The organism is Streptomyces sp. ISL-1 (assembly GCF_018614585.1).
Taxonomy (GTDB): Bacteria; Actinomycetota; Actinomycetes; order Streptomycetales; family Streptomycetaceae; genus Streptomyces; species Streptomyces maoxianensis.
This window is the reverse complement of record NZ_JAGGOI010000004.1, coordinates 115344-172789: the sequence shown is the minus strand read 5'-3', so window position 1 is coordinate 172789 and position 57446 is coordinate 115344. Positions and strand designations below refer to the sequence as shown.

Below are 57446 nucleotides of genomic sequence, written 5' to 3'. Positions count from 1 at the left end.
CTACTACACGTCGCTCACGATCTACGACGATGTCACCGGCCTGCCGGTGGCGATGATGGACTGCTCCCGTATCGGGTCGCTGCGGACCCCGGCCGTCTCCGCGCTGCTGGCCCGCGAATGCGCGGCCCCCGGCGCCCGCACCGCGCTGGTCATCGGCACCGGGACGCAGGGCCGCCTCGCCCTGCCGTTCCTCCTCACCACCCTCCCGGACCTCGACCGGCTGATGCTGTTCGGCACCCACGCCGAGGGCATCACCGCGGTCCGTGAACAGCTGCACACGCACTTCCCGGAGCGGGAGTTGGAGATCGTCACCGATCTGCGCGCCGCGGCCGCGGACGCCGACGTCATCGTCGCCACCGCCGGAGGGCACACACCGGCCGCAGTCGAGGCGGACTGGCTGAGGCCCGGCGCGCTGTCCATCCTGGTCGGCCACGGTCTCGCCCCCTCGACCCTCCACCAGGCAGACCGCGTCATCGCCACGAGCGAGGCGCAGATGAACGTCACCGGCACCGACATGGCCGATGCCGACGGCAAACTCCCCGCGGTCGACAGCGAGTTCCCGCCCGTACTCGCGGGTGTCGCGGCCGGCCGCCGCTCGGCCGAGGCGCGGATCTTCGCCTACAACAGCGGCCTGGTCGTCACCGACATCGCTCTCGGCCATCGCTTCGCGCAGCTCGCGCTGGCCCAGGGCCTGGGCACCGAGGTAGCGCTGTGGCAGTGAGCCCAGCCCGCCGGCCGACCCTGCCGGCGCTGCCGGACGCCGCAACGGACGCGGTCTTGGCCAGTGGACTGATCGAGGAACTCTCCTACGCCTTCGGCGGACCTTTCCACTTCCTGCTGCCCGACGCCTTCGACGCCAATCTGGAAGCGATGCGGGCCGCCCTGGAGTCCGCGGGCGTCGACGGGTTCGTGTACTTCGCGAAGAAGGCCAACAAGGCCGCGGTGTGGATCGAACGGTGCGCGGCCGGCGGGGCGGGCGTCGACGTCGCATCCGTCGGTGAGTTGCGCGAGGCCCTGGGACACGGCGTACGCGGGGAGAACATCGTCGTCACCGGTCCGGCCAAGAGCGAGGACCTGCTGCGCCTCGCCGTGCGGCACGGCTCGCTGGTCGCGGTGGACGCGCTCGACGAACTCGACACCATCATCTCGGCGGTACTCCCCGGCACGGTCGGCCCGGCCCGGCTGTTGCTGCGCTGCCTGCCGCCCGCCCAGCCGAGCAGCCGCTTCGGCATGAACGACGCCGAGCTGGCCATCGCCATGGACCGCTGCGTACGCGCAGGCGACTCCGTACGCATGGAGGGCTTCAGCTTCCACCTCTCCGGCTACGCCGTCCAGCCGCGCGCCGACCTCGCCGGACACCTGGTCGAACTGTGCCTCAAGGCCCGCGCCCTGGGGCTCGAAGCCGACAGGATCAGCATCGGCGGCGGCCTGGCGATCAGCTATACGGACGCCGACAGCTGGCACACCTTCCTCAGCGAACACAGCAGCGGCCACTACCACGCGGGCAAGTCGTTCACCACCGGCGACTTCTACCCGTATCACTCTCCGGCCGCCGGAGCCGAGGCGCTGCGATCGCTACTCGCCGCGCGCCCCGAGGGACATGGCCGGAGCCTCGCCGAGCTGCTGAGGCAATCCGGCGTCGTCCTGCTGATGGAGCCCGGCCGGGCCCTGCTCGACCGCGCCGGCGCGACGGTGTTCCGGATCCAGGGCGTCAAGGACCGCGACGGCTATCGGCTCCTGACCGTCGACGGCACCAGCCTGAGCCTGTCCGAGCAGTGGTTCAACAGCGAGTACCTGCCCGACCCGTACTTGCTCTCCCGGAGCCCGGACGCCTCAACAGGTACGTACCCCGCCGCCGTGGGAGCCGCGACCTGCCTCGAATCGGACATGCTGACCTGGCGGAAGATCCCCTTCCCCCGACAGCCGCGCGTCGGTGACCTGCTCGTGTACCCCAACACGGCGGGCTACCAGATGGACTCCAACGAGTCGCCCTTCCACGACCTGGCCCTGCCGCCCAAGGTCGTCGTCGACCACACCGAGCGACCGCGTCCGCGCTGGCGGCTGGACCGTCACTTCACCTGACCCCTGAGCCGTCGCACCACCAACCCCCTTCACAGGAGCATTCGATGCCCGGAGCACTTCAGCGCCCCGCCGTGGTCTCCCGCGTGTCCGACCTCATCGGCTACACCCCCCTGCTCGAACTGGCCACCACAGAAACCGGCAGCCGCCTGCTGCTGAAGCTGGAGATGTTCAACCCCACCGGCACCGCGAAGATCCGCATGGCCCGCCAGATGGTCACCGATGCCGAAGAACGCGGTGAGCTGCGGCCCGGCGGCCGGATCATCGAGTCCACGTCCGGCAATACCGGCCTCGGTCTCGCCGTCATCGCCGCCGAACGCGGCTACACCTTCACCGCCGTGGTCGACCACCACGCCTGCACCGACAAGCTGCGCGGCATGAAGGCCCTGGGCACCGAACTCGTCTACGTCGTCGACGACGGCACCGAGGAGCTGGCCACCGCCGCCCGCGAGGAGCTGGCCGAAGACATGGCCCGCGGGCAGGACAACACCATCTTCACCGAGCAGCACAACAACCCCAGCAATGGCGTCGGCTACTTCCCCGTCGCCCATGAACTGAGCGAGGCCCTCGACGGCCGTATCGACGTCCTGATCGGCGCGGTCGGCACTGGCGGGGCCCTGTGCGGCACCGCCCGCGAACTGCGCAAGCTCATAGCGGACTTCTCCACCATCGGTGTCGAGCCCAAGGGATCGATCGCGTTCGGCGGCCCGGCCCACGACTACTACCAGTCCGGCACCGGCACCCCCGAGGGGGCCGAGATCGGTCTGCTCGTCGACTTCGACCTCATCGACGAAGGAGTCAAGGTCGGCGACATCGAAGCGTTCGCCACCTGCCGTGCGGTCGCGCGCACCGGACTCCTCATCGGCGGCTCCGCGGGCGGCGTCGTCCATGAGGCGCTGACCCGACTGTCATCGCTTCCCCCCGGCACGACTATGGTCGCGCTGGTGAACGACGGCGGCGAGAAGTACATGGACACCGTCTTCAACGACGACTGGATGCAAGCCCGCGATCTCCTCGACACGGATGCGGAACGGGAAATCGACGAGCTCCTCACCAAACTCCGCAGGAACCGATAACCCCATGCTGACCACTCTTCTCCGCGACAGCCGCGCGCTGGCCACCCTCGCCGTCCCGCTCATCCTCACGCAGCTCGCGCAGGTCGCCCTGACCACCACCGACACCGTGATGATGGGGCTGCTCGGCACCCAGGAGCTCGCCGCGGGCGGCCTGGCCATCGTCATCTTCAACCAGCTGCGCACGATGGGCGTCGGCCTGGTCACCTCCGTCGGCAATCAGATCGCCGCCGCGGCGGCCCGCGCCGAGAAGTCGGCGCAGTCGGGGCAGTCGGAGCGACAACCCGAGGGGAAGGCGGGGGAACACGAGGAGGTCCGGGCGATCGTCCGGGCGAGCCTGGCCGTGGCGACCCTCGCCGGCATCGCCGGAGCCGTCCTCATGATCCTCATCGGCCCTGCCCTGACCTGGCTCGGACAGGATGCCGCCGTCGTCGAACGCACCCGGACCTTGCTCATCGCCCTGGCTCCGGGCCTGCTGCCCTGCCTGTGGTTCCAGGCCATCCGCCAGTTCACGGTCGGAATGCGGCGCCCCCAGGCCCTGCTGCAGATCACCATCGCGTCCATCGCCGTCAACGCGGGCCTGAACTGGGCCCTCATCCATGGCACCTGGGGACTGCCGCGTCTCGGCCTGACCGGTATCGGCGTCGCGACCTCCACCGTGTACCTCCTGTCCTTCCTCGCCCTGTACGTCTCGGCGAAGAAGGACAGCGAGCTGGCGCCGCTGCTCACCCTGAACGTGGCAAAGGCGGACCCGGCCACCGTCAAGCGGCTCATCGGCCTCGGCGTTCCGATCGCGGCGACCTACGGCTCGGAAGCGGGCTTCTTCTCCATCACCGCGCTGATGGCCGGCTCCTTCGGCCCCGCCGCCCTTGCCGCGCACACGGCCGTCAACCAGCTCGTCTACATCGTCTTCCAGGTAGCCGTCGGCCTCTCCCACGCCGCATCCATCAACGTCAGCCGCGAACTCGCCCTGGGCCGTACCGACGACGCACGCCGCCTCAAGAACACCGCACTCACCTGCGCCGCGGCCGTCATGACCGTCGTTGGCATCGCCTACCTCGCGATGCCCCGGCTGGTCCTGGCCCCCTTCCTGGATTCCGGTTCCGAACAGGCCCTCACCATCGCGACCCACCTGCTCATCGTCACCGCGTTCCTGCAGTTCTTCGACTGCGCGCAGAACATCGGCGTGGGACTCCTGCGCGGCCTCGACGACACCAGGAGCGGCTTCCGCATAACCCTCATCGGCTACTGGGCCGTCGGGCTCCCCGCGTCATGGCTCCTCGCCTACCCCGGGGGCTTCGACACCCTCGGCATCTGGCTCGGCCTGCTGACCGGCCTGGCCACCACAGCGGTACTCCTCCTGCGCCGGTACGGCCAGGCACTGGGCAGCCGCACGATCGAGCCGGTCCCGGCCTGACCTTGTCTCTGGCCTGGCCTGGCCGGACCGGGCCTGCCGGCTGATCGTGGACGGGCGGCCCGGGCCCGGGTCCGGGCGGCGAGTGTCATGTGCCGATCCGTCTGAGGATCCGCTCGTGTTCCTCGTCCGGTACCCGGATACCGGAGGAGGGAAGCAGCTGGGGGATCCCATCGATGATCGGATAGCGGCGGTGCAGCCGCGGGTTGTAGAGGGCCTCCTCGGGCAGGAGCAGCGTGAGCCGCCCCTTGTCGATCGGGCAGGCGATGATCCGGAGCAGGGGATCGTCAGGCTTCACGGGCCAATTCCTTCGCGGGAGTGGGGTGTTGGTCATGCCGCGGAAGCATCAGCAGGACCGAGACGGCCAGTGCGGTGCCGCCGAGCCGCAGAGCGAGCCGCAGCGGGTCCCCGGGCAGGGACTCGCCGAAGACGAAAGTGCCGAGCGCGGCAGTGAACAGACAGGTGACGGTGGTGCACACGGGCACGATCAGAGACGCCCGGCAGCGCTGCAGCGCGGTCTGGGACAGGACCAGACCGGTGGCTCCCGTGAAGAGCAGGATGTACGGGTAGGGAGACCTCAGCAGGTCGAATAACGCGTCCCCGACACCACTGGTCGTCAGATGACCGGAGACGCCCTTGATGGCGAGTGAGCTGACGCCGTACAACAGGCCGACGGCGACGCCGTATTCGACACCCGCGGTCGGCATCCGGTGACGGCGGCGGGTCCGGCGCTCCACCGCCCAGTACAACCCGAGCCCCGCCGCGAGCGCGGGCAGACAGATCAGCAGGACGCGGCCGGCCGAGGCATGCCCGCCCACGGCGTCGGAGTCCTGGAGAGAGGCCATGACCATCAGCAGGGCGAGGGTGATCATCACCACGCCACGTCGCTCCCGGCCGCTGGGCCGCTCGCCCAGCACGACCGAGGAGAGCAGCAGGAGCAGCACGAGACCGGACACGAAGATGCCCTGCGCGGCGGCGATGGGAAGTGTGCGGTAGACGGCGAGTTGTGCCGCGAAGCCGGCGGCGAGCGCGAGCGAACCGCCGAGCCACAGTGGGCTGCCGATGAGCAGTCGTACGACTCGGGCCGGTTGTCCCGTACTCAGTCGCGGCAGACCGGACAGCGCCCGCTTCTCGAGTACGAAGCCGGTGCTGTAGAAGACGTTGGCCAGCAGGGCCGATGCCACCCCCCACCACATGGCGCTACACCCGCTTGGCGTGCACCAGGAGGATGGAGGCCAGAGATGGCACGGCGCAGGCAGCCCGGTCCACAAGGCGCAGTGGGCGCGGGACACCGTGGAAGGGCGCGCCGGCCAGGGTGACCACATCGAAGCCCGCGGCGGCGAGGAATCCCCGCAGGGCGCGGGCGGTGAACAGACGTAGATGGCCGACCACTTGGGTTCCCGGGCGGCCGTGAATGCCGCGCAGGCTGACCTCCGAGAAGACTGGCTGCACCCCGGCGGCCAGTAGCACCCGGTTGTACCAGGCGGCCAGGTTCGGGGTGGAGAGCATCAGATGGCCGCCCGGCTTGAGGATGCGGCGCAGCTCGTCCATGGCGCTGTCGGGATCCACCAGATGCTCGATCACCTCACTGAAGAGCACGGCGTCGGCACTCGCGTCGGCCAATGGCAGGCCGCCCGAGGTGAGTTCACCGCGCACGACATGGTTCATCCGGGTGGCGGCCCGGCGCAGCGCGTCCTGGGACCAGTCGATGCCGACGATCCGGTGATCGCGCAGGAGCGGACCCGCGGTGGCCGCCGCGGAGCCGTCGCCGCAGCCGACGTCGACGACGAGGGAGGGCTCGGGCGGCAGCACTCGGGCCAGCATCACGGCCTGGCGGCGGCTGCGCTCGTCTCCGGAGGCGACGGGGACGGCCGGGTTCTCGTAGAACTCCCGCAGTCCCGCGGGGAGCGTTCCCGTCATGGCCCGTCACCTCCTGAAACGGCCGGCAGGGCTGCCATGGCCGACATAGCCGCCAGATATTCGGCGAAGAAGCCGCACAGCTGTTGTCCTGCCGTGTCGTCGAGGAGGGCGCGCGACCAGCGCAGCGCCAGATGCAGTCGTCCCCGCGTGCTCGCGGTGGTCACGGTCAGCCCGCGCGGCATCGCGGCGGGAGCCGAGAACCAGACGGCCTCCGCCCGGCCCGCCTCCGCGAAGTCCAGCGGATACGGAATGCGCCCGATGTTGCTGAGGAGCGTCGTCGAGGTCCAGGGGGCGGCAGCCCGCCGAAGCACCCGGGTCAGGGCGGCCCGCATCCCGACGGGCAGGGCCGGTGCGGTGAGGAAGGTGGCGGCGTGGCCGAGTTGAGGGCGGGGCGCCGACTTCAGGGCGCGGGTTCGCTCGGCGGTGCGCCGCAACAGGGCGGCGAGCGCCTCGGGGCCGGGCTCCCGCGCGCACTCCCGCGTCCCGAATCCGACCTCGACGAGACGGGTGCCGTTTCCGATGGGCATCTCGGCGCCTCGGGGCCGGTCGTCGATGGGCACGGTGATACGCATCGGGCGGGGCGCGGATTCGCGCAGCCGATTCCAGCGGGCGACCATCAGACAGGTGGCGACGAGGAGTTGATCGTTGACGGTGTAGCGGGCACCGGCCGGCCGGCGCGGTACCGGCAGATCGGCCAGCAGCAGGCCGTTTCCGCCGGCTCCCGGGACACCGGGCGCGGGTGCCACACGGGCGGGCCGGCCCGGACCGACGGTGCGGCCGGGCGATCGTGGCTCCGGCCCGGACGCGCCGACCGGATTGCGTGCGGGTGACGTGGGGGAGTCGGCGGCGGCGCCGCCGTACAACTCGGCGGCCGTGGCCAGCACGCGCAGACAGGCGGGCCCGTCGAGCGCGGTGTGGTTGAGCGTCAGCAGCAGCACACACGAGCTGCCGGTCGGCGACGGTCTCACCACCTCCAGCCGCACGGGCGGGGAGACGGACAGCGGCGGAGCCTCGGCCAGTGCTCCGGCTCTGGCCCGCTCGAGCGCGCCGGGCCCCGGCTCCGGGAAGGCGACCGGATCCACGTCCGGCGTACCCGTCAGCTCCCATTCGTAGCGCCGCCGGTACCAGGGGCCGGGTGCCTCGCGCACCAGAATCCGCGGGTGCCTGCGCAAGGCCTCGCCGAACGCGGCCCGGAGCCGCTCCGGATCCGGCTGCCGGGGCAGGTGCACCTCTATGTGTACGGTCTCGGGCTCCTCCGCGCGGAGACAGTGCCGGGAGATCTCATCGACGACCGGAAACGGAATCCGTCCCGGAGCGGGCTTGGCCAGCGGCCCTGGCCGGGCGGGTTGCAGGGCGGTCATCTCGGCGGGGCCTCCCTCGGGTCGGTCGGTGCGTTGCCGGGCAGGTCGGGGTGGTGCGCGGGGCCAGGAACGCGGTGCCCGGCAGGGCTGTTTGCCGACCTAACCCGCTGGGGAAGAGTCTGCGGATCCGGTACCGCGGAGGCAGGTGACGTCCCAACCCGCCGGTCAACGGTGACCACGGCGGCGCACAGCGCGATGAGCGCCAGCAGTTGGGCCGCCGGGCCGAACGCGCCCCGGCCGGCGGAGACCGGATCGCCCGCCCCTGTCGCGGCCGCGATCCCGGCGCCGGCCATCGCCACGAGGGCGATCGGCACCAGCAGGGAGTGCCGCAGACGGGCAACCACCGCCAGCGCGGGGACGATCAGCGCGAAGGGACCCGCCACGACCGCGACCACAAGGGTCAGCGCGACGAAGCCCAGCACCCACCCGGGCTCCGGCGGTGTCATCACTGCGGAGTCCGGGGCGGAGCCCCGGCGGCGTACCAGTGCGAGGCCGGCCAGCAGCGCCACCGCCACCGCGCCGCCGATCAGCCCGATGTCGTAGAGCAGTACGGGCTCGTATTCGAGCTCGACCGTGCCGCCCGCCCCGGCGGGGATCAGCCAGGCCTGCTGCCAGCCGTCGATCCGCAACGGGATCAGCTTCTTGCCGTTCAGGGTGGCTTTCCAGCCGTCGTTGGCGTTCTCGTACATCTGGAGGTAGCTCGCCTCGCCCGCGCCGACGGCCACCGACCGCCGGTCGCCCTGCCAGTCGGTCGCGGTCGCCTCCCGCTGTTCGTTCACGGCGGGCGGCCGGACCTCGCCGCGGGTGAGCGTGATATCGGTGAGCGCGAGGGGACCCTGGTCGCCCGCCTCCACCTGGTGCAGCCCTCGGCCCAGCGGAAGAGTGCCCCCGGGAGTCCGGCACAGCGTGACCTCCACGGGCCGGCGCTCGGTCAGATCGCGCACCGTCCCCGACGCGCTCGTCGCGTGCAGCGTGCCGTCCACGGCGACGGGCGGACCCTCACCGCACGGCACGGAGAATCGCAGGTTGGGGGCGGGCGGCGGTGTGCGCAGGTCGGCGAGCGCCGGAACGTAGACCTCGCTGAGGCCGACCGGCAACTGCATCCGGTTGTCGGCAACGGGGTTGTGGACGGTCAGCGGCGCGGCCCGGCTGATGGTGATGTCGAGCCGGTCGGTGGTGATCGGCTCGAAGCGGGCCAGGCCGTTCTCGTCGACGGCGGCCGTCACGGCGCCGTTCGGGGTGCTGATCAGTATCTGCTCGGGCCGGGTGGAGAGTCCGCCCGCGGCCGCGAGGACGATCTCGTCGATGGTCTTCCGGCCGGGCCAGCGCAGATGGATGACCGGCCGGTCGCCGGCGATCCACGCGGTGGTCAGATCCTCATCGACGAGATTGCGCGGGCTCAGGCCGTTCCCGAGCCGGCTGGTCGAGTCGGCGGTCGCCGTGATCCGCCGCCCCTGCCCCGGATCGGCGCCCGTGACGAGCCGGTCCAGTGCCTCGCCCGGCACCGGCAGCGCCTGTGCCGTGACGGCGAAATCTCCGCCCCGGCGGACGCCGAACCGGCGGTGCAGGCCCTCCTCGGCCGAGACCGGCGAGAGACCGCCCGGGTCGCTGCCGCGATGGAGCGAGAAGACCTCGGCCCCTGCCTCGTTGTCGTGTGCGTCGGTGGGGAGCCGGAGCAGCCGGGTCACCTGGACGCCGGGGACAGAGACCTCGCTGAAGCCCGCGCCGCCCAGTCCGGCCTTGGGGGACTGGGCCGCCAGGACGGTGACCTTCAGCCACTTGGCCTGCCCCGCGGGTGCCTTGACCGGCTGCGGGTTTCCGTTCGGTGCCAGTGGGCTGTCCACGAAGCCCTGGTCGGTCTCGATCCGTACGAGTGTGGGGGCGGCCCGCATCCCGTCGCCGGGCAGCGGAGTGAGCTGAAGCGAGGAGGGGACGTCGGTGGGTGAGGTGAAGCCGATACGGAGCCACTGGCCTGCGGCGTCTGTGGCACTGCCCTCGGCCCACGCGGTCCCCGGGTTGCCGTCGAAGGCGTTCACCGGGTCGTACTGCGGCAGGTGGAACAGCCAGTTGCCACTGCTGGAGGCGGTCACGGAGGCGGCGCCCCGCAGGACGGCCGTCGTCTGGTGGCCGGTGCCCTTCGTCGGCAGGATCTGCCGCGGTTGCTCGCCCGGGTCCTGCAGGCTCCCGGTGTGGTTCCGTTCGTCAGCGGTGTACGTGTACGAGGTGTTGCTGTTGACCAGTCCGAAGCGGGTGTCGGCGCGGCGCAGTCCGTCCGCGACGTACTGCGCCGCGGGTGTGCCGAGCCCCGGATGGTTGTCCCCGGTGAGCACGGTGGGCCTCTCCCGCAGGCGCGGATCGGCGGACAGTTGCAGCAGCGCCTCGGGGCCGCCGCTGACCACCGCGGTGTCGGCGACCGCCCGCAGGCCGACCTGGCCGGGCCGGCGGGGGTTGCCGGCCGGCTCGTAGATCTCGACGGCCTGCATCCGCGGGAAGATGCCCTGGACCTGCAACGGTGTGTCGCTGGGGATCCTGCCGCCGGTGAGTACCGGGTTGAATCCGGCGACTCTCCGGTAGCCGGAGGCTTCCAGGGTGCGCTTCACCGTGATCGGCGGGACGTATCCGATCTGGTCCGGGTCGAGGTCGTTGCGTACGACGACGAAGTAGAGACCGGCGCGCGACAAGTAGTCGCGCAGGCCCGGAACTTCGCCACCGCTCATGAGCGCCCCTTCCACCGCGTCCATCGCTCTTCGGGAGCCGGGTGTCCCGAAGGGAACGAAGTCGCGCTGCGCCCAGCGGGAGTCGGCGAGCACGTCGAAGGGCTGGTCGATGGGCGAGCCCCAGGTGTAGAGGCCGTGGGCGGTGGCGGGGACGACGAGGGCACGGCTGTCGGGCGAGTTCTTCTCCAGCCAGTCGGCGGCCTGCGTCCACTGGCCGGGCAGCTTCTTGAAGGCGCCGGGCTGCAGGATCGTCCCGTTCACGTACGGCCAGGCCAGACCGGGCAGTACCAGCAGCGCGGCGATCAGGGGGGCGAAACGCCGCGCGGGAATCGGCCGGATCGCGCGGCTCTCGCTCGCCACCAGGTGCATCAGCCCGAAGGCGAGCGCGAGAGCGAGCCCGGGCTGGAACTTGTAGATGCTCCTGAAGGGCCGCAGCTGCCCGTTCAGCCAGTCCCGGACCGTCTCGTGGAAGGGACCGCCGAGGGAACCGGCGTATCCGGCCAGGGCGATCAGGACGACGGCCAGCACGGTGAGCAGCAGCCAGCGGCGCTCGGGCAGATCGCGCCGGGCCAGGCCCGCGAGCCCCATCGCGGCGGCGAACGCCGAGCCGAGAATGGTGACCGTCGCGGTCGCCACGGTCCAGCCGGCGGGCAGCCAGGCTTCGCCGAAGTGGAGATAGGCGACCCAGTTGCCCGCGCCGCGCAGCAGTTCGGTGGCCGACATCGTGCCGGTGGTGGTGTCGGCCTGTTCGACGTACGGCATGAAGTCCTCGCCGTAGACGCCGAGGATCAGCAGCGGGATCACCCACCAGGCGGTGGCGAGCACGACACCGGGAGCCCACCAGGCGATCAGGGCACGCTTGCGAGGACCGGCCGGGCGGCTGAGCAGATAGAGCCCCACGGGCAGCAGCGATGCGAGCGTCGATGCCGCGTTGACGCCGCCCATGAAGGGGATCAGCAGCGCGGACGTGGCCGCGGCCACTCGTGGGCTGGTGCGGGTGCCGGTGAGCGGCAGCAGCACCCACGGGAGCAGCGCGCCGGGGAGCGCGGCCGCCGACGTGGAGCCGACGACGATGGTGAAGGTGGGCCACAGCGCGTAGCAGACGGCGCCGAGCAGCCGGGTCCGTGCGCTTCCGATGTCCATGCGCTCGGCGAGCCGCAGCGCGCCCCAGAACGCGGTGGCCACGATCAGCGAGAGCCACAGCCGCTCGGCCAGCCACACCGGGATGTGCGCGAGGTCGGTGATTGCGTAGTACGGGAGGGTCGGGAAGACGTATCCGGCGTACTGGTTGGAGAGCCCGCCGAATCCGGCGCGGCTCTGCCACAGCTCCCCGAGGTCGCCGATGAACTTCCATGGGTCGGCGGCCACTGGGAGCTTGGTCTCGAAGGTCATCCTGCCCGGCGACACGGAGAGGAACGCGACGAAGACCGCGGCCCAGAAGGCCAGGAGCCACGATCTGCGGCGCGGCCCGCCGGCCGGTGGCTGGGTCGCCCCCGCGGTGGGCCGGGGCCGGCCGGGGCGGCTCGGGGGGATGGTCAACGTCGTCTCAGCCACGGGTGGCTCGCAGTGGGCTGTTCATCGCTGCTGCCGTTTCTGTTCGGCGACGGAGGATGAGGAGGAGGTTCCAGGTGGCGATCTCGCGCAGGCCCGGGACGCGGGTGACGGCCTGGGCGAGGAACGGCCAGTACCGCGAGCGAGCCGTCACGAGGGACACGTCCTCGCGGGCTCGTACCTGACGCAGGGTCGGGCCGATGTGGATCGCGAAGAGGTTCTCGCCCAGGGCGTGCTTGGCGGGGCGTCCGGTCCGTCTCAGGTACCGGGCGCGGGCGCGGTCCGCGCCCAGGTAGTGCCAGGGCGCCCACTCGTGACCGCCCCAGGGGGAGAGCCAGTTGGTGAAGGAGACGTAGATCAGCCCGCCCGGCCGGGTGACGCGGATCAGTTCGCTGAGGAATGTCTGCGGGTCGGCGACGTGCTCCAGCACATTGGAGGAGAAGCAGATGTCGGCGACGCCGTCGGCCAGGGGCAGCAGATAGCCGTCGGCGACCACCGAGCCCGCGGGGGCGATGCCCCGCGCGCCCAGCTCCCGCAGATCCGGCTCGAAGAGGTAGCTCTGCGCACCGCGCCGCCGGAACTCCTCGGTGAAGTGGCCGCGTCCGCCGCCCACATCCACCACCAGCCGGTCGTGCAGGGGCATCTGCCGCTCGAGCTGCTCGGCCGCGTCGTGGGCGAGCACGGCGTAACACCGGTCCGGGTCGGTCTGCTCGCCCATGAACGCCCGGAAGAGGGTGATGGACCTGCGGATGGAGGGGTCTTTCACAGCCGGTCACTCCGCCGCGGCGCGGCCTCCGCGGCCGCCGCCCGGAACTGCCGGACCGTGGCGCCCCAGCGGAAGTGCGCGGCCCGCTGCCCGGCCGCCCGGCCGAGCGCCTCGCGCCGTTCGGCGCTGAGCGCCAGCGTGCACCAGGCAGCGGCGAACGAGCTCTCGCCGCGGGCCAGCACGCCGGTTACGCCGTCGTCGATCGAGTCTCTGAGGCCGGGCACGTCGAAGCCGATGGCGGGAGTGGAACGGGCCGCGGCCTCGGTCACCACGAGCCCCCAGCCCTCGACGAGCGAGGGGTGAAGGAGAATCCAGGCGGCGCACAGCAGCCGGTGCTTCTCGGCCTCCGAGACCCGGCCGGTGAAGGTTACTCCGGGCCCGGCCAAGGATTGCAGCCTGGCCCGTTCCGGCCCGTCGCCCACGATGACGAGCCGGCCTCCGGTGACCGGTCTGACCCTCTCCCACAGGCGCAGGAGCAGCTCGATCCGCTTGTATTCGACGAGGCGTCCCACGGCGAGGAACAGCGGCTCCGCCGAGGTGGGGGCGAGCGGGCCCGGTTCCTCGACACCGTTGTGGACGAGCCGGATCCGCTCGCGCGGGACGCCGAGGCCGTGCAGCGCGTCGGCCGTCGAAGGGGAGACGGCGACGAGCAGGTTGCCGCTGTGGGCGCGGGTCAGTGCCCAGCGTTCGAGCCTTCTGCCCAGCCGGGCGGCGGGGCCCGGGAAACGCTCGCCCCAGATGTCGGTGTGGACATGGTTGACCAGGCAGAGCGTCGGTCCGCTGTGCCACAGCGGGGCGAGATACGGCATGCCGTTGCACACCTCGACGAACAGGTCGCAGTCACCGACCTGCCGTTCGAAGGCGCGGCGGGCGCGCAGGAAGTGTCCGGCGTCCCCGCCGGCCGAGACCACGCGGTAGTCGCGGTAGGCGGCGGGACCGCCGCACAGGAGCGTGACCTGGTGTCCGTGAGCGGTGAGCCCGTCGGCGATGCGGTCGATGAGCAGTTCGGAGCCGCCCGCGGCCGGGTTGCCGAGGTCGCGCCGTGCGAGGAAGACGATCCGGCGGGGATGCGGAGGAGGTCCGGAAGGAGGTTCGTGCTGCGGGAACTTCGGCGGATGGTGGGGGCGTGGCGCGCGCAGGATGGGGGGTACGTGCTGGGGCATTCGAGCTCCAACTCGCCTCGGAGTGCGGGACGGTGGGGATGTGGGGCGCGAGCGGCCTTGCGGCGGGGTGGGGGTTGGTAGTTTCCGCCCCTCTGTTCGATGCCGCTACTCACGGTGGTGACAAATTTGGCCCGCGCTTTAGCTGACGCTCCATCACATTGTGCGCATTACTGGGGATTCGGGCGTTGTCTGCCGCGCACGACGAGTACGACGCCCGCGGCCGCCAGTAGGAGCCCGGCCGCTCCGGCGCCGATCGGTGCGGTCTCACTCAGCGCCCGCAGCCTTCCGCTGTCCTCCTTCGCCAGCGCCACCTGGGCGCGCTGGGTCTCCCGGGTGAACTCCAGTCCCGCGCTGTCCAGCAGGACCACCTTCGCCTCAGCGGCACCGGGTGCGCGCAGCGTCTTGCGTGGGGCGATCCTCGCGTTCATGATGCGGCCGGTCCGCCGGTCGACGACGAGTTCGATGCCGTCGTTGGCGTACCATTCCTCGGCATGCACCTGGCTCTGCTTCGGCAGGCCGACCAGCCGGCCCGGTACCTGCCGGGTGCCCGTCCGGGTGTCCTTCACGGATCCGGTGAACCGGTAACCCTCGTAGCCCGCGACCTTCCCGGTGCCCTTGAACTCCAGCCGGACGGTGGCCCCCAGTGTGCTGTCCCACCAGGTGTAACCCCGCTTCTGCACGTCGAAGGGGAACTTGAGGTAGGCCTCGCCCTGGTACTCCGGCGTCTCTCCGCAGCAGTGCACCGGAGTGTTGGTCCGGCGGTCGGTCACCCAGCGCTCGAGAGTCCACTGGTAGGACCTGCGCGGGTCGCGCAAGGCCAGCGTGTCCGGGGTGTCGATGGCCGTGGACACGTCCCAGACCGCCCGCCCGCTGCGCTCGCTCGCGGCGACATCGCCCAGCACCCGTCGGGTGATGGTGATCGGTTTCGTCCGGACGGGTCGAAGGCTCCTGGTGTCGAAATATTCGCCGGTGCCGGCGAACACGGTGGTGACGTCGACATCGGTCGGTGTGCGTTTGGCGCGTGGTTCCACGTACCGGGCGAGCATCGGAGCCAGTACGAGCAGAAAGACGCCGACACCCAACAGGACCAGCGACAACGGCGAAGCGGTACGACGCATTCGGGCACTCCCGGGGGCGAGGATGGGTTCAGGACGGTGCGCGTCTGTACGGCCCCGGACCGTAGGCGTGCTCTTGACGGAGTGTCAATGAGACTCGCAGACTGGGCAATTGCCGAGCCGGTGGCCGTGGGGCGGGGTGCCTACCGACCGAGAGGCTCGCTGAACCATGCACAGACTGACCGCTGCCGTGCTGACCACCATGGCCGCCGCTGTCCTCGCCGTGGGGGCCGCCTTCGGCATCGTTGCCGCTCTGAATGCCACGCCTGAGCAGCCCAATGTGCCTCTCGTCTCCTTCGAGTCGGGCGGGCCGACAGGGTCCCCCCAGCCGTAGCCGGACCAGCAGCGAGGGAGGGAACCCATGCCCGAGCGCACGGCCTGGCGCGATGTACCCCGCCCGCGGGCACGCAAATTCGCGACCCTGGCCATGGCCGAGGTGCCCGCACTCGCCCAGGCCATCCTGGGTGAGATCCGCAGGGAGTACCCCGGCCTGCCGCTCGTCGTCGACGACTCGGGTGAGCCCATGGCCCTGGTCGGCATCCGACGAGCGCTTGAGGACTTCGTGGACCACCTCCTGGTGGAGGAGGGCGGGCCGCACGGGCGCCGGCTGGAGGTCTTCCAGGAGTTCGGCCGCGGCGAAGTCCTGCAGGGCCGCAGCCTCGACTCGCTCCAGGCCATCTACCGGCTCGGCGTGCGACTTGCGTGGCGTCGCCTCGCCGAGATCGGCCAACAGGTCGAGATCCCGCCGCCCGCCATGTACGAGTTGGTGGAGTCGGGATTCGAGTATCTCGACGGGCTCGTCGCACAGTCCGTACGCGGCTACGTCGAGACCGCGGCCCGTCAGGCCGGCGAACGCCTGCGGCTGCAGCGGCGGTTGATCAGTCTGATGCTCAGCGAGCACCGCACGGATCCCACCGACGCCCTTGCCGAGCACGCCGCGAGCATCGGCTGGCCGCTGCCCGAACAGGTCGCCGTCGGGGTGCTGCTGCGGCCCGCCCCGGAGGCCGTCGCCCCCGCGGTGGGTCAGGGCGTGCTGCTGGACATGGAGTACGAGCAGCCGCGCATGATCGTCCCCGAGCCGGACGCGGCAGGCCGGCCGGAACTCCTGGAGCGCGCGATGACGGGCTGGTCCGGCGCGATGGGACCGCCGGTTCCGCTTGCCGAGGCGGCCAAGTCACTGCACTGGGCCTTTGCCGCCGTACGCCTGATGGAACGCGGGCTGCTCCCCGCCGGCCAGGTCCTGCACTGCACGGAGCACACCGAGGCGCTGGTCCTGCTGCCGCCCGAGGAGCTGATCGAGGACCTGGCCCGTCGCTGCCTGGCGCCACTCGACCAGTGCGCTCCCGCGCACAGCCGACGACTCGTCGAGACGCTGCTCGCCTGGCTGGAGACACGTGGCGGCGCCCCCGAGGTCGCGGCGCGACTCGGCGTGCATCCGCAGACCGTGCGCTACCGATTACGCCAGATCCGCGAACTGCTGGGCGACGAGGTGGACGACCCGGACCGCCGCTTCAATCTGGAACTGGTGTTACGGGCCCGCCGCCTGCGCGATGCGGGAGGTGGCTCGGGACGCCGGTGAACACCTGCCGGGCGGCGGAGGACGACAGGGAGCGGAGTGCTGAGCAGCGTCCCGGCGGACCGTATATGACCGGGCACGTTCACGTGTACGCCGAGACCACGGCTGCGCCGGCCCCGCCGGGGGCTGACCTCAGCGCTGCGGGATCGCCGGCCCCGCCGGGGACTGCCCTCAGCGCTGCGGGATCGACGGAGCCGCCGGGGCCGGTCCCAGGGTCGTCGTGCCGGGGGCTGCCCGGTGGCCCAGTCCCGTGCGGTACGCGTCCAGAGCGGCCTCGGTACGGCCGCTGCGGCGCAGCAGGTCGCCCAGCAGACGGCACAGGTCGGCGAGGTCGCCGCTGGCTCCGCTGCGCTCCAGCAGGGCCAGCGCCACGACGTAGTGCTCCTCGGCGGACTCTGCCTCCCCCCGCTCCTCGGCGATCAGCCCGAGCAGCCGGTGCGCGCCGCCCGCGTGCACCGCGCCGTGCTGGTCGCCGAGTTCCAGTAGCGCCGCGAGCAGGCCTGCGGCCTCGTCGTGCCGCCCGAGCCGTCTCAGTACATCGGCCAGCTCCACCTCCACCTGGGCGGTATAGAGGACAGCCCCCTTGGCGGTCAGCATGTCGCGCGCGGTTCGCAACTCCTCTTCGGCGAGGGCAAGTTCGCCGTTCTGTGCCTGGATGTAGCCGCGCATCCAGTGGCAGTGTGCGAGGTCGGTCCGCAGTCTCAGCTGCCGGTAGATCGCCTGGGCCTTGGCGAGCGAGGCGTCGGCGTCGGCCGTGCGCCCTTCGGCGAGGAACGTACGGGCAACCTGCCGGTGCATGCCCGCCACCAGCGCCGGGTCGTTGACCTGCGGCGCCAGCGCCAGGGCGAGTTCGGCGGCGTGCGCGGCGCGGGCGTGGGCGCCCATGTCGATGTACGGGCCGATGACTGCGGCGTACAGCAGTACCAGCGCCTCGGGGTCGGCCAGCCCGCTCGCTCCGAGCTCGTCGATGGTGGACTCAAGGAGATAGCACGCGTAGCGCAACTCCCCGGCCAGGAGGTGCGAGATGGCGCGGCCCCGGATGGCGCGGGCCCGGCGGGGCAGCGGTTCACCGGCCAGGAGCCGCTCCGCAGCCTCGAAGTGCCGCCCGGCATTGGCCAGTTCACCGGTTTCCAGAGCGCAGTCGCCAAGTCCGAGCAGCGCCTCGGTCTGCTCGGGAACGAGGTCGAGGTGTTCCGCGTCGGTGAGGAGCCGCCGGTAGCGGACGGCAGCCTCGTCGGCGGCCCCGGTGGCGAGCTGCTGCTGGGCGTCGGTGAGGGCGAGCCGTAGCTCGGTGGCCAGATGGGCGGGGCGTCCGGTGGCCAGCTCCTCGAACGACGTGCCGAGCCGCTCCGCGAGGAAACGCAGTGCGGTCTCGGAGGGCCGGACCTTGCCGGACTCCAGGGTCGAGACGTAGGCGGGCGTGTATGAGGGTTCGGCCAACTGTCGCTGTGTCAGTCCGCGTTGGTTACGCAGTCGCTGCACCCGCTGGCCGATCTCGGCCGGTTCGTCCATGGGACCCCCTGGTTTATTAACTCCCCAGTATCCAGGGGCAGTAGGCATTGCGCACGTCCTGCCCCCGACTGGTTCGAGCAACTCGTTCATCGCGATTGCACGGCCACTTGGCTTCCCTGTCAGGGGAGGATTTCATGCGTTCAGCAGGGCGCGGCGTCATGGCGGCGGCAGGCGTGGCCGCTGCCCTCGCGGCCGTACTGACCGCCGCACCCGGCGGCGCGGCGGCGGACCAGGTGACCCGGCGGGGCCGGTGTCGAGGTCGGGGTACCGGGGCCGGAACACGGCACAGCCGCCCGGTCCGGCCACTCGCGCGTACCGCAGGAGGACGTCCGGTGTGCTCCGACGTCACGGGTGCGTGCCCCGGTCGACCGATGAGTCCTTGCCACGGCGACGGTCCAACTGGTGCACCCTCAATAGGGTTCCAACCCTGCCCACCCAAGGCGCGACGGTCATGCCCGACTGGACAAGCGCCCGCAACCCCCAGGGAACGAGAAGGAACATGAACGCGATCGCCGACCGTTATCGCCGACACGCCGACGCCTTTGAGCACAAGGTCGCCGCCGCGGGCGCCGACCAGTGGTCCAACCAGTCACCGTGTGAGGACTGGACGGCCCGGGCCGTCGTGGGCCACATCATCGACATGCACGGCGTGATGCTCCGCCCCCTCGGCCGCTCACTCAGCCCTGCGCCGTCGCTGAAGGACGACCCGCTGGGAGCCTTCAAGTCCGCCCGCGCCGACATCCAAGCCGTGCTCGACGACCCCGAGAGTGCGGGGACGGAGTGCGACACCCCCAACGGCCGTATGACGGTCGAGCAGCAGATCGACCAGGTCATCAGCGATGACCTGGTGCTTCACGGGTGGGACCTCGCTCGGGCCACCGGACAGGACGACAGGATGGACCCGGCAGACGTCGAGCGCATGTGGTCGTCCACGTCGGCGCTGCCGAAGGAAGTGCTGGAGATGCTGCGCACGCCGGAAGCGTTCGGTCCCGGCGTGAAGGTGTTCGGTCCGGAGGTGTCGGTCCCCGCGGATGCCCCGCTGCAGGACCGGCTGCTCGGTCTGATCGGGCGCGACCCACGCTGAGCCTTCGCCCGGAAGCCCGGCGGTCGGGAGGGGCTTGTACCCCGGCCGGCCGCGCACCGGATGCCGCCCTGCCGGGAACCCGGCAGGGTGGCCTCCACCAGGACGTTTCCGCACATGGAGGACTGCCCATGTCCGTGACCGATCAACGGCGCCTCCGCGTCGCCGCCGGGGCAGCGCTCCTGACCATCGCCGCTACAGGCTGCTCGGGACTCGGCCGCACCGCGGTGGGCACCGTCTCGTATGCGACCGAGGGGGAGCGCCCTGTGATGGTGTCCAACCCCTTGGTCACAGGCTGCCACCGCCTGGCGCCCGCCGGTGCGACCGAGGTCGTCAACAACACCCTGGTCGACATGATCCTCTATCCCAGCCGCAACTGCTCCGGGCATGGGACGACGTATGTGGCGACTGCCACGTCCAACCGCACCGCGCCCCGCGCCCCCGCGTGGCACAGCTACACCATCGTCCACTGAGCGTTTGTCGTGACGGTGCTGGTGGCGGGAGCCTCGGGTAGACCCCTCAGCCTTCGGACCGGCCGGGCATCGAAGCAGTCGCGTATACCCGGCTCGCGAACTCCGCGATCTGTTCGTCGCTCAGGTTCTTCGCGAGATTGGCCTCCGTGATCATGCCGACCAGTCGGTGGCCGCTCCGGACGTCGATCACCGGCAGCCGCCTGATCTGGTGTTCCTCCATGGTCGTCAGCACCTCGGTGGCATCTGCCTCGGCATCGATCCACTGCACCTTGGCGTTGAGGGATCCGGCTTGCACGCTCGCCGGGTCGATACCTTCGGCGCAGCACTTCACCACGATGTCACGGTCGGTGACCAAGCCGGTGAGCCTGTTGTTGTCGCCGCAGATGGGCAGGCAACCGACGTCGAGATCGCGCATCATCTTGGCCGCCTCGAACAGCGACTGGTGCGCACCGACACACTGCACGCCACCGGACATGATGTCTCGGGCTCGCAGCTTCTCAGCCATGATTCCTCCCGTCCTCGAGAGCGTTGTGTCCTTCGCCATCGATCACAACACGAATGGCGCAACACCGCTCCCCGGGTCCGTCGGCGAGCCGGAGCGCCGCGCGCGGGTGGGCCGGGGTCTGCGTTGTCATGGCTCCAGGTGGCTGTATCCCACCTCGAAGCGTTCGACCGAGACAACCCGTTGACCTTCCCGCCGTGCGACCTCCTCGCGGAGCCGGGCCGTTCGGTCCTCGCTGGCCTGCATGGTCTGTTGGTCCTCCCACAAGGTCAGCGACGTGGCCTTCCCGGAGGCTCGGTCAACGAGGTAGTACACGCCCCGGAAGCCGGGAACGTCCTGGACCCGTTCGAGAATCGCTTCCCAGTTCGCGGTCAGGTCTCCCTCCGCGGGAACCGGTGATCCCTGATAGGTGCTCAGCCTCGCGAACATCGCTGCCAACCTCCTGCCCGGCTGCCGGCCGGGGGGACAGGCAGCTCCAGGACCAGGGTGCTCCGGCATGCGGCACCCCGCATGCCGAGCTACGCCATGTCCTCGCCGGATCACGCGTGCACCTGTCGGGTTCGCGCTCAGGCGACGGCTGCGGGCATGGCGACGCCGGTGAGGCGTTCGGCTTCGGTCCACGGGCGGACGTTGGTGGCGGTGTCCAGGGCCTTGCGGGTGGTGCGGGCGGTCGTCGTGGGGCCGACCAGTCCGAATCGTCCAGAGGCGGTTGATCGTCGCGGCGGTGGTCTGTCTGCAGGTGGTCCGGCGCTGGATCGGTGACTCCGGAGGCAGCTTCTAGGCCGGGCGGCCGGAGTGCAGGCTTTCCAGCCGCCGTTGCAGCACCTGCAGCGCCCCGCGCTGACGGCCGGGGACAATGCGGCGCAGCCTGACGAGAGTGGGCGCGAGCGCCCGCGCCCGCGGCAGGTCCCGAATCTGCTCCCACTGGTGATGTGCGCGATCGACCGCGCCTTCGACGTCCGGGTCGTCCAGCGCCTGCCGACGCGTCAGCCGGGCTTCGGCGGCAGCCATCCACAGCTCGCAGCTGAGGCCCGGATCCCGCGCGAGCCGGGCCAGATCGGCCCGTACTTCCAGCCAGTGGATCGCCTGCACCGAACCAGGCCCGTGGGTTCGCAACTCCTGCTGCTCCCAGGCGGCGGCAGCGGCGGCCGCCTCGGTGTGCCGCCCGGCCTGGGCGGCGGCGAGGATCGCCGGATGCGGATCGTCGGGCGAGGGCACGGCAAGTGCGGTCGCGACGGGCCGGGCCGTAGCCTGCCGAACGGCCGCGACCTGCGGGGGTGCGCTCTGCGTGGCCGGGCTCGGGGTCCCGATCCGGTGGGGTGCGATGTGCGTGACCGGGCTCGGTGCGGCCGCGATCTGCTCGGGCGCGATCTGCTGGGCTGCGATCTGCCTGGCCGGTCCCCAAGTGGCCGCGACCCGCTGTTCGGCCGGTGACGTACTGGCCGTCAGCAGCAGCGCTCCATCGCCGCCGGCCCGCCCGGCGGCCTGCTCGTGCAGCGCGGCCAGGTCCGGGCGTGCTCCACTGCGCCAGATCGCGGCGCACGCCTTGAGATAGTCGGGCGTCGCGGCGGGCCCCCGCCGCTGCGGCGCCGGGGCGACACGCCCGTACAGACGATTGCCGTGCCCCAGGGCGAGGCCCTGCGACGCGACGTGCTGCCACGCCTCGGCGTCGGCGACCAGGTCGACGACCACGGTCGTGGTGCCAGGGGGCCGGATCGCCGTTTCGGCGGCCAGCCAGTGCCAGGGAAGCGCTGTATAGCGCATCGTCGTCGGTGTGCTGCGGGCGAGCGCGAGGTGCAGCAGCCGCTGCTTGCGGTCCAGTTGGAGCTGCCCGGCGATGTACACGAACAGCGGCCCTTCCGCGGCCGCCGCCGACCGGATCCGGGTCAGGACGGTCTGCGGATCGAGGGGATCGGCGAGCTCGATCACTGTCGCGGCCGGTGTGCTGGTCAGCGCGCTGGGCGGTACGGCCGCGAGCGCGGGCAGCACGGAACTCGCGTCGATCAGACGCCCCTTGCCGACCGGCGCGGCCGCGATCAGCAGCGCGGTCCCCGGCGCCGCTGAGTCCCCTCCGGTGATCACCACACCCAGCACCGTAGCCGACGCCGCAGACACCGAAGGCGCCGTACGGTGTGGTGCCCACCTTGTCAATCCCGCCCAAGGGGCCTTTTCTCAGGGCCGCTACCGAATGGAACTCCACCGCGCCCGGGCCGACTCCCTCCCGGCGTCCGTGCCCACGGACCGGCGCAGCGACTCGCGCGGATTCACCGGGTCAGACGCCCAGAAGCGGGCGCGGCCCATCACCTCGCCGGGCTGCGACACGAAGTCGACGCTTGGCCATTCTTGTCATGACCCTTGCAGGGCGGCGTGGACGCTGCTATTTCATCCGGTTAGGAAAGTTTCCTTTCAGTCGTCCAGGCATCCAGTCATCCAGTCATCGAAGTTGAGTCCGCCCCCACCAGCCCAGGCAACGGAGACCCCCACGAGACCGGCACGGTTCTGGTTACGCTCGCTCGGCGGCGTCGGCACGCTCAGTGCCGCCCTTCTCCTCGGCCTCACCGCCGCACCCACCGCCCCGGCCGCCCCCACAGCGTCCGAGGGCCCGGCGGCGGACACCGCCGCAGCCATCACCCACGAGGCCGAAAACGCGGTCATCTCGCAAGGCGTCGTGGAGTCCAACCACACCGGCTTCACCGGCACCGGCTTCGTCAACTACAACAACGGCACTGGCAGTTACGTACAGTGGACGGTGAACGCCGCCCAGGCAGGCAGTGCGTCGCTGACCATCCGATACGCCAACGGCACCTCCACCAACCGCGCGATGGACATCACCGTCAACGGCGCCGCCGCGGCCACATCCCGCGCCTTCCCCGGCACCGGCGCCTGGACCACCTGGACGACGGCCACCATCACCGCGGATCTGAAAGCCGGCGCCAACACCGTCCGGGCCGCCGCCACCACCGCCGACGGCGGCCCCAACGTGGACCATCTCGCGGTCGACGCGGGCGGACCCGCCCCCGGCGGCAAGACCCCAGTCGAGATCAACGGGCAGCTCAAGGTGTGCGGCACCAAGCTCTGCAACCAGTACGGCAAGCCCATTCAGCTGCGCGGCATGAGCACCCACGGACTGCAGTGGTACAGCCAGTGCGTGACCTCGGGCTCGCTCGACGCCCTGGCCACCGACTGGAACGCCGACGTCCTTCGCATCTCGATGTACATCCAGGAGGGCGGCTACGAGACCGACCCGCGCAAGTTCACCGACCTGGTCCACTCGATCATCGAACAGGCCACCGCGCGCGGCATGTACGCGATCGTCGACTGGCACATGCTCAGCCCCGGCGACCCGAACCACAACCTCTCCCGCGCCAAGACCTTCTTCACCGAAATCGCGCGGCGCCACGCCAGCAAGAACAACCTGCTCTACGAGATCGCCAATGAGCCCAGCGGCGTGAGCTGGTCGAAGATCAAGAGCTATGCCGAGCAGCTCATTCCGGTCATCCGGCAGAACGACCCGGACACCCCCGTCCTCGTCGGCACCCGGGCCTGGTCCTCCCTCGGCGTCTCGGAGGACTCCGACGAGACCGAGATCGTGAACAGCCCGGTCAACGCGTCCAACATCATGTACACGTTCCACTTCTACGCGGCCTCGCACGGCACCGAGTACCTGAGCACTCTCTCCCGTGCCGCCGACAAACTCCCCATGTTCGTCACCGAGTTCGGCACCCAGACCGCGTCCGGCGACGGCGGCGACAACTTCGGCAGAGCCCAGCAGTACATCGACCTGATGGCGAGCAAAAAGATCAGCTGGTCCAACTGGAATTACTCCGACGACAGCCGCTCCGGCGCCGTCTTCAAGGGCGGCACCTGCGACAACAACGGTCCCTGGACCGGCACCGGGCCGCTCAAGCCCGCCGGCGTCTGGGTCCGTGAACGCACCAGGACCCCGGACGATTTCCCGACAGGCTGAGCCCGGCTCCGTACGTCTCCCGCCCGCCCGTGTGATCCCATGGGCGGGCGGGGGCGCACAGGACGGAGCAGCAGTGATCAGCTATCGCCAGCCGGGAATTCTTCTCACCGACCGGCACTTCACCGTCCCGCTCGACCACGCCGACCCGGCGGGGGAGCAGCTCGAGCTGTACGGCCGCGAGGTCGTCGCGAGCGGGCGGGCCGGCGCGGATCTGCCCTGGCTGGTGTATCTGGAGGGCGGACCCGGCTTCGGCGCCCGCCGCTTCATCGGCAAGCAGGCATGGCTGGGGCGGGCGGTGCAGGAGTACCGCGTACTGCTCCTCGACCAGCGCGGCACCGGCCGCTCCACGCCCCAGAACCGGCAGACCCTGCCGCTGCGCGGCGGACCGGAGGCCCAGGCCGACTACCTTGCCCATTTCCGGGCCGACAGCATCGTGCGTGACTGCGAGACCATCAGACCGCAGCTCACCGGCGGCGCGCCCTGGACCGTACTCGGCCAGAGTTTCGGCGGATTCTGTGCCACGAACTATCTCTCCACCGCCCCCGAAGGGCTGCGCACGGTGATCGTCAGCGGCGGTCTGCCCGCCCTGGACGCTACCGCCGATGACGTCTACCGGGCCGCGTACCCCCGCATCCAGCGCAAGGTTGAGGCGCACTACGACCGTTACCCGCAGGACGTGCGACGGGCCCGCCGCATCGCCGAACACCTCGCGGAGCACCGGCCCGTGCTGCCCGGCGGCTACCTCCTCACCCCAGAGGCCTTCCAGTCACTCGGGATCCTGCTCGGCGGCACAGACGGCAGCCACCAGCTGCACTATCTGCTCGAAGACGCCTTCGTCCGCACGGGGCAGGGCCACGAACTCTCCGACGCCTTCCAGCAGGGCGTGCTCGCCGTCCTCTCGTACGCGGCGCATCCGCTGTACGCGGTGCTGCACGAGGCGATCTACGCCCAGGGAGCACAGCCGACCGCTTGGGCCGCCGAGCGGGTGCGCGGCGAGTTCCCGCATTTCGACGCGGCGAAGACGCTGGCCGGCGACGGGCCGCTGCTGTTCACCGGGGAGAGCATCCATCCCTGGCACTTCGAGGTGGACCCCGCTCTGCGCCCGCTGCGCGAGACCGCCGAGCTGCTGGCCGCCCGCACCGACTGGCCCCCGGTGTACGACGCCGCCCGGCTCGCCGCCAATGCGGTTCCGGTCGCCGCGGCCGTCTACCACGACGACATGTACGTCGACACGGAGCACTCGCTGCGCACCGCCCGCACCATCCGCGGTCTGCGCACCTGGGTGACCGACGAGTACGAGCACGACGGAGTGCGGGCGAGCGGACCGCGCGTGCTCGACCGGCTGCTCGCACTCGCCCGCGATGACGCCTGACGCTGCGGACCGGCGGGATTGACAAACCATGTTGCTGTTTCCGCAAATGGATCCATGGACGAAGACGCACGGCTGGACTCTGTACTGGACGAGGTGGGGCCGCGGCTCCGCAGGATCAGACGGGAACGCGGGGCCACGCTCGGCGCGCTCTCGGAGGTGACCGGGATCTCCGTGAGCACCCTGTCCCGGCTGGAGTCGGGGCGGCGCAAGCCGAGCCTGGAGCTGCTGTTGCCCATTGCCCGGGCCCACCAGGTGCCGCTCGACGAGCTGGTCGGGGCGCCGCCGGCCGGTGATCCGCGGGTGCGGTCGAAGCCGATCGTCCGGCACGGCAGGACGATGCTGCCGCTCACCCGACAGCCGGGCGGCCTCCAGGCGTACAAGGTGGTGCAGCAGCCCGGCGGCGGCGAACCGGAGCCGCGCACGCACGAGGGGTACGAGTGGCTGTACGTCCTGTCCGGCCGGCTGCGGTTGCTGCTCGGCGACCACGATGTGGTGCTCGGCGCCGGTGAGGCGGCGGAATTCGACACTCGTGTGCCGCACTGGTTCGGCCCGGCGGGCGGGGGGCCGGTGGAGTTTTTGAGCCTGTTCGGTCCGCAGGGGGAGCGCATGCATGTGCGGGCCAGGCCGAAGCGCGGCGGACGGGGTCTTCCCGAGTAGGCAAGCGACCGCTTAGTATGTGGCGGAGTGGTACTGCCTACGGTTTGTGGAGGGCCCGAAATGCAGGCATGGCGAGTGCACCGGAACGGCGAGCCGCGCGAGGTGATGCGGCTCGAAGAGGTGGACCGGCCCACGCCGGGCGAGGGGCAGTTGCTGCTGAGGGTCCGCGCCGCGAACATCAACTTCCCCGATGCGCTGCTCTGCCGCGGCCAGTACCAGATCCGGCCGCCGCTTCCCTTCACGCCGGGCGTGGAGATCTGCGGCGAGACCGAGGACGGCCGCCGCGTGATCGCCAACCCCGCGCTGCCGAACGGCGGACTCGCCGACTATGTCGTCGCCGACGCCGCGGCCGTGCTGCCCGCACCCGATGCCCTCGACGACGCCGAGGCGGCCGCCCTGCACATCGGCTACCAGACGGGCTGGTTCGGTCTGCACCGCCGCGCCCACCTCCAGGCGGGCGAGACCCTGCTGGTGCACGCGGCGGCGGGCGGCGTCGGCAGCGCGGCCGTCCAGCTCGGCAAGGCGGCCGGCGCGCGGGTCATCGGTGTCGTCGGCGGAGCCGACAAGGCACGCGCCGCACGGGAGCTGGGCTGTGACGTCGTCGTCGACCGCCGCGAGGACGACATCGTCGCCGCGGTCAAGGATGCCACCGGCGGCCGCGGCGCAGACGTCGTCTACGACCCGGTCGGCGGCGACGCGTACGCCAAGTCCGTGAAGTGCATCGCCTTCGAGGGCCGGATCGTGATCGTCGGCTTCGCGAGCGGCGCGATCCCCACCCCGGGCCTCAACCACGCCCTGGTGAAGAACTACTCGATCGTCGGCCTCCACTGGGGCCTGTACAACCAGATGGACCCGGCCGCCGTCCGCGGCTGCCACGAGGAGCTGACCAAGCTCGCCGCCGAAGGCGTGGTCAAACCGCTGATCAGCGGGCGCGTGGCCATGAAGGACGCCGCCGACGCCGTCCAGCGGGTCGCCGACGGCACCACCACCGGCCGCCTGGTCGTCATCCCGGAAGGCGAGAGCCGATGACGGACGCCGCTGAACTGCTCACCCGTACAAAGGAGTTGCTCGCCGCGCACCCGCCGGCCGGCACCGACCGCACGGAGTTCCTGAAGGCACGCTTCGACGCGGGCCTGGCCTGGGTGCACTACCCGAAGGGGCTCGGCGGACTCGACGCCCCGCGCTCCCTGCAGGCCGTCGTGGACGCCGAGTTGACGGCGGCCGGCGCGCCCGAAAACGATCCGCGCCGTATCGGCATCGGCCTCGGCATGGCCGCGCCGACCATCCTCAAGTACGGCTCCCAGGAGCTGAAGCAGCGCTTCCTGCGGCCGCTGTGGGTGGGCGAGGAGGTGTGGTGCCAGCTGTTCAGCGAGCCCGGCGCGGGGTCGGACCTGGCCGCGCTCGCCACCCGCGCGGTACGGGACGATGAGGGCACCTCCCACTCGAGCGAAGCCGGGAGTGGGGGAGACTGGGTGATAAACGGGCAGAAGGTGTGGACGTCCAGCGCCCACGTGGCCCGCTGGGCGATCCTCATCGCGCGCACCGACCCCGATCTGCCCAAGCACCGCGGCATCACCTACTTCATCTGCGACATGACAGACCCCGGCGTCGAGGTGCGGCCACTGCGCCAGATCACCGGTGAGGCGGAGTTCAACGAGGTCTTCCTGACGGATGTGCGGATTCCCGACGCACACCGACTCGGCGAGGTCGGCGAGGGCTGGAAGGTCGCCCAGACGACCCTGATGAACGAGCGCGTCTCGATCGGCGGCAGCCGTATCCCGCGCGAGGGCGGCATGATCGGCCCGATCGCGCGGACCTGGCGCGAACGCCCCGAGCTGCGCACTCACGATACGCACCAGCGGCTTCTGACCCTGTGGGTGGAGGCCGAGGTCGCCCGGCTCGCCGGGGAACGGCTGCGCCAGCAGCTCGCCGCCGGACAGCCGGGCCCCGAGGGCAGCGGAATGAAACTCGCCTTCGCCCGCCTCAACCAGGAGATCAGCGGTCTGGAGGTGGAACTCCTCGGCGAAGAGGGCCTGTTGTACGGCGACTGGACCATGAGCCGCCCCGAACTCGTCGACTTCACCGGGCGCGATGCCGGCTACCGCTATCTGCGTTCCAAGGGCAACTCCATCGAGGGCGGCACCAGCGAGGTGCTGCTGAACATCGTCGCGGAACGCGTACTCGGGCTGCCCTCCGAGCCGCGCAACGACAAGGACGTCGCGTGGAAGGACCTGACCCGATGAACGCGCAGCCCGATCTGCTGTACTCCGAGGCCGAGGACGACCTGCGCGCCGCCGTGCGCTCCCTGCTTTCCGACCGCGGCGACACCGCGGCGGTGCTGGTGCGCGCCGAGGCGGGCGCGCCGTACGACCCCGAGCTGTGGAAGGCGCTCGCCGGTGACATCGGCGCGGCGGGTCTGCTCGTACCGGAGAAGCTCGGTGGGCACGGTGCCTCGCACCGGGAAGCCGCGGTGGTGCTGGAGGAGTTGGGCCGTGGAGTGACGCCCGCGCCGTACCTCACCAGCTCGGTGATCGCGACCGAGACGCTGCTCGCCCTCGACACCGAGACCGTGGAGGTCGCCGAACTGCTGGCCGCTCTCGCGGCCGGCCGCAGGACCGCTGTGCTCGCCGTACCGCTGTCGGCCTCTCCGTACGGGCCGCTTCCCGTCGACGCACCCAGGGTGACCGGGGTTGCGGACGCCGCCGTGGCCGATGTGCTGCTCGTGCTGAAGTCCGACGGGCTGTACGCGGTGGACAGGGCGAGCGCGAACGTCGAGGCGCAGACCCCGCTCGACCTGACCCGTCCGCTCGCCGCCGTCACCGTCGGCGACACCGCGCGGGCAACTCTCCTCGCGGACACGGCAACCGCCGAGCAGGCCGTACGCCGGGGACTGCTGGCCGGGGCCGGGCTGCTCGCCTCCGAGCAGCTGGGGCTCGCCGAGTGGTGTCTGGAGGAGACGGTCCGGCATACCCGCGAGCGACACCAGTTCAACCGGCCGGTCGGGTCCTTCCAGGCGCTCAAGCACCGTATGGCGCAGCTGTGGCTCGAAGTCGTCTCGGCCCGCGCCGCGGCGCGGAACGCCGCCGACGCCCTTGCGACCGGCAGCCCGGAGGCCCCTCTCGCGGTGGCCGTCGCGCAGGCGTACAGCTCCAGGGTCGCCGTGCACGCCGCGGAGGAATGCGTTCAGCTGCACGCGGGCATCGGCATGACCTGGGAGCACCCCGCGCATCTGTACCTCAAGCGTGCCAAGGCCGACGAAGTCGCCCTCGGCACGCCGGGACGTCACAAGGAGGCACTGGCCGAACTGGTCGGCCTCCAGGCCCCGTAGCGGACCGGAGCCAGTCGCACCCTCTGCGGCCGCCGCGCTGCCCACCGGCGCGGCGGCCGCACTGCTCGAACCCGGGCAGCGGCCTGGCAGGCGGCAAGGGCGCGAGGACTCGGCTGCCGTCGGCATCGCGTACGAGCCCGAGAGCCTCCGCCCGCTGCTCGGTCAAGGCGAGACGGTGACTCCAAGCTCTGCGACGGGCGGCGGGCGGCGGGCGGCGCGCGGCAGGGGGCTCCCGGTCTCGGCCTGCGGCCATCGGCGTCGTCTTCCAGCAGGCCGAGGCCCGCCTCCGACTGCCTGCGGCCAACGCTCCGGGCCGTCGGCCCGAAACGGGCCAGTGTGCGCCCGCATCGCACGCTCTCGCGGCAAGCGAGCCCCCGGGCAATGTCGCGCACCGCGTCTGCGCACCGCCCCGGAACTCCGAACGGCGCCCCGTTCCGCAGCGCCCCGCTGACGCCGCGGTGACAGATGGCCGAACACTTCCCCGGACACCGCCCCTTGGCGGCTGCGGCACGCATACTCCACGGTGTCCCGTCACCCGTCCCGCCCGGAGACACGATGCCGCTCACCACCCGCCGCAGAGCCGTCACCATCCTCGCCACCGCCCTGGCAGGAACCGTCGCCGCACCCGCGTACGCCCACGCGGCAGAGAGTGGGGGACACCGCCCCCTCCGCCGGGCCCACGCCCACAACGACTATCTCCACCAACGTCCCCTCCACGACGCCCTGTCGCACGGTTTCACCAGCGTCGAGGCCGACATCTTCCTGGTCGACGGGGACCTGCTCGTCGCCCACGAGCCCGCGGACCTCGACCCGGCCCGCACGCTGCGCTCGCTCTACCTCGACCCGCTGCTCGCCCGGGTGAAGGCCAATCACGGTTCGGTGTACCGCGGTCACCACCGACCCGTCCAGCTGCTGATAGACATCAAGACGGACGGCGTCGCCGCCTATCTCGAACTCGACCGTCAGCTGAGGAACTACCGGCGGATGCTGAGCAGCTGCTCCGACGGCCACGTCCGCCTCGACGCCGTCACCCCCGTCATCTCCGGCGACCGAGCCGCCCGCGTGCCCATGGAGGCCCAGCGCGTGCGCTACGCCTTCTACGACGGTCGGCTCGACGACCTCGGCAGCGCCGCCCCCGCCTCCTTCATCCCGCTGATCTCCAGCAACTGGACGCAGAGCTTCAGCTGGCTCGGCGTCGGCCAATTCCCCGCCGCCGAGCGGGAGAAGCTGCACGCGATCGTCGCCACCGCCCACGACCGCGGCCAGCGCGTCCGCTTCTGGGCCACCCCCGACGTCGCCGGGCCGGAACGCGACGCTGTGTGGACCGAGTTGCTCGCCGCCCGCGTCGACCACATCAACACGGACGACCTGGCCGGCCTCGAGCGCTTCCTCCGCGCACGCGGCCAGTAACGAGAAGCCCCCACCCCGAGCCCCGCGATACATCACCCATTCGGCGGACACGCCAGTCGGCCGTACGGGCCCTCCGTTACGCCACACTGACCACCAAATGCCGCAATTCCGCGCGGCGGAGGAGGTTGGCGATGGCCATTTCGATCTCAATGGTGCTGCTTCTGCTGGTGCTCGCAGTGATCTTTCTGCGCAACGGCGGTCTGAAGCTCTCCCACGCGATTGTCTGCGCCCTGCTCGGCTTCTTCCTCGCGGGCACGAGCATGGCGCCGACCATCCAGGACGGCATCGCGGCCACCGCGAACGTAGTCGGCAGCCTCAGGCCGTGACGTCCGCCGGCAGCTCGAAGTAGCTGCCGCGGGCGTCGTCCACGTGCACCACATGCCTGCCGACGCGGACGATCTGCGCCGGCCCCACCCGCCAGGAGCCGCACGCTCCTTCACTGTGCGGCAGCGGTGTCCACACCTCGAAGAACGTACTGCCGTCGGGGTTCACGCCCGTCTCGGTCATCCGGTCGCCCGACCGCTCCAGGGTGCCCGCATCCTCGCCCGGTTCCCCGACGTCGTGGTGGAAGCGGACGCGTTCACCGTCGTACGTGGTGACGCCGGCGAAGCCCCGGCTGTCCGCGTAATAGGCGTCGATCTGGAGCCAGACCACCCGCTCGTTCTCCCGCAGCGGTCCGCCGTCGCGGCTGATTCCGGCGCGCAGCCATGCGCCACGAGTGGGGGCGTTCACCTCCCCAGCATGCCAGCCCATTCGTCGGCCGGGGCGACCGTCATGACGCGTAACGTCGGACGGCGGCGCGCCCCTGCACCGCACCGCGGCCGAGGCTCAGCCCTCCACCACATGCGACCGGATCAGGAACCGCACTCCCTCCGGCGCCTCCAGCGAGAAGCCGCTGCCCCGGCCCTCGACCACATCGACGACGAGCCGGGTGTGGCTCCACACCTCGTACTGGCTTCTGGAGATCCAGAACGAGACCGGCTCCTCGACGCCCTCCACCCGGAGAGTCTCCAGGAGGACGTCGGACTCGCCCGTACGGAACTCGCCGTCCGGGTAGCACATGGGCGCGCTGCCGTCGCAGCAGCCGCCCGACTGGTGGAACATCAGCGGACCGTGGGCTGCCCGCAGCTGCCGCAACAGGCCGGCGGCCGCGGGGGTCAGCTCCACGCGCGGGGACTGTGTCATCCGTCCAGCAGAGCACCGGCGAGGTTGCAATGCCGTTGCGGCGCGTTCGCGGAGGATTTCTCGCCGGGGTGTCGATTGCGCGCCATCCCGTTCGACATACCTGTGAAGGCGCCCGCGGGGCGTGCCACTCACCAGGAGGAACAGCCATGCGGAAGATCATCTACTGGGTCCACACATCGCTCGACGCACACATCGACGGTCCTGGCGGAGCCTTCGACTGGCCCGTCCTCGGCCCCGAGCTCTTCGCCTACGGCGACGCCCTCAACGAGCGCGTGGACACCTTCCTCTACGGCCGCGTGGTCTGGGACATGATGTCCGGCTTCTGGCCCGACGCCGAATCGATGTCGAACGACCCGCACGACCTCGCCTTTGCTCCCGTTTGGCGGCGCACCCCGAAAATCGTCTTCTCCAGGACGCTGCAACAGCCCGAGGGGAACGTCCGGGTGATCGGCGGCAACCTCGCGGAAGAGGTCACCGCCCTGAAGGAGAGCCCGGGCAAGGACCTGCTGCTCACGGGCGGTTCGATCCTGCCGGGGGCTCTTACACAGCTCGGCCTGATCGACGAGTACCACATCGTCGTACACCCGGTGGTCCTCGGTGGCGGCAGGCCGCTGTTCCTCAAGCCGGAGGAGCGAGTGACCCTCCAGCTCGTCGATTCACGCTCGTTCGACTCGCGGACGGTGCTGCTGCGCTACGAACGCCCCCAGGGATGATTGCCTGGCTCCAAGGCGTTCAGCCTGGCAAGTGAAGTCTTCGACGATGGGATGGATGGCATGCCGCTTGAGGGTGAGTATGAGCCGAGCCCGGAGAAGTGGGTACGCGACCAGGTAGATGCGTACGAGAGGTCCGGCGGCACCGAGGGCACGATGATGCGGGGCCTGCCGGTGATCGTCCTGACCACCCGCGGGGCCAAGAGCGGCAAGATCCGCAAGTCCCCCCTGATGCGTGTGGAACACGACGGGACGTACGCGGTGGTCGCCTCGCTGGGCGGTGCGCCCAAGCACCCGGTCTGGTACCACAATGTCGTCGCCGATCCACGGGTGGAACTGCAGGACGGCCCGGTCCGCAGGGACATGACGGCCCGTGAGGTGACGGGGGACGAGAAGGCAGTGTGGTGGGAGCGCGCGGTCGCGGCGTATCCCGACTACGCGGAATACCAGGAGAAGACGGACCGCGAGATCCCGGTCTTCGTGGTCGAGCCGGCGGTCGAGCAGCACTGAGCCGGCGCCTCGCTCCACGCGCGATGCGCTGCGCGGCCACGGCGCATCGCCGGTCGGCACGGTGCCGCGTCACCGTGCCGGGTCGGCGCGGCTACTAGCCTCGGCGCGGCGTTGTCGGCGCGGATACTGGCAAGCGCCGCTCGGACCATCGCCATCCCGGGCATTCCGGCGAACTTCCCGAGCGAGCAGCCCCAGGTGAAGGGCTACGAGCCGAGGGCCGCCACCGTCTGACGTGTGCGGGTCTCCATCGCGCCATCGGCCGGGGTTGCCCGCGCGCGATCGAGTTCAGCGTCGGAGAGCACCACCGGGACGAGGCTCCCGGCCGCGGGGCGCGGCCGGGAACCACGATCGACGGTGAGGGTTCACCGTGGGTATTCGCCGGTTTCCAGTCGTCGGCCGGGGACCGCCCCGGAGAAGGCGCCTGAGCCCATCTGCTCGAACCGCTCCTGGACATTGGCCGCGAACACCCGCTGGTCGCTCTCGCGATAGGGCTGCCCGGTGATGTTCACGGCCACCGTCAGTACTCCGCTGATCGGTGCGTTGGGTGACGTTCGCACCGGAGTGCAGAGGAAGCTGAAGTCCTCAGGGGCGGGGGAGTCGTAGGTGGTGAGCGACGCCCGGGGGAGTGTGGTGGTCTTGCCGGTGCGGAAGGCTTCGTCCATCGCTTTGAAGACACCGACGGCCTCGAGCCCGGTCAGGACCTGCCTGCCCGGGCTGAACTGCGGGACCATGCCGAAGGCCGCGCCCTGCTTGCCGTTGGCGTAGCGCAGCAGGTGGTTCATTCCCTCGGTGAGCATGATGGGGAAGGGAGCGCCGTCGAAGACTGCGAACAGTTCCTGCTGCTGGGCTAGCAGGCTGTCGCGCAACTTGAAGTCCGACAGCAGGGTCTGGGCGAGTTCCTGCATGCCCTCCTTGAGCTTTCGGTCCCAGGTGCGGGCCACCATGTCGGCCACGCACACGGTGCCGAGGATCATGCCGGTGTTGTCCCGCAGTGGCGTGCCGAGGTACGAGCGTACGCCCATGTCGTTGACCAGTGGGTTGCCTCTGAACCGGGGGTAGTCGAAGACGTCGTCCAGGGCCAGTTGGGATCCCTGGGCCACCACATGGGGGCAGAAGCCGTAGTCACCGGGCGCTTCGCGGGCGATGTTGCTGAGGTCGAAGACGATGCCGCGACCGCCCTCGGTGTTCGCCTTGTCGTCGGGCGAGGTGGGCGGGACATACATGCCGCGGAACATCTGTCGCTCGTCGTTGATGAAGTTGACCATGGCCAGGGGTGACTGAGTGAAGCTGGCCGCAAGTCGAGCGACGCGGTCGAACGTCGCTTCGGCCTCAACGCTGTTGAGGCCCAGAACTTGCAGTCGCCGCCTCCGCTGCTCGCCCTCGCGCCGGGTCTGATCAGATGTCAGGGGATCCATGAATCCAGATGAAATCAGATCCGGGACCCGCGGGTCACCGGCACCGGAATCATTTCTGTATCACTTGTCACAGGCGTAGTCTCGGCGCCCCCGCGCGGCCACCCCGTTCCTGGCAGGCCCTGGGTGCAGAGGCTCAACCCCGCATCCTGTCCAGCCTGAGCAAGGTTTCAACCCCGGCCGATCACTTCCCGCCAATCCTTGAAGCAGGATCGAGCAGGAACGGTTGCGCATATGACAATCATGCGATGGGCAGGCTTGTCTTCGGCGATGGCGTGAACTCTCACGCGGCGCCGGACCGCGAATCCAGGTTCGGGCGTCCGGCGCAGAGTGGAGGGGTGCCTCCCGGCGAGGCCCGCGTGGTTGGAGTTGTGCCGTGTGACTGCGGAGAGGAAGTACAGCACAGTGGGTCAAGTGCGGTTCGGGCTACGGGCATACCGCCCCAGGCGTTGGCAGCAGAGCCCTGCCGACCGAGGTGCTCTGCACGATTTCACGCCACCAACCGCGACCGCGGGTTTGGCGCCGATCCGGAGCCCCCACACCGCGTGCCACACGCCTATCGGTATCGTCCGCAGCGGCACGGCGCGGCACCCGGAACCACCGCCCGTCGAGCTTGTTGTGGACGGTGTCTCAAGTTGCCTGCTGGGCGCGGTCCTCGCCGCCCGCGGGCGACCCATTTGCCTGTCCGTGAGGCGTCAGGACAGGCGACGCGCCTTCTCGCGCACTGAGCCCAACACGACGACGTGAGGGCTCGTTTCAGCTTGTGCCCCGTTCCTATCCGCCCGGATCCGGAGGACCTTCAGCGGCATGGCGGCGTGGCAGACAGCTCAGGAATGTCCACATCCGCCCCCTCGGGAGCTCCACGAACCAACGTGAACTGCGCCATCTCGTACGGATATCGGGGAAGCATCGAAGGAGTGTTCTGATGAACAGGTCAGACGTGGACGCACGGTCGGTGGCAGTGATCGGCATGGCATGTCGGCTGCCCGGCGCATCAGGAACCGATGAGCTGTGGGAAGTCCTGCGAGACGGTGTGGATGTAACGAGCGAGACACCACCTGAACGCTACGACGTGAACGCCCTGTACTCCCCGCAGCCGGGACCAGGGATGATCGCAAGCCGTCGCGCGGGCTACGTGGACGGAGTGGCCGAGTTCGACGCGGAGTTCTTCGAGATGTCCTCCACCGAGGCGGAGGAGCTCGACCCGCAGCAGCGGCTGCTGCTGATGACGGCCTGGGACGCCCTGGAAGACGCCGGTCAGCGACCCGACGAGCTGGCCGGCAGCCGGACCGGGGTGTTCGTCGGCAACGCCCGCGCCGACTATCTGGAGATCCAGTTCCGCCAGGGTCTGCAATCGGTGACGCCCTCGCAGTTCAACAACTTCCGCTCGCTACTGCCGGCCCGCCTGTCCTACGTCTTCGACTTCCGCGGGCCCAGCGTTCTGGTGGACACGGCCTGCTCCTCCTCACTGGTGGCCGTCCACAGTGCCGTGCAGAGCCTTCGCGCCCGCGAGAGTCCCCTGGCGCTGGCAGCCGGCGTGAACCTCAAACTCCGCCCGGATGAGGGCGTCATGATGACGCAGGCCGGAGCCCTCGCCGCCGACGGCCGGAGCAAGTTCGGCGACGCGAGCGCCGACGGCCACGCGCCGAGCGACGCAGTGGGCGTCGTCGTCCTCAAGCGCCTCGCCGACGCCCTGGCCGACGGAGACCGCATAAGGGCAGTCATCCAGGGCAGCGCCGTCAGCAACGACGGCCGCACCAGCGGCTCAGTGCTCACCCCGTCGCTGGCCGGGCAGGTGGAGGTGCTCCGGTGGGCGTACGAGGACGCCGGGGTGAACCCGGCCGATGTCGACTACGTCGAGGCGCACGGGGCCGGCTCACCCACGCTCGACCCGCTCGAGCTCAGCGCACTGGGCGAAGTCCTGGGAGAGGGCCGGCCGTCGGACCGACCGCTGCTCGTCGGCTCGATCAAGACGAACATCGGCCACGCGGAAGCCGCCGGCGGCATAGCCGGGCTGATCAAAGCCGTGCTGTGCCTGGAACACGGCCAGATCCCAGCCAGCCTCCATCTCGACACCCCGCATCCCCAAGTTGCCTGGGACAAGCTGCCGCTGGTGGTACCGGGCAAGCTCCATGACCTGCCCGACCGTGACCGGCCGGCCATCGCGGGGATCTCCGGGCAGGGCTCCTCGTCCCTCAACGCGCACGTGGTGATCCGTCAGGGCGAGACCCGCTCGGCCGACGCCCCACCAGCGAACGGCGGCAAGCCGTACGTACTGGTGCTCTCCGCACGCACCCCCGCGGCCCTGGACTCTCTGGCCCGTTCTTACACCGCCTACCTCGGTCCCGACGGGCAAGGCTCCGCGTACTCCCTTCGCGACATCTGCTACAGCGCAGCCGGCCGCCGTCAGCATCACGAACATCGCCTCGCAGTCATCGGGTCCGCCCACGAGGAGATGGCGGCAGCGCTCGGCGGAGCCGGAGGAACACCGGGACGACGCGCGTCCGCAGCGGTACGCGCCGCGGACCGCTACCGCAGGGGCGAGACGGTGGCCTGGGACAAGGTGTTCGGGGAGCATGGCCGCTTCGTCCCGCTACCCGGCTATCCCTGGCAGACCAGGCGCTACTGGCCCGGCGACGAGCGGGACGACGACGACGGCGACCTGGCCGCCTGGGTGTTGCGCGAGCACGCGCGCACCGCCTTCGACGATGGCTCCACGCTCGACTCCATCGGGATCGACTCGCTGGCGAAGCTGCGGCTCATCGTGCAGTTGTCCAAGAAGTCCGGCCGTGAGGTCGATCCCGAGGACTTCGGGCAGTTGCGTACGGTGGGCGCGCTGCGCCAGTGGATCCACGCCCTGGAGGTGCGCACGCCATGAGTGACCCGCAGACGGCGTACGCATGGTTCGCCCGCTCCGCCGTCACCTTCGGCCACGACTGCATCGCCTTGGAGTTGGGCGAGGAGCGACTGACCTACGGCGAACTGCGCGACCTGGCAGAGCGGCTCGCGGGCCGGCTGGTCGAAGCCAACGGCGGCGAACCCCCCCGGCGCGTCGGGCTATTGGCAGGCCGATCGGTGACCGCGTACGCCGGCTACCTCGCCATCCTGCGGACCGGCGCGGCCATCGTGCCCCTCAACCCGGAGCACCCGCCCGCCCGCACCGCCCACATTACCAAGGCCGCCGGTCTGGAGCTGGTGCTGGCCGATACCTCCGGAGTCGGCGCCGACCTCGGGATCCCACTGCTCGTGGCGGGCCCCGAGGAGCTGGCGGCCCTGGCAACCGAGCCGCACCCCGAGCTGTCGCACCCGGAACCCGGCCCGGACGATGTCGCCTACATCATTTTCACGTCCGGGTCGACCGGCACTCCCAAGGGAGTGCCGGTCCTGCACCGCAACATCTCCGCCTACCTCAGCCACGTGGCGCCCCGGTACGACGTCGGTCCGGGCAGCCGGCTCTCGGGGACCTTCGACCTCACCTTCGACGGCTCCGTGCACGATCTGTTCGTCGCCTGGGCATCCGGAGGCACTCTCGTCGTACCGATGCGCGGCCAACTCCTGTCACCGGTAAGGACGATCAACGCCCTCCGGCTCACCCACTGGTTCTCGGTGCCGTCACTGATCACCTTTGCCTCACGCCTGGGCACGCTGGCGCCCCACAGCATGCCCACCCTGCGCTGGAGCGTGTTCGGCGGCGAGCCGCTTCCCCGGGCGGCGGCTCAGGAATGGCAGGCGGCCGCACCCGACAGCACGCTGGAAGTCCTCTACGGCCCGACCGAGCTGACCATCTCCTGCACCGCCTACCGGCTGCCCCGCAGCACAGCCGACTGGCCCAGCACAGCCAACGGGACGGTTCCGATCGGGACCTGCTATCCGACCCTGGATCTCCTCCTGCTGGACGAGAGCGGCAGGCCGGCCGCGACCGGCGAGCTCTGCATCCGCGGTATGCAGCGGTTCCCCGGCTACCTGGAACCGGAGAACAATGCCGGCCGCTTCCTCACCCTCGACGACAACGGCACCGTCCACCACTACACCGGGGCCACGCCGTTGACCGATCAGCACTGGTATCGCACCGGAGACCGGGCCACCATGCGCGACGGCCACCTGGTGCACCTGGGACGGACCGACCACCAGGTCAAGATCCGCGGCCACCGGATCGAACTCGGGGAGATCGAGGCCATGCTCAGAGAGCAGCCCGGCGTACGCGACGCGATCGTCCTCGCGATTCAAGCCCCTGATGGCGAGGCGGAGTTGGAGGCCGCGGTCAGCGGCTCCGAGTGTGCCAGCCAGCAGCTGTACTCCGCCCTGGGCGAGCGCCTGCCGCCGTACATGCTCCCGCGCCGGATCGTCGTCCTCGAACAATTGCCGCTCAACCCGAACGGCAAGATCGACCGGCACGCCCTCGTCACCGAACTCGGGCGCCGTCGCTGAAGCAAGATGCCGGAATGTCCACACACCCTGGGTGCGTCGCGACCCTCGTCCTGTCGCCCGAGGCTCCCAGGCACACCGCATCGCGACTCCGCCCAGTCCCCGACGTCTGTGAGGCAATCACATGTTCGACGCCATCGTGGTGGGAGCGCGCTGCGCCGGAGCTCCCACAGCCCTGCTGCTCGCCCGCGCGGGATATCGGGTGCTCATGATCGACCGGGCAACTTTCCCCTCCGACACCCTGTCGACCCACCTCATCCACCAACCAGGTGTCGCGGCACTGGCCCGGTGGGGCCTGCTCAAGACCGTACGCGCCTCGGGCTGCCCGCCGCTGGACCGCGCGGTCTACGAAGTGGCCGACATCCGCCTCGAAGGCTGCGCCCGGGGCGTGGAGGGGCAGCGGGCCGGATACGCCCCCCGCCGCCATGTCCTGGACGCCATCCTGGTGGACGCGGCAGCCGCGGCCGGCGTCGAATTCCGTGACCGCTCCTCCGTGACCCGTCTCCTGCACGACGACACCGGACGCGTCATCGGCGTGGAGGGCAAGAACCGCGGCCGCTCATTCACCGAACGGGCTCACCTGGTGATTGGCGCGGACGGCATGCGCTCCACGGTCGCCCGGCTCTGCAAGGCGCGCTACACCGCCCAGGACCCGCGGCTGACCTGTGCCTACTACGGGTACTGGGAAGACGTCCCGGCCGACCTCGAACTGTATGAGAAGCCCGCGAGTTGGGTGGCCGCCGTCCCCACCAACGACAACGCGACCCTCGTCCTCGCCTACTTCCCGCAGTCCCGTTTCGAGGAAGTCCGAACCGACACGCGACAGGCCTACCTGGGCCAGATACGCGCCACCGCGCCGGCCCTGTACGAGCGGCTCCAGGGGAAACGTCGCGTCGAACGCCTGCGGGGCACAGGTGACCAGCAGAACTTCTTCCGGCAGGCGACGGGCCCCGGCTGGGTACTGGTAGGCGACGCCGGGCACCACAAGGACTCCATCACCGCACGCGGAATCAGCGACGCGTTCCTCCAGGCGGAAACCCTCGCGCGGCGCGTGGGCGACCGACTCGGCGGCGACCCGCAGCAGCTCGACCAAGCACTCCAGGGCTACGCCAAGGACCGGGACGCCTCGCTGGCTCCGGGCTATGAGTCCACGCTGGCGGTGGCACAACTGGCACCGCACGAGCAGCGCCTCTCACTTCTGCGCGCAGTGGAGAGGGACCCCGACCTCACAGCCATCTATTTCGACATGGTCGCCGGAATCGAGACCGTCAATGCCCTGTACACCCCAAAGCTGCTGGCCCTCCTCTGAGCCGGTTCCCCCAGCCACCGGGGTCTGCGGACCGTGACGTGTGCCCACACGTTCGAAGTTCAGCCGCTGAAGCCCCCGTTGGGCGGCAGTGGCCGGGTGCGGTGCTGACGGTGCGGCATGATCCTGGTACGGTTCAACGGAACGCCGATCCTTAGTGACGGTGTGTCAGGGCATCGCGTACGGGGGGAAGTTAGGCATTTTTCACCGTCCCTTACTGTCATCAGTGTTTCGCTGTCGTACGAGGAATTAGATGCCAGGCACTCGCGGCCGGCGGACCAGCCACAGGTCCGCCCCTCGCAGATCTCTCCGATCTTCGTTTGTCCTGCCCGTTGTCGTACCAGGGCTCTTCCTCACCGGACTCTGGGGCTACTCGGCGACCGGGCTGGTCATCGAGCAGACCCAGTTACGTGCCGACATGGACCGGGCTGTGTCCGCCGGCCTGCCCGCCCAGGGCGTGCTGTCCCGCCTGCAGGACGAGCGCCGCCTCACCGCTGCCTGGCAGGCCAGACGTACCAGCTCCACTCGCGCCGCGCTGGACAGCGCCCGAAGCAGTACCGACACCGCCGTCGAGGAGTTCCGCCGGATGTCCTCCTCCGGGCTGGACACGACGGTGTTGAAGAGCCGGGCGAAGAAGCTGAACGACTCGCTGGACACGCTGTCCGAGCGGCGCGCCGCGATCGACGAGCGCACTGCCACCGGTGCGGACGCCTTCCAGTACTTCACGGACACCATCGCCGACGGGGCCAACCTGCTCACCGCGGCCGCACGGACCGACGACGGGCGCATCGCGCACGCCGTCACCGCCGCGACGTCACTTGTACAGCTCACGGAAATGCTCTCGCGCGAGGACGCGCTGATCGCCGGCGCACTGCCGTCCGGCCGCATGAGTTCCACGTCCCGCGTCCAGTTCAGTCAGTACATGGCGATGCAGCGAGAGGTGAGCACAGGGCTGGACACCCGTGACCTCCTCGCCACAGAGGCCACCGCCTACGAACGCATCACCGACAGCTCGTCATGGACCTCGGTGGCAGCGATCGAAGACGCTGTGGCAACCAGTAGTGACGCGAAACTGCCCAGCCAGGCCAAAACATGGCCGGACGCTGCCGACTCCGTCGCCAACGACCTGCAGAAGCTGAACTCGGATTCCCTCGAGAGCCTTGCCCACGCCGGTACGGACCGAGCCGACGACCTCTTGCTGGGCGCGATCCTGGGCACTATCGGCACTCTGACCGGCCTGGGGATCGGCGGGGCGCTGGCCCTGCGCTTCAGGCGCTCGGTGATCAGCCGGCTCGCTCAGCTCCACCAGAAGACCGAGGACTTGGCCGGCACCCGGCTGCCCCAGCTGCTCGACCAACTCGAGCGGGGACAACAGGTCGAGCCGAGTTCGCTTCCTCCTCACGGGCACCACACCGCCGACGAGATAGAGCGGCTCGACGCGGCAATCGACCACCTGGCACGCGTCGCCGCGGACACGGTCGTCCATCAGTCCCGCGGCCGCGAGGGAACGGAAAAGGTGTTCGCCAAGCTCATCCGGCGCACCCAGACCCTGATCCACCGCCTCATCTCCCTCCTGGACGACCTCGAGCGCAAGCACGAGGACTCCGACCTGCTGAAGGACATCTTCAAGGTCGACCACCTCGCCACCCGCGTGCGCCGCCACTCGGAAAACCTCGTGATCCTCGGCGGATCCCCGCCCACCCGCCGTATGACCGCTCCTGTTTCCCTCACTGATGTGATGCGCAGCGCCGTGGCGGAGACCGAGCAGTACACCCGCGTCAAGGTGAAGAACCTTCCCCCGGGCCGACGGGTGTCACTCGCCGGCCGGGCCGTCGCCGACGTGACCCACCTGCTCGCTGAGCTCATCGAGAACGGCACGACCTTCTCCCCACCGGACACCCAGGTGTTCGTCAGCGCGACGAAGGTCGCCAGGGGCCTGGCGCTCCAGGTCGAGGACCATGGCCTCGGAATGCCGGAGGACCTCCGCGCACGCGCCAACCACCTTCTCGCACATCCGCCCGAACTCGACATGATGTCGCTGGGCGAGGACCCGCGGCTCGGGCACTTCGTGGTGGCCCGGCTGGCGGAGCGACACAAGATCAAGGTGGAACTGCGGGAGTCCGTCTACGGCGGGACCCTCGCCATCGTGCTCGTGCCGACCGCCCTGCTCGAGGAGCACGAGTCCCCGCTGCTGGAGCAGCTCAAGTCCGCGGCTTCGGCGGCGAATACGGCGGACAGCAGTGCAGCGGCCATCACCGAGGGGCAACTCGACGACCACCACGGGTATCCCGAGTACGGAGGTGCAGGTCTGTTGCCCGCCGCATCAGCTCACTCGGCAGCGCAGGCTCCAGTGCCGACCGAGTGGACGCACCCCCAAGAGCGTCCCGGCCTCGTCTCCGAAGCCGGGCATCCCGAACCCCCCACCCACCCCGCACCTCCCACCCGCCCCGCACCCCCCACCCATGAGGACGCACAGGATGTATCAACACCACTGGTGACCCCGCGTGTCCTTCCGCGAAGGACACGCGGAGTGAGCCTCGCGCAGCAGTTGCGCAGGGAGGCGACGCAGGCGCAAGGCCAGCAGGATGACGAGGGCGAGGCCGGCGCTATCTCCCCCGGCGAGTCAGCCCGCACTATGATCGCCATCCAGCAGGGGATGAAGCGGGCCCAGATCTCTGAGGCCGACGAGTCGGCTGGTGTGGACGGTCAGACGGAGTCGCGTGACCGTGGCGCCAACTAACTGTGAGGGAACATTCAGTAATGACTGAGCAGGTACAAGCCGCTCCCCAGCTGGACTGGCTCCTGGACAGCCTTGTGGACCAGATTCCAGAGATACGCTGCGCCATCGTGCTGTCCGGGGACGGCCTCCTTATCGGCAAATCGAAGGATCTCGGCCGGGACGATGCCGAGCACCTGTCCGCGGTCGGATCGGGGATGCACAGCCTCGCTCGTGGCGCCGCGCGCCATTTCCGGGGCGGAGAGGTCCAGCAGACAGTCATTCAGATGGAAAAGGCATTCCTCTTCGTCACCGCAGCCGGCAGGGGAGCGCGGCTGGCCGCAATCGCCTCCGAGGAAGTGGATGTCGGGATGATGGCCTTCGAGATGGGCACGCTCGTCAAGCAGGTTGGCAAGTACCTCAGCGCCGCACCCCGCGTGCAAGCCCCTTCTCGCGGTCACATTCAGGATGCCTGATCCGCGGTGGTTCGACGATGAGGAGGCCGGGCGTCACGTCCGGCCGTACGCCATCACCGGTGGACGTACTCGCCACAGCCGGCACACTTTCGCGCTGATTACGCTGGTTGTCACCCGGTCTCCGGATGAGACCGGCTACGAGCCGTTGGAGCCGGAGTCGGCCGAAATCCTGGATGTCTGCCGGGATCGCGCCGTGGCAGTCGCCGAGATCGCCGCACACCTGGATCTGCCGGTGAGCGTGGTGAAGGTTCTCTGCGGGGACTTACTCAACGCCTCGATGATCTTGGTCCAGTCGCCGCCCGCGGAGACGGACAAGCCGAGCGTGGAACTCATCGAAAGGGTGATGGATGGTATCCGTCAGCTCTGAGCCGATCATGCCGACAGCACTCAAGATACTGATTGCGGGCGGCTTCGGCGTGGGCAAGACCACCATGGTGGGCTCAGTGAGCGAGGTGCCCCCGCTGGAGACCGAGGAGCGCATCACCGAGGCGAGCCTGGGGATCGACGATCTGGCAGGTGTGGAGGGCAAGTTCTCGACCACCGTCGCCATGGACTTCGGCCGGATCACCATCTCTCCGGAGCTGGTGCTCTACCTGTTCGGAACCCCCGGCCAGGATCGCTTCTGGTTCATGTGGGACGACTTGGCTCTCGGCGCTCTGGGAGCCGTGGTACTCGCTGATACACGACGGCTGGATGCCTCGTTCGCCTCGGTGGATTTCTTCGAGGAGCGTGAAATCCCCTTCGCCGTGGGCGTCAACTGCTTCGACGGCAGACGGGAATGCACAAGCCGGCAGGTGCGAGAGGCATTGGACCTCGGACCCTCGACACCCGTCATGCTGTGCGACGTCCGTGATCGCGGTTCCAGCAAGACGGTGCTCCTTGCCTTGCTGGAAGTGGCGAGGGCGCAGGCATCCGCTCGCCTGACGGCTGCAGCCGGCCGCTGATCGGGCCGGGGTCGGCGGGGCTCCCGTGGGGGCCAGGTCCGGGTCGAGGTGGCTTCCGCCGCGCCGGCGGGCCTTGGTCACCGCTGCCGTGGCACCGCGCCCAGGGCATGCGCGAGCATCGCCTGCTCCGTGATCTGAACGATCCGCGTGGCCGGCGACAGCTGCGGACCGTGGCGACCGTCGGGGATGCCCCCGTCCGTCCCACCGCTCGTACACATCGTCCAGAGCAGCGACGGCTTCCGGCCGGCAACTGAACACCTGTTCAATGGAGCCCCATCGTGAACGGGTGTTCAATGACGTTGTGGTCAGGAAAGACGCCCGCGATCTCCGCTCCGAACTGGTAGCTGCCGCGGTCGCCCTGCTGGCGGAACCGCAGGTGGTGGCAGTGCCGTCGCTGCGGTCGATCGCTCGGGCCTGTGGGGTGGCTCCATCGGCCGTGTACTGGCACTTCCCCTCCGAAGCGGACCTGCGGTCGGCCGTGCTCGACGCCGAGTACACCTCGATGGCCGATTCGATCGAGGCGGCACTCGAAGCAGCCTGCGAAGACGCCGACCGGCTCGTAGTCGCCGGTGACGCCTACATCGCCTGGGGCCTCGCCCACCCCGGTGCCTACCAGCTCCTCTTCGAGAGCGCCGACGAACTGCCCGAAACCAGGGCCGCACACGGCCCTCGCCTGCAGACACACATCGTGGAACTCGCGCGGAAGGCCGATCCGGGGTCTCCTTTCGCCGCCGCGCTCCTGCTGTGGTCCGCATGGCACGGGATCGTCTCCCTGCGACTCCACAAGAACGAGTGGGACTGGGGGATGACAACAATGCAGGCGAACCGGCGACTGGTCGCGGCGTTGACCGGCCGTACTGCCTAGGACTCCCGAGCAGACCGGCGACGGGCCACGTTCCCCTGCCGCGGCTCCGCGGTGCAGTGGTGCCCGCCGACGCCGAACGCCCTGCCCTGAGCAGCCGTGCCCGGACATCCGCACAATGGGTGACAAGGGCGCTTGGGCCTCGGCTGCCGCTCCGCGGCGACTCGGCCACTGCGCACCTCTGGCGGAGAGGATCACGTGGTGCCATCAGACCGGCCGGGGGAGGAGAGGGTTCCTGGTCCTGGGCCACTCTGGTCCGAGCCCGGCACGTTGCTCGAGCACGTGGCCGTGGCTGTCTTCGGTTTCGACGAGGACGACCGGATCTGCTACTGGGGACCTGGCGCGCAGGACCTCTTCGGACACGAGGCCGCGGCGGTGCTGTCCAGACCCGCCGCCACTCTTTTCCCCGATCCGCCCCGAGGCGCCCCTCACCCGTCCACGCAGCTGGCGGAGCGAGGCCGGACCTTGGGGTACTGGCGCGGCCGGCTGCCGGCACTGCGTCGGGACGGCACAGTCTTCGAATGCGGTTTCCGGGTCTTCCCCGTGACCGGGGCCAAGGGCCGTTCGGTGGTCATGGGCCTGGCCAGCAGGGGCGACGAGCTCGACCGGGTGAAGACCAACCTTGCCTTCCTCGACGCCCTCTTCGAGACCTGCCCCATCGGCCTGGTCATGCTCGACGAGGAACTGCGGTACGTCCACCTCAACCAGGCGCTCGCCGATATGGATGGGCTCCCGATCGAGGATCACATCGGGCGGCGCATGGAAGAAATCATGATCACTTCCGATGGGGGTGAGTACGAGCGCATGCTGGGAGCCGTCGCTGCGGAGGGCCGGCCCGTCGTGAGCATGCTGGTGGGCCTGCGCACATCAGGTCGTCCGGACCGCGATCAGGTGCGGTCGGTGAGTTTCTTCCCCCTGAGCCAGGCGGGCGATACCCGGCCCGGACTGGGTGGGCTGCTGGTGGACGTGACGGACCGGGAGCAGGCCATCGTCGAGGCGGGTGCAAGCCGTCAGCGGCTTGCTCTGCTGGACCGGGCGGCGGCCCGCATCGGCACGACCCTGGACGTGAACGTCACCGCCCGGGAACTGGTCGAAGCCGCGGTTCCGGACTTTTCCGACGCATCCGTCGTGGAAGTCGTGGAGTGGATGGACGAGGCTGAAGTGTTCAACCCCGAACTGCCACTGGTCACCCGCCGGATCGCCTCCGGTACCGTCCTGCCCCCTCCCGCCACCGAACTGGTGAGCGGACTGGAGAATGTGACGTACCCGCCGGGCTCGGCCATCCACGAGATGCTGCGAACGGGACTGCCGGTCTCCGTCCCCGTGAACGCGGAGTTCGTGACCCGGACCGTCATGCACCAAGCCCGTGCCCAGCTACTCGTCGACAGCGGCCTGACCTGCCTCCTCCTCGCTCCGCTCGTCGCCCGGGGCACGATCCAGGGGATCGCCATGTTCGGCCGCTCCGCCGCCCGCCCGGCCTTCACCGAGCAGGACCTCAGCCTCGCCAGTGAGCTCGCCTCCCGCGCCGCACTGTGTCTGGACAACGCGCGTCTCTACAGCCGGGTTCAGGACATCGCGCTCACCCTGCAGCGGGCACTGCTCCCAAGCGCCCTGGCGACCAGCCCCTACGTACAGGTCGCCCACCGATACCTTCCCGGCAGTCACATCACGGAGGTCGGCGGCGACTGGTACGACGTAATCGTTCTGCCCGATGACCGCATCGCGCTGGTCGTCGGCGACGTGATGGGACATGGCGTGCCGGCCGCCGCATCAATGGGCAGGCTGCGCATCACCGCCAAGGCACTCGCCAGGCACAACCTGGAACCGGCCGACCTGCTCAGCGAACTCGACGCCTGTGCCCAGGAGTCAGGCATCGAGCTGGCGACCTGCCTCTATATCCTCTTCGACCCCACGACCGGCCGCGCCCGTATCGCCAGCGCCGGCCACCCCCCGCCCCTCGTCCTCCACCCGGACGGCATGATCGAGACGATCAGCGACGTTCTGGGCGTCCCCCTCGGCGTCGGCGGTCACCCCTTCGGAACCACCGAGATCGACCTCCCCGACGACTCCATCCTCGCCCTGTACACCGACGGCCTCATCGAAGCGCGCGGGCGGGACATCGAAGAGGGCATGAACCAACTCCGCGCCGAACTGCGCCGGACATCAGGCCCGTTGGAAGGGGAAGTGGACCGCATCCTTTCGAGCCTGCTGCCCGATCCGCCGGACGACGACACGGTGCTTGTCCTTGCCCGCGTCCACCGCGTCCACCGCGGTCCCCGACGTGGCCGACAGTCCGACGAAGCATGACTTCCGAGACCCGGGATCGTATGCACGCCTTGCCCGCAACCGCGCCCCGGTCACACCTCGACCCTCTGATCGTCTTCTCCTCGAGATGCAGCCACTGGGAAGGGGGGCGCACACTCGTGAGTGAGGAGACACCGATGATCCGCCTACCTGGAGCAGGTGGAGGCCACCGCAGCGCCCTACGGCGGGAAGCGGCTCGCGACAGACGCCGAGGCCTCGAAGGAGTGTGGCCGGTCCCGGTGGTGCTGTTCGAGTTCTGACAGGCTTGGTCTGCGCGAGCGGCAATTCGCCGAGGCGGGCTGGTTCGGACCCCGGACATGGAGCCATTCATGACCACAGCGCGGGATTTGATGATCGTCGCCGTGGACGTGGCGTCCAGCCAACCCGTGGAGCAAGGCGATCTGTCGCTTGCGCTCGCGGGAGGCGAGATGATCGACCTCCTGGATGCCGAGGACATCAGACTCGACGGCGATCACATCGTGCCGAGCAGCAGGCGCGCCATAGCTGACCGCCTGCTGGATGAGGCCGCGGCGTCGCTTGCCCGAGAGGCGCCGTACGAGTCGATCGGTGACTGGCTGTGGCGCAGAGGCCGCGACCTGTCGGCGGCCTATCTGAGCGTCCTGGAGGCGGAAGGGCATCTCACTCACCAACGGCGCCGCTGGATGCCCTTCCGCACCAGCCGTACGGTGCTGGTCGACACGCCCGCTCGCCGCCAGGCGTCGAACCGCTGGGCATCGAACGAGCCCGTCCTCGCTTCCCTGGCGGCGGCCATCGGGATCCGCGACGAGCGCACCGGGGACTCCCCGGGCGTAGCAGACGACGCGGTGGCGACAGTGCTCGCCGCCGTCGGCGACGCGTTGCAGGAATTGGCGGCCGAACGGCAACGGCGCGCCGTTGAAGAGGCGGCCGCGGACAACATTCGGCGAGGCGAATGACGATCCCACGCGCGGTGACGACGGTCGCCACCGAGGTGATTGGCGCCCGGACCTGTCACCTCAGTGAGAGACGCAAGACATGGTTACCTATCTGATCAACCACCTGCGCATCCCCGGGGTACCGCAGGAGGAGAACCTGGCCTACCTGGAGCAGGTGGAGGCCACGGCAGCGCCCCACGGCGGAAAGTGGCTCGCCATTGACGCCGAGGTGCAGGTCATCGAGGGCGCATGGCCTGGCTCGGCGGTGCTGATTGAGTTCCCCGACATGGAGAAGGCGAAGGCCTGGTACAACTCGCCCGAATACCAGAAGATCCTTCCCCTGCGGACCGACCGCACGATCAGCGACATGATCCTGGTAGACGGTGTAGGACCGGACTTCGCGCCCGCCGGCTACGCACAGCAAATCCGTGCAGCGATCGCAGCAGCAGCAGCAGCAGCCGGCGACAGCGGCAGATAAGGGAGTTGATTCCGGCGAGGAATCGCTCGGCGTGGCTGACCACGACGAAAGCCCCTTCGTAGGCGCTGAGTGCGCTCTCCATCCGGCCGAAGCCGACCAGGCCAAGGACGTTGCTCGGTGCCGGCCCGGGGGCGCCGCCATGGTCACTCGAGCGCGGGTGTCCTGATCACCTAGACTCGGCAGATGGCGAAGTACTTCGACGTGCACCCCGAGAATCCCCAGCGGCGCACCATCAGCAGTGTGGCCGACAGCATCCGATCCGGCGCGCTCGTCGTGTACCCGACGGACTCCTGCTACGCACTGGGATGCCAGCTGGGCAGTCGTGACGGCCTCAACCGGATCCGGTCGATCCGGAACCTCGACGATCGTCACCACTTCACCCTTGTGTGCCAGAACTTCGCGCAGTTGGGTCAGTTCGTGCACATCGACAACGACGTGTTCCGCGCGATCAAGGCAGCGACACCCGGCAGCTACACCTTCATCCTCCCTGCGACAAAGGAGGTGCCGCGCCAGCTGTTGCACCCCAAGAAGAAGACGGTCGGAGTCCGGATTCCTGACCATGCCGTAGCTCAGGCCCTACTCGCCGAGCTCGGTGAGCCGCTGCTCTCCAGCACCCTGCTCCTGCCCGACGAGGAGGAGCCGATGACACAGGGCTGGGAGATCAAGGAACGGCTCGACCATGTGGTGGACGCCGTGGTCGACTCGGGCGACTGCGGCACCGTGCCGACCACGGTCATCGACTTCTCCGGCGGCGAACTCGAGATCGTACGCCGAGGGGCAGGCGACACCGCGCGGTTCGAGTAGCCGCGTCATGTCCCCACCACGTGTGGGGCACGGGCGTGCGCCCAGGCGTCCCTGCCTGCACAGGGTCGGCGGTGCACGGTGGTCGTCAGCGTCGCCGGGCGAGGCCGGCGCTGTCCGCCGCGGTCTGCAGCGAACGCAGCGCGAGTAGGAGGAAGCCTATGTCGTCGAGGAAGACCGGGTCGGGCAGCAGGTCGACGGGACTCGCCAGGTAGATCAGGGCACCCCAGAAGGCCATCTTGTTCTCCACGGGAATTCCGGCGTCCCGCAGCAGCCGCCGTGCCCTCACCACTTTGATCAGAAGCACGCCGGCCAGCACCACGGTGGTGGCGATCAGCGCCGCGGCGACTGCTACCACCATCCACATTTCGGTATGCATAACCTCTCCCTTCCTCCAGGGAGAGGGGTACCCCGCTTTGGCGAAGTTGCTCAGCCAGGTGCCTCAGACGGGTGGCGCGGAACGGGCCTTGAAGGCCAGGGCCCCAGGAACGGCGCCGCCTACGCCTCGGGTTCCTCGAACCGGGCGTCCAGAACCGTGTCGAGTTCCGCCGCCCACTCCTTGAGCACTCCTCTGGACGGGGCCTCCACATCGACCTGGAACCAGCGCCGGTCGGACACATAGACCGTGACGCCGAACCGCCGCCCGAACCGAGGGGTGTCGATCTCCACCGCCCCGATCTCGTCCCAGCTGAATTCGGCTTCCTCCGCGTCCAGGCGGAAGGTGATGCCGGCCCGGTCGGCGACGATGGCGCCCCGCCGGTCGGACACCTCGAAGACGGGCCCGTCGTCCCCTTCGCCGGCGGGATCCTCCCGCGCTTTCGCGTCGAAGGCCTCCTCTGCCGGGGCGGCGTCCGTCGGCGTGGCTTCGCCGCTCTGCTCCGGGCCTGCCTCACTTGCCCCGTCCGCCCCCGCGGGGCGGACGGGTACCAGGCCGGGAATGTACGCCGGATCGAGCCCGGCGGCGTGCACCGGGGGGATGTTTGAATCTACGCGCTGCTGTTCCACGGCGAGAAGTATGGCCGACGAAGCTGTGCGAACCCCAACGGGGGGCGAAGCGACGCGCGATCAGGGTCATGTGCTCAGTGGGAAGCGACCATTGCGGGCGGTCAGTGGTCAATGAGCAAGCCGGTCCGCAGCTTCTTCAGTGTGCGGGCGAGGAGGCGGGAGACGTGCATCTGGGAGATGCCGAGTTCTTCGCCGATCTGGGACTGGGTCTTCTCTTGGCCGAAGCGCAGCTCGATGATGTGGCGTTCGCGGTCGTCCAGTTGGCCAAGGAGCGGGGCGAGGGCGTGGAGGTCTTCGAGGAGTTCTATCGCGGGGTCGCTCTCGCCGAGGATGTCGGCGTACGCGGGGGCGCTGCCGGCGCCGTCGTCGTTGGAGCCGCCCGGCGTGTCGAGGGAGCCGGCGGCGTAGCCGTTGGAGGCGATGAGGCCTTCGACGATTTCGTCCTCGCTGAGACTGAGGTGCTCGGCCAACTCCGTCACGGTGGGCCGGCGGTCCAGGCGTGTGGAGAGTTCTTCCTTGGCCTTGGTCAGGTCGACATGCAGTTCCTGGAGGCGACGGGGGACGTGGACGGCCCAGCTGGTGTCGCGGAAGAAGCGCTTGATCTCTCCGACGATGCAGGGGATGGCGAAGGAAGTGAACTCGACTTCGCGCGACAGGTCGAAGCGGTCGATGGCTTTGATCAGGCCGATGGTGCCGACCTGGATGATGTCCTCCATCTCACCGTTGCCCCGGTTGCGGAAGCGGCGGGCGGCGAACCGGACCAGGGACAGGTTCATCTCGATGAGCGTGTTGCGGGCGTACTGATACTCGTGGGTGCCTTCGTCAAGAACCTGCAGCCGGTCGAAGAACAGCTTCGACAGCTCGCGGGCGTCCTTCGGGGCGATCTTCTCCGTGTCCTCGATCCACGGCAGTTCACCAACCCTGTCCTGGAAGTTCTCCAGCGGCAGCGACTCTGTGCCGGTGCGTGTGGACGGTGTGGCTGTCGACATGCGTCATCCTTTCCAGAGTGAAGGTCTGGCCAGAACGCGCCTTCCCCGACCGCGCATGAGCATTCCTGTCGGGTTTTGCGATGACTGGAAAAACCGCGGGCCCGATCAGGTCGGCCTTGAGCGCATCATCACTCCACCTGGAGGCCGACGACGCATGTGTCGTCATCGGTGTCCGCCCTGCTGTGAGTGAGCAGCCGGTCCAGTTGTTGTTCCAGAGACTGGGTGGCAACGCTCGCGGTGGCGATCAGATGCTGCAGTGAGTCCTGGATGGGGGAGTCTCTTCGCTCGACCAGTCCGTCCGTGTACATCAGGAGCCTGTCGCCCACCTCGAGTCGCACTTCGCCTTCCTCGTACTCCGCTTGTGCGACTGCGCCGAGCAGCATGCCGCGGATGAGCGGCAGTTTCGTGGTCTCCTGTTCGGTCACCAGAACGGGCGGCAGGTGACCGGCACGGGCCCAGCGCAGGATGCGGCGGCTGGGATCGTAAAGTCCGCAGACCGCGGTGGCGGTGACCGGATCGGTCAGGTGGTGGGCCACTACGTTGAGCCAGGTCAGGAGCTGCGCGGGGCCCGCGCCGGTGACAGCGAGGCCCCGTAGGGCGTTACGGAGGACGATCATGCTGGTCGCTGCCTCGATGCCATGGCCCGCGATGTCACCGACGCAGACGAGGACCTGTTTCGATGGCAGGACGAACGCGTCGTACCAGTCGCCGCCGACCAGGTGCTCGGTTTCCGCCGGCCGGTAGCGCACTCCGATGCTGAGCCCGGGTGCGTCGATGGGGCCCCGGGTCGGCGGCATGATCGCCTGCTGGAGTTGCAGCGCGAGGCGGTTGCGCTCGGCCGACTCCTGTTCCGTGTGGGCGAGTTGGTCACGGGTTGCTGCCAACGCCACCTCGGTCCAGTGCTGAGAGGAGATGTCCTGGAAGGCACCTCGTACAGCGAGCAGCCGATCGTCCGCGTCGAGGACCGGCTCAGCGACGACCCGGACGTGCCGAGTAACGCCGTCGGGACGTTGCAGACGGAAGGCAGTGGAAGCGGACCGCCGGTGCTGAAAGAGGGTGCGCAGAAAGCGGCCGAGGGTGACAGCGTCGTCGGGGTGGGCGTGCGCGGGCAATTGCTCCAAGGGGATTGGCGCAGCGGTTGGCGGCAGGCCGTGGAGGCTGTGCAGTTGTTGGTTCCATGTGATCCTGCCGGATGTGGTGTTCTCCTCGAATCCGCCAATGCGGCCCAGGCGCTGCGCGTGCTGAAGGAGGCTGGCCAGCCTGCCTGCTTCGTCCTCTATCCGCCAGATGAGTAGTACAGCACCGCCGTGCCTGCTGATACTGATGTCGGCGACAGCTTCGAGCGGTACCTGATCGACCAGCGCGGTGAGAGTCATCCGCTGGGCGTGGAAGGGTTCACCGGTGGCATGCACCCGCTCCACCTTCTCGAACAGCTCACTGTCGCCGGCGGCCATGGGGTAGGCCTCCAGGAGCATCGCCCCGCTGACGGCGCTGCGCGGCCGCCCCGCGGGATCGACGAAGTGACGGTTTGTGTGATGGATACGGAAGTCGGTCAGGTGCCCGTCGGCCTCGAGGTGAGGCAGCAGCACCAGAGCGGGATCGTAGAGGCCGTCGACGAGGTCGACCAGTTCGGCGAGGTCTCGTTTCAGCGCATTGGGTGCGCCGGGAGAACCGATGACTGCCGCTGTGTGCGTTTCCAGTGTGTGGGCACACAGTTCGGCGAGGGCTTCCACCTGACGCTGGATCTGAGGCGGTTGCGGCGCGAGGCGATGGGGCCAGCAGATTTCCAGGACTCCGATGATCCGGCCGCCGGCGCCGGCCGGTACGGCCACTCGGCCGCCACCGGTTGCCTGATAATCGCTGATCGACGGAAGGCCGGCTTCCGCGAGTGCCTGGAACCACACGGTCTTGCGCTCGGTCAGCGCCCGTCGGGCCACCGTCTCCACACCGGGCGGCACGTATCGCCAGCGCCCGGCTTCTTCCGCGGCGAACCCGGCGTTGCCGGCGAGGGTGAGCGACGCGTCATGTCCTGCGGCCCAGATGGCGACCGCGGTGGCCCCCAGCGGGGCGAGCGCGTGTTGCAGGACCGACTCGGCCACGGCCTGCGTGTCGTCCGCGGCCAGTGCGCCGCTCTCGGCTGCGCGCAGCCGCACCGCGACAGATCTGCCCTTCCTGTCGGATGTCTCACTGGCGGTGTTGGTCCGGGAAATGAAGTCGTGGGCCGCCTCGGCGAAACTGTCCTGAGCGGACTGATTGATGATGTCGGCAGCCAGCTCAAGCTGTGACATGCCCGTTTGTTCGGCCAGGCCGGCGAGGTGCCCGGCGGCCTCGGTGGGGCCGCAGTGGAACCGCTCGATCAGGACGCCTTTGGCCAGCTCGATCAAGGCACGGCCATCAGCGGCGGCATGGGCTGCTTGGACTTCACGGCGAAGGCGTTCCACTGTGGCGGCCAGTCGGCCGACCGCCGATGCGCCGACCGGGTCGGCGCCGGCCTCGGCCTGGGCTTCCTCCACGATGACGGAGAGCCCGGAGTCCGCCTCGTCGCTGGTGTCCTCTTCCAGCCGGTGGGGCGGGGGCACGCTCACGCGGGGGTACTGGTGATCGGAGGCGGCTTCCAGCGGCCCGTCATCCCGGACGGGCTCTTCGGGCGGCTGGAGGGTATTCACCGTGCTGCTCCTGACAGGGTGGTTGACGCGAGAATGCGGTAGGCAGGGGCGGGGCGACGACTACGTGTTCACCCAGCGGCGGACGCACGCGATGAGTTCATCGGCGTCCAACGGTTTGGTGACGTAGTCGCTGGCTCCCGCGGCCAGGCACTTCTCGCGGTCCCCAGGCATGGCCTTGGCCGTCACGGCGATGACGGGCAGAGCGCTGTGGGCAGGCATCCGCCGAATCTCCGCGGTGGCGGTATAGCCGTCCATCTCCGGCATCATCACGTCCATCAGGATCAGGTCGATGCCGGGGTTCTCGGAGAGGGTGTCGATGCCCTTGCGGCCGTTCTCGGCGTGCAGAACGTTGACGCCGTGGAGTTCGAGGATGCCGCTGAGGGCGTACAGGTTACGGGCGTCGTCATCGACGACGAGGACGGTGCGCCCGGCCAGGGCTTCGTCGGTGTCCTGCGGCGATGCGTGTGCGGCTTCCTCGGGTCGCATGAGTGGCAGGACGTCGCCCGGCTGCTCGGCGGAGAGGTGCAGGGCGATGCGTTCCCGCAGCTCGTCCAGGCTGGAGAGCAGCTCCAGCGGCTGGGTCTCGGCACGCGCCTGCAGTTTCCGTTCGTGTGGCGGGTCCAGACGACGGTTGTTGTGGGCCAGGACGGGAACGCCGCGCAGTCCCGCGTCGCCATCCATGGCGTCGAGGAAGCGGAGGGCTTCGCCGTCGGGCATGTCAAGGTCCAGTACGACGCAGTGGCAGGATTCCGCGGCGAGCGCGGCGGCCGCTTCCTGGGCTCCGAGGGCGCTGATGACTTCCACTGAGGCACGCGGGTCGGTCAGGTCGCGGCTGTCGGTGAACTCGGCGACGGTGCTTTCGGCGACCAGCGCCATGAGGCCGCGCGGCCGTTCCTCGATCACCAGAAGGCGTCTTTGTCGCGGGAACGTTTGAAGGGCGGTGGGAGCGGCGGGACGAACAGTGTCGTAGGGGGCCGTTTCGCTTCTGCCGACTTCAGCGCTCTGGGCCAGCGAGGCGCGGTGCTCGAAGTCCGCGCGGCACGCGGGGAGATAAAGGGTGAAGGTGCTTCCCTGGCCCAGCGTGCTCTCAGCGGTGACCGCGCCTCCGAGCAGGTGGGCAATCTCCCTGCTGATGGACAGACCCAGCCCGGTGCCGCCGTAGTTTCGGCTGGTGGTGCCGTCTGCTTGCTGGAAGGCGCCAAAGATGGATTCCAGCTGCTGCTCAGCGATGCCGATGCCGGAATCCTTGACCCGGAACGCCACGGTGGGTCCGACCCGGCGCATGGCCTGCGGCAGTTCGCTCTCCGCCGCTGTCTCAATGCGTAGTTCAACACTGCCGCGTTCGGTGAACTTGACCGCGTTGGACAGCAGATTGCGCAGTACCTGACGCAGCCGCGCGTCGTCGGTGAGCAGGTCGGTCGGCACTCCGGGGGCTGTGGTGATCGTGAAGCCCAGGCTCTTTTGAATGGTGAGTGGCTGGAAGGTGGCTTCGACATACTCCAGGAGTCGGCGCAGCGGCACTATCTCCGGATTGATGTCCATCTTGCCGGCCTCGACCTTCGACAGGTCCAGGATGTCGTTGATCAATTGCAGCAGATCTGAACCGGCTGAGTGGATGATGCCCGCGTACTCGACTTGCTTGGGCGTGAGGTTTCGCGTGGGGTTCTGCGACAGAAGCTGCGCGAGGATGAGGAGACTGTTCAGCGGGGTCCGCAGCTCGTGGCTCATGTTGGCCAAGAACTCCGACTTGTATTTCGAAGCGAGGGACAGCTGCTGTGCCCGGGCCTCCAGCTCGCCCCGCGCTTGCTCGATCTCCAGGTTCTTGGCCTCGATGTCGCTGTTCTGCGCGGCCAGCAGCGCGGCCTTCTCCTCCAGCTCGGCGTTGGACCTCTGCAGCTCCTCCTGCTGCACCTGCAGTTCCTCCGAGCGTGCCTGGAGCTCGCTTGCCAGGCGTTGCGACTCCTCGAGCAGCTCGTCGGTGCGGGCGTTGGCCACGATGGTGCTGACGTTGACGCCCACGGTCCCCATGAGGCGTTCGAGGAAGTCGCGGTGGACGGGCGCGAAGGAACTGAAGGACGCGAGCTCGATGACACCGAGGACTTGGTCCTCGACGAGAATCGGCAGCACGATCAGGCTGCCCGGCGTTGTCCGGCCAAGGCCGGACGAGAGGGTGACGTAGTCGCCCGGGACATCGTCCGCGGCGATGACGCGGCGGCTGCGCGCAGCCTGGCCGACCAGGGATTCGCCGAGCTTGAACCGTGTGTCCCGGGCGGCTCCCGCGGGGCGGCCGTAGGAGCCGACAAGCGTCAGTTCCACACCCTCCTCGCCGTCAACGGCGAGATAGAAAGCACCGTACTGAGCCTCCACGAGAGGGGTCAGCTCGTCCATGATGGTCTCGGCCACGACAGTGAGGTCCCGGTGGCCCTGCATCAAGCCGGAGATGCGCGCGAGATTTGTCTTCAGCCAGTCCTGCTCATGGTTGGCCCGGGTGGTTTCCCGCAGCGACCCAACCATCGAGTTGATGTTGTCCTTGAGCTCGGCGACCTCGCCGGAAGCGTCCACGGTGATGGAGCGGGTCAGATCGCCCTCCGCCACAGCGCTGGTCACCTCCGCGATGGCCCGTACCTGCCGCGTCAGGTTGCCTGCCAACTCGTTGACGTTCTCCGTGAGGCGCTTCCACATACCCGAAACGCCCTCGACCTCCGC

General features: G+C 69.6%; 50 protein-coding genes (2 of these 50 cut by a window edge). 30 read left to right on the top strand and 20 right to left on the bottom strand.

All coding sequences use genetic code 11. The features are described 5' to 3' along the window. The 4 genes in view from J7E87_RS02775 to J7E87_RS02760 are tightly spaced (at most 44 nt apart) and all read left to right on the top strand, a layout consistent with a single transcriptional unit that may run on beyond the window. A protein-coding gene (locus J7E87_RS02775) for an ornithine cyclodeaminase family protein (protein ID WP_215089446.1) crosses the window boundary here: on the top strand, nt 1-721 show its 3' portion. 305 nt of this gene lie to the left of the window's left edge; the window shows 721 of its 1026 coding nt (coding positions 306-1026); its start codon lies off the left edge, out of view; its stop codon occupies nt 719-721. Beyond that, nucleotides 712-2082: a Y4yA family PLP-dependent enzyme gene (locus tag J7E87_RS02770; RefSeq protein ID WP_215089444.1), complete on the top strand. Its 1371-nt coding sequence runs from the start codon at nt 712-714 to the stop codon at nt 2080-2082. Before J7E87_RS02775 ends, J7E87_RS02770 begins: the two co-directional genes overlap by 10 nt. A 44-nt stretch (nt 2083-2126) precedes the next feature. Beyond that, nucleotides 2127-3155: a cysteine synthase family protein gene (locus J7E87_RS02765; protein WP_215089442.1), complete on the top strand. Its 1029-nt coding sequence runs from the start codon at nt 2127-2129 to the stop codon at nt 3153-3155. A 4-nt stretch (nt 3156-3159) separates the two neighbouring features. Then, nucleotides 3160-4569 carry an MATE family efflux transporter gene (locus J7E87_RS02760; protein ID WP_215089440.1) on the top strand — a complete coding sequence of 470 codons (1410 nt, stop codon included), beginning with the start codon at nt 3160-3162 and terminating at the stop codon, nt 4567-4569. 85 nt (nt 4570-4654) lie between these two features. Here J7E87_RS02760 and J7E87_RS02755 read toward each other — a convergent pair whose 3' ends face one another. From J7E87_RS02755 to J7E87_RS02720, 8 genes are all read right to left on the bottom strand, one after another. Beyond that, the gene (locus J7E87_RS02755) at nt 4655-4864 is read right to left on the bottom strand and encodes a Trm112 family protein (protein WP_215089438.1); all 210 of its coding nucleotides are present in this window, start codon (nt 4862-4864) and stop codon (nt 4655-4657) included. After that, the gene (locus J7E87_RS02750; RefSeq protein ID WP_215089436.1) at nt 4854-5762 is read right to left on the bottom strand and encodes a hypothetical protein; all 909 of its coding nucleotides are present in this window, start codon (nt 5760-5762) and stop codon (nt 4854-4856) included. Before J7E87_RS02750 ends, J7E87_RS02755 begins: the two co-directional genes overlap by 11 nt. A 4-nt stretch (nt 5763-5766) precedes the next feature. Further along, nucleotides 5767-6486, bottom strand: a complete 720-nt coding sequence (locus tag J7E87_RS02745) for a bifunctional 2-polyprenyl-6-hydroxyphenol methylase/3-demethylubiquinol 3-O-methyltransferase UbiG (RefSeq protein WP_215089434.1) — start codon at nt 6484-6486, stop codon at nt 5767-5769. Beyond that, nucleotides 6483-7847: a condensation protein gene (locus J7E87_RS02740; protein ID WP_215089432.1), complete on the bottom strand. Its 1365-nt coding sequence runs from the start codon at nt 7845-7847 to the stop codon at nt 6483-6485. The genes J7E87_RS02745 and J7E87_RS02740 overlap by 4 nt, the downstream gene beginning before the upstream one ends. Beyond that, nucleotides 7844-12103, bottom strand: coding sequence for an alpha-(1->3)-arabinofuranosyltransferase family protein (locus J7E87_RS02735; RefSeq protein WP_215089430.1), 4260 nt, complete (start codon nt 12101-12103; stop codon nt 7844-7846). The genes J7E87_RS02740 and J7E87_RS02735 overlap by 4 nt, the downstream gene beginning before the upstream one ends. A 7-nt stretch (nt 12104-12110) precedes the next feature. Further along, the gene (locus J7E87_RS02730) at nt 12111-12881 is read right to left on the bottom strand and encodes a class I SAM-dependent methyltransferase (RefSeq protein WP_215089428.1); all 771 of its coding nucleotides are present in this window, start codon (nt 12879-12881) and stop codon (nt 12111-12113) included. Next, nucleotides 12878-14044 carry a glycosyltransferase family 4 protein gene (locus J7E87_RS02725; RefSeq protein WP_215089426.1) on the bottom strand — a complete coding sequence of 389 codons (1167 nt, stop codon included), beginning with the start codon at nt 14042-14044 and terminating at the stop codon, nt 12878-12880. The genes J7E87_RS02730 and J7E87_RS02725 overlap by 4 nt, the downstream gene beginning before the upstream one ends. Before the next feature lie 167 nt (nt 14045-14211). After that, on the bottom strand, nt 14212-15162 hold the full coding sequence (locus tag J7E87_RS02720) for a DUF3068 domain-containing protein (RefSeq protein WP_215089424.1): 951 nt from the start codon (nt 15160-15162) through the stop codon (nt 14212-14214). 166 nt (nt 15163-15328) lie between these two features. Between J7E87_RS02720 and J7E87_RS02715 the strand changes: the two genes are divergently transcribed. Beyond that, entirely contained in the window at nt 15329-15493 is a 165-nt protein-coding gene (locus J7E87_RS02715) for a hypothetical protein (RefSeq protein WP_215089422.1), read from the top strand. A 27-nt stretch (nt 15494-15520) separates the two neighbouring features. Beyond that, nucleotides 15521-16738: a CdaR family transcriptional regulator gene (locus J7E87_RS02710; protein WP_215089420.1), complete on the top strand. Its 1218-nt coding sequence runs from the start codon at nt 15521-15523 to the stop codon at nt 16736-16738. A 168-nt stretch (nt 16739-16906) separates the two neighbouring features. Here the strand turns inward: J7E87_RS02710 and J7E87_RS02705 are convergent, their stop codons facing one another. Continuing rightward, complete coding sequence (locus J7E87_RS02705; RefSeq protein ID WP_215089418.1) at nt 16907-18247, bottom strand: helix-turn-helix transcriptional regulator; 1341 nt, start codon at nt 18245-18247, stop codon at nt 16907-16909. A 451-nt stretch (nt 18248-18698) separates the two neighbouring features. On the opposite strand from J7E87_RS02705, the gene J7E87_RS02700 reads away from it, so the two are divergent. Continuing rightward, entirely contained in the window at nt 18699-19331 is a 633-nt protein-coding gene (locus J7E87_RS02700) for a TIGR03086 family metal-binding protein (protein ID WP_215089416.1), read from the top strand. 128 nt (nt 19332-19459) lie between these two features. Next, complete coding sequence (locus J7E87_RS02695; protein WP_215089414.1) at nt 19460-19801, top strand: hypothetical protein; 342 nt, start codon at nt 19460-19462, stop codon at nt 19799-19801. 46 nt (nt 19802-19847) lie between these two features. On the opposite strand, the gene J7E87_RS02690 is transcribed toward J7E87_RS02695, so the two are convergent. From J7E87_RS02690 to J7E87_RS02680, 3 genes are all read right to left on the bottom strand, one after another. Beyond that, complete coding sequence (locus J7E87_RS02690) at nt 19848-20306, bottom strand: CBS domain-containing protein (protein WP_215089412.1); 459 nt, start codon at nt 20304-20306, stop codon at nt 19848-19850. 126 nt (nt 20307-20432) lie between these two features. Further along, entirely contained in the window at nt 20433-20732 is a 300-nt protein-coding gene (locus J7E87_RS02685; protein WP_215089410.1) for a hypothetical protein, read from the bottom strand. Between the two features lie 348 nt (nt 20733-21080). Continuing rightward, a complete protein-coding gene (locus tag J7E87_RS02680; RefSeq protein WP_215089813.1) occupies nt 21081-22397 on the bottom strand; it encodes a hypothetical protein in 1317 nt (438 codons plus the stop codon). 94 nt (nt 22398-22491) lie between these two features. On the opposite strand from J7E87_RS02680, the gene J7E87_RS02675 reads away from it, so the two are divergent. From J7E87_RS02675 to J7E87_RS02640, 8 genes are all read left to right on the top strand, one after another. Beyond that, nucleotides 22492-24270: a cellulase family glycosylhydrolase gene (locus tag J7E87_RS02675; protein WP_308312824.1), complete on the top strand. Its 1779-nt coding sequence runs from the start codon at nt 22492-22494 to the stop codon at nt 24268-24270. A 73-nt stretch (nt 24271-24343) separates the two neighbouring features. Further along, entirely contained in the window at nt 24344-25642 is a 1299-nt protein-coding gene (locus J7E87_RS02670) for an alpha/beta fold hydrolase (protein ID WP_215089406.1), read from the top strand. A gap of 54 nt (nt 25643-25696) precedes the next feature. Next, nucleotides 25697-26299 (top strand): helix-turn-helix domain-containing protein, encoded by a 603-nt coding sequence (locus J7E87_RS02665; protein WP_215089404.1) that lies wholly within the window; start codon nt 25697-25699, stop codon nt 26297-26299. A gap of 60 nt (nt 26300-26359) precedes the next feature. After that, a complete protein-coding gene (locus tag J7E87_RS02660) occupies nt 26360-27328 on the top strand; it encodes an NADPH:quinone oxidoreductase family protein (RefSeq protein WP_215089402.1) in 969 nt (322 codons plus the stop codon). Further along, nucleotides 27325-28542 (top strand): acyl-CoA dehydrogenase family protein, encoded by a 1218-nt coding sequence (locus J7E87_RS02655; protein WP_215089401.1) that lies wholly within the window; start codon nt 27325-27327, stop codon nt 28540-28542. Before J7E87_RS02660 ends, J7E87_RS02655 begins: the two co-directional genes overlap by 4 nt. After that, the gene (locus J7E87_RS02650) at nt 28539-29627 is read left to right on the top strand and encodes an acyl-CoA dehydrogenase family protein (RefSeq protein ID WP_215089399.1); all 1089 of its coding nucleotides are present in this window, start codon (nt 28539-28541) and stop codon (nt 29625-29627) included. Before J7E87_RS02655 ends, J7E87_RS02650 begins: the two co-directional genes overlap by 4 nt. A gap of 555 nt (nt 29628-30182) precedes the next feature. After that, nucleotides 30183-31037, top strand: coding sequence for a phosphatidylinositol-specific phospholipase C/glycerophosphodiester phosphodiesterase family protein (locus J7E87_RS02645; protein ID WP_215089397.1), 855 nt, complete (start codon nt 30183-30185; stop codon nt 31035-31037). A gap of 131 nt (nt 31038-31168) precedes the next feature. Then, complete coding sequence (locus tag J7E87_RS02640; protein WP_215089395.1) at nt 31169-31363, top strand: hypothetical protein; 195 nt, start codon at nt 31169-31171, stop codon at nt 31361-31363. Here J7E87_RS02640 and J7E87_RS02635 read toward each other — a convergent pair. Both J7E87_RS02635 and J7E87_RS02630 read right to left on the bottom strand, forming a co-directional pair. Continuing rightward, nucleotides 31353-31769: a hypothetical protein gene (locus J7E87_RS02635; RefSeq protein ID WP_215089393.1), complete on the bottom strand. Its 417-nt coding sequence runs from the start codon at nt 31767-31769 to the stop codon at nt 31353-31355. The two genes, J7E87_RS02640 and J7E87_RS02635, sit on opposite strands and share 11 nt — an antisense overlap. Nucleotides 31770-31865: 96 nt before the next feature. Beyond that, complete coding sequence (locus J7E87_RS02630) at nt 31866-32222, bottom strand: DUF779 domain-containing protein (protein ID WP_215089391.1); 357 nt, start codon at nt 32220-32222, stop codon at nt 31866-31868. A 146-nt stretch (nt 32223-32368) separates the two neighbouring features. Here J7E87_RS02630 and J7E87_RS02625 point away from each other — a divergent pair, with 146 nt between their 5' ends. After that, nucleotides 32369-32935, top strand: coding sequence for a dihydrofolate reductase family protein (locus J7E87_RS02625; RefSeq protein WP_215089389.1), 567 nt, complete (start codon nt 32369-32371; stop codon nt 32933-32935). Between the two features lie 60 nt (nt 32936-32995). Further along, the gene (locus J7E87_RS02620; RefSeq protein ID WP_215089387.1) at nt 32996-33442 is read left to right on the top strand and encodes a nitroreductase family deazaflavin-dependent oxidoreductase; all 447 of its coding nucleotides are present in this window, start codon (nt 32996-32998) and stop codon (nt 33440-33442) included. 362 nt (nt 33443-33804) lie between these two features. Here J7E87_RS02620 and J7E87_RS02615 read toward each other — a convergent pair whose 3' ends face one another. Further along, nucleotides 33805-34857 (bottom strand): GAF domain-containing protein, encoded by a 1053-nt coding sequence (locus tag J7E87_RS02615; RefSeq protein WP_215089385.1) that lies wholly within the window; start codon nt 34855-34857, stop codon nt 33805-33807. A 922-nt stretch (nt 34858-35779) separates the two neighbouring features. Here J7E87_RS02615 and J7E87_RS02610 point away from each other — a divergent pair. The 12 genes from J7E87_RS02610 to J7E87_RS02555 all read left to right on the top strand — a co-directional run bounded on the left by J7E87_RS02610 (nt 35780) and on the right by J7E87_RS02555 (nt 50083). Continuing rightward, entirely contained in the window at nt 35780-37732 is a 1953-nt protein-coding gene (locus J7E87_RS02610) for a type I polyketide synthase (RefSeq protein WP_215089383.1), read from the top strand. Further along, on the top strand, nt 37729-39282 hold the full coding sequence (locus tag J7E87_RS02605) for an amino acid adenylation domain-containing protein (protein ID WP_215089381.1): 1554 nt from the start codon (nt 37729-37731) through the stop codon (nt 39280-39282). Before J7E87_RS02610 ends, J7E87_RS02605 begins: the two co-directional genes overlap by 4 nt. A 121-nt stretch (nt 39283-39403) precedes the next feature. Next, on the top strand, nt 39404-40588 hold the full coding sequence (locus J7E87_RS02600) for an NAD(P)/FAD-dependent oxidoreductase (RefSeq protein ID WP_215089379.1): 1185 nt from the start codon (nt 39404-39406) through the stop codon (nt 40586-40588). A gap of 415 nt (nt 40589-41003) precedes the next feature. After that, nucleotides 41004-43325 carry a nitrate- and nitrite sensing domain-containing protein gene (locus tag J7E87_RS02595; protein WP_215089377.1) on the top strand — a complete coding sequence of 774 codons (2322 nt, stop codon included), beginning with the start codon at nt 41004-41006 and terminating at the stop codon, nt 43323-43325. A 20-nt stretch (nt 43326-43345) separates the two neighbouring features. Further along, nucleotides 43346-43777 carry a roadblock/LC7 domain-containing protein gene (locus J7E87_RS02590; protein ID WP_215089375.1) on the top strand — a complete coding sequence of 144 codons (432 nt, stop codon included), beginning with the start codon at nt 43346-43348 and terminating at the stop codon, nt 43775-43777. Beyond that, complete coding sequence (locus J7E87_RS02585; protein ID WP_215089373.1) at nt 43770-44144, top strand: DUF742 domain-containing protein; 375 nt, start codon at nt 43770-43772, stop codon at nt 44142-44144. Before J7E87_RS02590 ends, J7E87_RS02585 begins: the two co-directional genes overlap by 8 nt. After that, a complete protein-coding gene (locus J7E87_RS02580; protein ID WP_215089371.1) occupies nt 44125-44721 on the top strand; it encodes an ATP/GTP-binding protein in 597 nt (198 codons plus the stop codon). The genes J7E87_RS02585 and J7E87_RS02580 overlap by 20 nt, the downstream gene beginning before the upstream one ends. A gap of 286 nt (nt 44722-45007) precedes the next feature. After that, nucleotides 45008-45586 (top strand): TetR/AcrR family transcriptional regulator, encoded by a 579-nt coding sequence (locus tag J7E87_RS02575; RefSeq protein ID WP_215089369.1) that lies wholly within the window; start codon nt 45008-45010, stop codon nt 45584-45586. 195 nt (nt 45587-45781) lie between these two features. Continuing rightward, nucleotides 45782-47890 carry a SpoIIE family protein phosphatase gene (locus tag J7E87_RS02570; RefSeq protein WP_308312823.1) on the top strand — a complete coding sequence of 703 codons (2109 nt, stop codon included), beginning with the start codon at nt 45782-45784 and terminating at the stop codon, nt 47888-47890. A gap of 326 nt (nt 47891-48216) precedes the next feature. Then, nucleotides 48217-48822 carry a GPP34 family phosphoprotein gene (locus J7E87_RS02565; RefSeq protein ID WP_215089365.1) on the top strand — a complete coding sequence of 202 codons (606 nt, stop codon included), beginning with the start codon at nt 48217-48219 and terminating at the stop codon, nt 48820-48822. 79 nt (nt 48823-48901) lie between these two features. Continuing rightward, complete coding sequence (locus J7E87_RS02560; protein WP_215089363.1) at nt 48902-49279, top strand: DUF1330 domain-containing protein; 378 nt, start codon at nt 48902-48904, stop codon at nt 49277-49279. Nucleotides 49280-49462: 183 nt separating this feature from the next. After that, entirely contained in the window at nt 49463-50083 is a 621-nt protein-coding gene (locus J7E87_RS02555; protein ID WP_215089361.1) for an L-threonylcarbamoyladenylate synthase, read from the top strand. An 85-nt stretch (nt 50084-50168) separates the two neighbouring features. Here the strand turns inward: J7E87_RS02555 and J7E87_RS02550 are convergent, their stop codons facing one another. From J7E87_RS02550 to J7E87_RS02530, 5 genes are all read right to left on the bottom strand, one after another. Beyond that, nucleotides 50169-50459 (bottom strand): YkvA family protein, encoded by a 291-nt coding sequence (locus J7E87_RS02550; protein WP_215089360.1) that lies wholly within the window; start codon nt 50457-50459, stop codon nt 50169-50171. 119 nt (nt 50460-50578) lie between these two features. Then, nucleotides 50579-51049, bottom strand: coding sequence for a hypothetical protein (locus J7E87_RS02545; protein ID WP_308312822.1), 471 nt, complete (start codon nt 51047-51049; stop codon nt 50579-50581). 137 nt (nt 51050-51186) lie between these two features. Further along, complete coding sequence (locus J7E87_RS02540) at nt 51187-52074, bottom strand: RNA polymerase sigma factor SigF (RefSeq protein ID WP_215089358.1); 888 nt, start codon at nt 52072-52074, stop codon at nt 51187-51189. A 128-nt stretch (nt 52075-52202) separates the two neighbouring features. Further along, on the bottom strand, nt 52203-54740 hold the full coding sequence (locus tag J7E87_RS02535) for a SpoIIE family protein phosphatase (protein WP_374195125.1): 2538 nt from the start codon (nt 54738-54740) through the stop codon (nt 52203-52205). 60 nt (nt 54741-54800) lie between these two features. After that, nucleotides 54801-57446: the 3' portion of a HAMP domain-containing protein gene (locus J7E87_RS02530; RefSeq protein WP_215089356.1), read on the bottom strand. The gene runs 1377 nt beyond the window's last position; 2646 of the gene's 4023 nt are visible here — the last part of the coding sequence; its start codon lies off the right edge, out of view; the stop codon is at nt 54801-54803.

Excerpts from the sequence above, each read along its gene's own strand:
- J7E87_RS02660 (WP_215089402.1), top strand. The coding sequence starts at position 26,360 with ATGCAGGCATGGCGAGTGCACCGGAACGGCGAGCCGCGCGAGGTGATG.
- J7E87_RS02715 (WP_215089422.1), top strand. The coding sequence starts at position 15,329 with ATGCACAGACTGACCGCTGCCGTGCTGACCACCATGGCCGCCGCTGTC.
- J7E87_RS02645 (WP_215089397.1), top strand. The coding sequence starts at position 30,183 with ATGCCGCTCACCACCCGCCGCAGAGCCGTCACCATCCTCGCCACCGCC.
- J7E87_RS02700 (WP_215089416.1), top strand. The coding sequence starts at position 18,699 with ATGCCCGACTGGACAAGCGCCCGCAACCCCCAGGGAACGAGAAGGAAC.
- J7E87_RS02605 (WP_215089381.1), top strand. The coding sequence starts at position 37,729 with ATGAGTGACCCGCAGACGGCGTACGCATGGTTCGCCCGCTCCGCCGTC.
- J7E87_RS02695 (WP_215089414.1), top strand. The coding sequence starts at position 19,460 with ATGTCCGTGACCGATCAACGGCGCCTCCGCGTCGCCGCCGGGGCAGCG.
- J7E87_RS02560 (WP_215089363.1), top strand. The coding sequence starts at position 48,902 with ATGGTTACCTATCTGATCAACCACCTGCGCATCCCCGGGGTACCGCAG.
- J7E87_RS02630 (WP_215089391.1), bottom strand. The coding sequence starts at position 32,222 with ATGACACAGTCCCCGCGCGTGGAGCTGACCCCCGCGGCCGCCGGCCTG.
- J7E87_RS02550 (WP_215089360.1), bottom strand. The coding sequence starts at position 50,459 with ATGCATACCGAAATGTGGATGGTGGTAGCAGTCGCCGCGGCGCTGATC.
- J7E87_RS02690 (WP_215089412.1), bottom strand. The coding sequence starts at position 20,306 with ATGGCTGAGAAGCTGCGAGCCCGAGACATCATGTCCGGTGGCGTGCAG.
- J7E87_RS02760 (WP_215089440.1), top strand. The coding sequence starts at position 3,160 with ATGCTGACCACTCTTCTCCGCGACAGCCGCGCGCTGGCCACCCTCGCC.
- J7E87_RS02615 (WP_215089385.1), bottom strand. The coding sequence starts at position 34,857 with ATGGATCCCCTGACATCTGATCAGACCCGGCGCGAGGGCGAGCAGCGG.
- J7E87_RS02665 (WP_215089404.1), top strand. The coding sequence starts at position 25,697 with ATGGACGAAGACGCACGGCTGGACTCTGTACTGGACGAGGTGGGGCCG.
- J7E87_RS02745 (WP_215089434.1), bottom strand. The coding sequence starts at position 6,486 with ATGACGGGAACGCTCCCCGCGGGACTGCGGGAGTTCTACGAGAACCCG.
- J7E87_RS02585 (WP_215089373.1), top strand. The coding sequence starts at position 43,770 with ATGCCTGATCCGCGGTGGTTCGACGATGAGGAGGCCGGGCGTCACGTC.
- J7E87_RS02595 (WP_215089377.1), top strand. The coding sequence starts at position 41,004 with ATGGACCGGGCTGTGTCCGCCGGCCTGCCCGCCCAGGGCGTGCTGTCC.
- J7E87_RS02750 (WP_215089436.1), bottom strand. The coding sequence starts at position 5,762 with ATGTGGTGGGGGGTGGCATCGGCCCTGCTGGCCAACGTCTTCTACAGC.
- J7E87_RS02725 (WP_215089426.1), bottom strand. The coding sequence starts at position 14,044 with ATGCCCCAGCACGTACCCCCCATCCTGCGCGCGCCACGCCCCCACCAT.
- J7E87_RS02640 (WP_215089395.1), top strand. The coding sequence starts at position 31,169 with ATGGCCATTTCGATCTCAATGGTGCTGCTTCTGCTGGTGCTCGCAGTG.
- J7E87_RS02610 (WP_215089383.1), top strand. The coding sequence starts at position 35,780 with ATGAACAGGTCAGACGTGGACGCACGGTCGGTGGCAGTGATCGGCATG.
- J7E87_RS02555 (WP_215089361.1), top strand. The coding sequence starts at position 49,463 with ATGGCGAAGTACTTCGACGTGCACCCCGAGAATCCCCAGCGGCGCACC.
- J7E87_RS02620 (WP_215089387.1), top strand. The coding sequence starts at position 32,996 with ATGCCGCTTGAGGGTGAGTATGAGCCGAGCCCGGAGAAGTGGGTACGC.
- J7E87_RS02675 (WP_308312824.1), top strand. The coding sequence starts at position 22,492 with ATGGAACTCCACCGCGCCCGGGCCGACTCCCTCCCGGCGTCCGTGCCC.
- J7E87_RS02720 (WP_215089424.1), bottom strand. The coding sequence starts at position 15,162 with ATGCGTCGTACCGCTTCGCCGTTGTCGCTGGTCCTGTTGGGTGTCGGC.
- J7E87_RS02540 (WP_215089358.1), bottom strand. The coding sequence starts at position 52,074 with ATGTCGACAGCCACACCGTCCACACGCACCGGCACAGAGTCGCTGCCG.
- J7E87_RS02565 (WP_215089365.1), top strand. The coding sequence starts at position 48,217 with ATGACCACAGCGCGGGATTTGATGATCGTCGCCGTGGACGTGGCGTCC.
- J7E87_RS02590 (WP_215089375.1), top strand. The coding sequence starts at position 43,346 with ATGACTGAGCAGGTACAAGCCGCTCCCCAGCTGGACTGGCTCCTGGAC.
- J7E87_RS02710 (WP_215089420.1), top strand. The coding sequence starts at position 15,521 with ATGCCCGAGCGCACGGCCTGGCGCGATGTACCCCGCCCGCGGGCACGC.
- J7E87_RS02625 (WP_215089389.1), top strand. The coding sequence starts at position 32,369 with ATGCGGAAGATCATCTACTGGGTCCACACATCGCTCGACGCACACATC.
- J7E87_RS02580 (WP_215089371.1), top strand. The coding sequence starts at position 44,125 with ATGGTATCCGTCAGCTCTGAGCCGATCATGCCGACAGCACTCAAGATA.
- J7E87_RS02740 (WP_215089432.1), bottom strand. The coding sequence starts at position 7,847 with ATGACCGCCCTGCAACCCGCCCGGCCAGGGCCGCTGGCCAAGCCCGCT.
- J7E87_RS02650 (WP_215089399.1), top strand. The coding sequence starts at position 28,539 with ATGAACGCGCAGCCCGATCTGCTGTACTCCGAGGCCGAGGACGACCTG.
- J7E87_RS02685 (WP_215089410.1), bottom strand. The coding sequence starts at position 20,732 with ATGTTCGCGAGGCTGAGCACCTATCAGGGATCACCGGTTCCCGCGGAG.
- J7E87_RS02655 (WP_215089401.1), top strand. The coding sequence starts at position 27,325 with ATGACGGACGCCGCTGAACTGCTCACCCGTACAAAGGAGTTGCTCGCC.
- J7E87_RS02705 (WP_215089418.1), bottom strand. The coding sequence starts at position 18,247 with ATGGACGAACCGGCCGAGATCGGCCAGCGGGTGCAGCGACTGCGTAAC.
- J7E87_RS02600 (WP_215089379.1), top strand. The coding sequence starts at position 39,404 with ATGTTCGACGCCATCGTGGTGGGAGCGCGCTGCGCCGGAGCTCCCACA.
- J7E87_RS02765 (WP_215089442.1), top strand. The coding sequence starts at position 2,127 with ATGCCCGGAGCACTTCAGCGCCCCGCCGTGGTCTCCCGCGTGTCCGAC.